Genomic DNA, 57,671 nt, shown 5'->3' on the forward strand with positions numbered 1-57,671 from the left:
GAGTATCAAAGGTGGATTCATCCAGTTCAAAGACTCGTTAACGAGTATCAGAGGTGGATGAACGTAGTTCAAAGACTCATTAACGGAGTTCCAAGGTGGATGAAGCGAGTTTTCTAACTCCTGTGCCATGCCCCATACTTCTCTTCTTAGGCTGCGCCCTAAGCGTAGCTATGCCGCAGGCTTTACGGCAACGCTACCTCGGCAACGCTATCTCGGCCACGCTCTCCCAAGGCTCGGCACAAGTCAGTACAAGTGCCCAATACCCCCTACCTTAGTTACCTTATTTACTTGTAATATTGGATACTAGATTCTCGGTTTTATTGTTGTTGGGGTATTAATGTCTGTTTTACAAAAATATACTGTTCTTGCTTCTGTTAGCCTAAGTATTGCTTTGTTCATTACTAGTTGCAGCGAAAATAAAGTTTCCCAATGCCAGCGACTGATTCGAGTTGTGAATGCCGGAACTTCTCTGATTGATCAAAGTAAAGGAACACAAGTGATCACCAGCATACAGCTATCTAAAGATTTAGAATTTGTGACTAAATCGATAAGGGAACTGAATTTAAAAGATCCTAAGCTGAAAGAATTTCAAAGCGGTTTTGTCAAGATTTTTCAAAATCTTAGTCAAGCGATCGCCATTGCAGCTAGGGCGCTTGGTGTAACCAAAACAGCAGATGCCTCAACATCTGGTAGAGAAAAAATCCAAAAGGCGAGAGCCGAAATTGACTCAGCACTGACAACAGCTACAACACTTGGCCAGCAGTCGGATACGTTAGTCAATCAGATGAATAAATACTGTAGCCAGCCTGAATAATCTATCTGATGGGGGATTAGGCAGATGATATTTTCAAGCATCAATTAACATCCGCCAATCCTACCTCGATAGGATGCATCCAATTGTGGCTTAAAAATGGGATTTTATCCCACAATTACTTTTACGTAGTAGCATTCTGTACCATGACGATGGATAATAGTTTGATTTTCTGTTGGCACAGGAATGGTGTAATAAGCGTTCTTGACTACAGGATTGTGTTTGGCTTAAATCTGCTCAACAGAAATATTTTTGAGAGATTCAGGGTCTACTGTATGAAACTTTGGCTCATCCATAAAATACCTTTGCTTTAACGCTTCGCAAAAGTCCCCATCTTCTCTACGAGACGCTGTTCGCGTTCAAGGTACTCCTAAGATGGGGATTGTGAGCGGGGGATGAAGATTGCGTCTGGAATTGATTTAAAACATAAGTAAAAACAAATTTGACACTCTTAGCAAAAACTTTAAGCTACTTCTGGAACTCTAGCAGGGCAAAATGAAATCAATATAATAGCTAGAACAGGGGAAACATTTCCATAAAAAAAGTCCATAAGAAGGTATTCAGCAGCGTTTTTGCCGCTCAGACTTTCTTTGTGTGGTAGATTTACCCTGATGATTTTCTGGCTATACTAGTGATTTCAGTTGATTGATAAATTGTATCCCCCGGTATGAAAGACATAAAAGCTCTAAATTTCAGACATATATCAGTGTGCATTTCCTTATCAGTGACAGAAAAACCTTGTCTGCTCTTGGAGTAAACAAATTTCCTTGGGGGTACAAAAATTTTATCAGTCAATCACTTAGGTTAACACTAACACTACAGAGTGAATTTAGCTCAATAAAACGTCTTCTGAGTTAGCTCTTATGAAAGAAGAATTGATAGCCAGAGTTGTGCAGGTCTTGCGAATTAATATGAGTTGGATGACTTGGAATTTATTTCTGGCTTTTATACCTTTAGCTTTGAGTGTGTGGCTATTTCGCTTTAGGCGTGGTGGCTCTTGGCTTTGGTGGCTAGGATTCTTAGTTTTCTATGCTTTCTTACCGAATGCACCATATTTGTTGACTGATGTAATTCACCTGATAGATGATATCCGCACGATTCAATCAGTTTGGATGATTACTTTGGTACTCATTCCTTTGTATTTATTAGTAATTATCGGTGGATTTGAAGCTTATGTAATATCGTTAATTAATTGGGGTTACTACTTACATCGCATCGGCAAAAGCCAATGGATTTGGCGCGTTGAGTTGATTACACATTTTTTCTGTGCTGTTGGTGTTTATTGGGGGCGATTTTTGCGTCTCAACAGTTGGGATTTTATTACTCAACCCGATGCCGTACTAACCAAAGGGGTAGAAGAAATTCTGGGAAAACAGCCCCAGGTGATTATTGCTATCACCTTTGTGGTACTTGCCGGTTTGTACTGGATTATGAAACGAGTAACTTTAGGTTTTGTTAGGCAACCAAATAGGAGAATCGGGATAAACTCAGGACGCGCAAACTCTAACACGCCAAACATTTAATGAACGTGGCAATTTAGGCTTTAAAATTTGGGGTTTTAATTAGTAATACCCTTGATGAATATTGCCTATCAAAAGAAAGATGCAATTAAACCCTCCTTGAGGTGAATAAATTAAGAAGCAAACGGTTGGATTTCAACCGCCCCCATCTGAGAATAACGTCCTATCAGATCATTGGATATCGATGGTCTGATCTGATGTATCTGGTCACGTTGATAGGAGGAATATAATATGCAATTAATCTCTAGAGAGGAAATAAAGACATTAATAGAACAGCCAAAAGGAAATTGTGTTTCAATTTATATGCCAACGCACCCAGCCGGGCCAGAAGTGCGACAAAACCCAATTCGCTTTAAAAATTTGGTCAGGGAAGCAGAGACTCGTTTAATTGATGCGGGTTTGAAACAGGAAGATGCGATCGCATTGTTGGAAAAATCCCAGGAAATTGATACCCAAGAGTTTTGGGAGCAAATAGCAGAGCAAGGGCTGGCGATTTTTATTTCTGAAAATATTTTTCGCTATTATACCCTGCCAATTGATTTTCAAGAGTTGGTCGTGGTTACAGACCGATTTCACATCAAACCACTGCTGCCAATTTTAAATGGCAATGGTCGCTTCTATATACTGGCTTTGAGCCAACAAGATGTCAGGTTCTTTGAAGCAACACGCTACAGCGTCAAACAGGTAGAAGTAGAAAATCTCCCTAAAAGTCTAGATGAAGCTTTGCAAAAAGACGATACTGCTCAAGAAGGTCAGCTTCGCATCGGAACTTCAATTGGGGGAACCGCCAATACTTCTTCACAGCCAGGTACGTTTCACGGACAGGGAAGCCCTGACAGGGATAAACACCAAGAAGACATTATACAATTCTTTCAAATTGTCGATCGCGCATTACACGAGAAATTGAAATTGCAAAAAGCGCCTTTGGTGCTGGCTGGGGTAGAATATCTCTTGCCTTTATATAGACAGGCAAATAGTTACCAGCATTTAATGGATGAAGCTATCACTGGTAATCCAGAAATTCTCAGCGCCCAAGAGTTACATGACCAAGCTTGGCCGATTGTCGAGGCTGATTTCCAAAAGTCACAGCAAAATGTTTTAGAGCAATTTCACGAATTATTTGGTGGTGATACTGGTAAGGCATCTAACAACCTCGAAGAAGTTGTCTGTGCAGCTTATTACCAACGAGTGGATTCATTACTAGTTGCAGTTGGTCAGCAACAGTGGGGTTTATTCGACCCCACTTCAGAAACAGTTTATTTGCACCCAGAAAAAGAAACTGGTGATGAGGATTTGTTGGATTTTGTTGCTGCTCATACCTTATTAAACGGTGGTACGGTTTACGCTATTCCCTTTGAACAGATTCCATATAGCACAGCCGTTGCAGCAATTTACCGATATTGAACATTTTGATGGTGTTGTATAAATTTGAATGTGCTATATACAACACCAACGATGATTACTATTCGCTCGTTTATCATACAAAAATAGGAAGATTCCTTTTTATGTAACTATGCTAATTTTAGATTTTGAATTGAACAAAAAATCTAAAATTTCAAATCCAAAATCCAAAATTGAATGACTCCTAACTAATGGAGTTTTCGTCGTGCTGCTGCTAAAATTAAGCGTTGTTCAGCACGAGCGATCGCCTGATATGTTCGCTCGACTGCTTCCGGTTCCACAGAAATGGAAGTTATGCCCCATTCCACTAACTTATCAATAATTTCTGGATAGAGGGCTGGTGCTTGACCGCAGATTGAACAAGGGATACCGGCACTTTTAGCCATTTGGATCAGTTGAGCGATCGCACTCATAACTGCCGGATGACGTTCATTAAATACTTTTCCTAGCTGTCCTTGCTCTCGATCCACTCCGAGCAATAATTGGGTTAGGTCGTTTGTACCAATAGAAATTCCGGCTGCACCTGCTTTGACATATTCTGGCAGTAAAAACAGGACGCTTGGCACTTCTGCCATTATCCACAATTGAAACTCTGACACCTCTGTTAAAAGAGCTTGCTCAACTTTGCGACGGCAAAAGACAAATTCTTCCACAGTCCGTACAAAAGGCAACAGTAGATTTACATTGCTGTAACCAGCTTGCTGGACACTTGCTAAAGCTTGCAGTTCCAACTCAAAGACTGCGGGATTTTGTAAATAGCTGAAAGTACCACGTTCACCCAACATCGATTGTGTTGAAGATTGTAAATTATCACTCAATGATGGTAAATCCTGCGGCCAATCTAAAGAACGATAAAAAACTGGTCTTGGTGCAAAAGCACGGGCAAACTGCATAATCTGCTCAGACCATAGCTCTAACAATTCTGCTTCTCGCCCGCCTAAAATCCAACTATTAGGATGTTGCCCAGACAATATATTTAGTACCATCAATTCTGAGCGCAACAATCCTACTCCATCCACAGGAAAGCTTTGCACTTGTTCTATCAAACTGGACTGACTCAAGTTAACCAGTAGTTGAGTAGCAATCATAGGTAGATGAGAAGTAACAGGACGGGATGGGGAGATCGGGGGATGGAGAGGATTTTCTGCCACTTTCTTCCTCTCCATCTCTTTGTCTGTGCCACTTTCTCCTTCTCCTTTGATCCGATGAACTTCTCCTCTGTCGCCATCTAGTAGCAGTCGTTCGCCAGTTTGGATTAAGCTGGTAGCAGATGTTGCGTTAACTACTGCTGCGATATTTAATTCTCTAGCAAGAATTGCAGCGTGGCTGGTTAATCCGCCTTGTTCAGTAATAATACCACCAACTTGGTGAAGTAATGGTAACCAATCAGGTGCGATCGCTGTTATTACTAAAATCACTCCCTTGGGTAATTGTTCAGGTTTATGTTGCGGATTAGTAATTACTAGGGCAGTTCCCACAACACGTCCTCCTGCCGCCCCTATTCCCCTGATGAAGTGTCTGTGGTTTACAGATTGGGGAGAACTAACTTGTGTTACGTAGAGCTTGCCAGATGTATTTTGCCCAGCGATAGTCCATTTAATGGTAAAGCTTTTACCCAGTTCACTCACCAGTTGAGTTCCTAGAGCAATTATTTGTTGGATGTATTCTTCTTGTAAAGCGTACTGTTTTTGTTGTGCTGACTGAATTAGGTAGGTATTTAGACAAGTGTGATCTGGTGTTAGGGCAGACTGGAGCATGGGTTGCGAAAAAGCTCCAGATGCTGCATCATCCACACCATAAGCGAGCATTTTATTGCCCAACTGTTGCTCAAGCACAATCCCGGTTGCCTGTTGAATGTAGTAAACATCTGGCTGGACTTCGCCAAGAGCTATCGCTATTCCTAATCCCCAAGTAGCTTCAATTTGCCAGCCAGAGGAGTTGGCTCTCAGCAAGCCACTGGCGATCGCATTCTCAACAGGTTGCACCAAAACGGCTAAACTGATTTGTTGCAGGTTAATTCCTGAGTGCTGCCAATATAGTAGACTTCTAGCACGAAATATCTGACTCCAGGTACGCTTTAGGGCAAAAGCGATCGCTTCGGGTTCGCACTGGCAAAACACCGACTCCAGCAAACCAGATATATTCTTCATACTTGGAGTAGTATTTGATACTGCCAAGGTAGGTCGAAGAATCAAACAGCCAGTTTGCCATTCTCTAGCTGCTTGGAAAATTGTACTCACCCAATCCTGTGGCACAGTCGCAGTGAGGATTTCTTGGCGCAAGCGACCAGCTACCTGCTGAAGTTGACGCCAATTAGCTACATCTAGGTGTAACGAAGAATGGGGTAAGTCAGCGACTAATGACTCTGAACTATTGAGATTTTCGAGAAATTCTTGCAAAATCTCTGCCGAAACTACAAAACCAGGCACTACCGGATAGCCACGCTGCATGATTCTGCTCAAGTAAAACGCTTTGTCACCTACTTTGGCGCGGTCTTGTAGTTTAATTTGGTCTAGCCAGTAGAGTTTGTCCACTCAATTTGTTAGTTGTCAGTTATTTATTTGTAGCCATAGCCATTTCCTCTTAGTACGTTATCAGCCGTAAATCCACTGACTCCCTACTAAAAAAGGAGTTTCCATCATTTACGTTTAATTTGCCGACCTTATTAGTGGTTAATTGCCAGTTACACGATGTATTGCTGTAGTTCGACTCCTTTGTAAATCAAATATTTTCCTTTATTTAGCCTCTCTTCCCTGAAATCGGGGGTTTAGTTGTTTGAGCGAGTTCTAGATGGCGGTATTATATTTAATTATTGAGTGTATGGGTTAAATCTAGCAATTTGAGGTAAAATTTTTTAGTTCAGTCATTTTAAATAGTCAAAAACCTATTTAATAAACTGGAAATTCATGTTGTTTGCCCAGATTATGACAATGATCATAATTTAACAATGCAATCTTCATTTATTATTGAGCAAAATAATATCTTATTGGAAAATAATCCTAACAACGTAAGATATTAATTTGCATCTGAAAAAGTATTCCCGAATTGATAGAATCCAAATATGAGATAGGCTATTAAATTGCACTAGCCGAATTAGACTCCATCAATAAAAGATTAAAATATTTTTGCACTACTTTTGTAAAAATATTAATAATTAACCTAATACACTGTGGCGAAACTTTGCCTACCTTTAATAATCGGATTTTGCCCCAAGTATTGTTAATTTATATGGTAGCTGGATTTATGCCGTACTGTACTGATATATAAAATTTACTACACCAGACTAAGCATTGCCAAACACTTACTACCTTGCAACTAATGATTGGCTAAATATCAGCTTCCGGCTGTGCCTTGCATTGCTTATTGGAGCAATTATCGGCTTAGAACGCCAAATTAGACGTAAACCAGCCGGTTTAAGAACTCACATGCTAGTGAGTTTCGGTTCAGCCGTGTTTACTCTCATAATTATGCAAACAGATGGGTCACAAGCGAGCCGTGATGGACTTAGCCGTGTGATTCAAGGGATTGCAGCCGGTGTAGGATTTCTCGGTGCTGGAGAAATTGTGCGCCAATCTTCTCAAGAATCACAGCGACTTGAAATTCACGGACTGACATCAGCAGCAGCTATTTGGGTTTCGGCTGCTTTAGGAATTGCTGCTGGCTGTGGGTTGTGGCAGTTAGCATTAATCGGTGCTTTGCTTACTTTTTTGGTTCTCACTATTTTTAAAAGGTTAGAAAAACATGAATAGTCACAAATGACTAATTTGGGATTATCTCTCCTGCTTTCACAAAAAGAATTTGGGAGGACTTCAGCCACTGAGAATCAAAAGAACCCAAGTGAGTAGTAGTAATTAGGGTCTGAAAGCGGTCTTGAATGGCATCGAGTAATTGATTTTGGCGGGATAAATCTAGTTCGGCAAGAACATCATCAAGCAATAGCAATGGTGGCTCTTTAACGACTTCTTCAATTAGTTGTAATTCTGCTAATTTTAAGGCTAGAACCAGCGTTCGTTGTTGACCTTGAGAACCGTATTGACGAGCGGGTGTCTGGTTAATAGTTAATTCTATTTCATCTCGATGGGGGCCGACAAGAGTAGTACCTTGGTGCATTTCGGCGATCGCTCGCTGCTGGATTTTTGCTAAAAAAGCTTGCTGCACTTCTTCTGGATGGTTGTCCTCTAAAGGAATATTCGGCACGTACTTGATTTGTAGAGCTTCTGTACTGCCACTAATACTAGCGTGCCAAGCCGTAGCAATGGGAGCTAATCGTTGTATGGCGCGATCGCGTCGTCTAATTACCCTAGTTCCTGTGGTAGCTAACTGTGCATCCCACACCGCCAGTTCTGAGTGTAGAGAGGTTGCATCTAACGTCTCTACATGGCGTTTTAAAAAGGCATTGCGCTGGCGTAACACATGGTTATACTGCTGCAAAATGTGAGCATAAACTGGTTCGAGTTGAATTAAGAGTGTATCTAACCAGTTGCGGCGGCCTTCCGGGCCGCCGCGTACTAGTTCTAAATCCAAACTAGAAAATTGGACTGCATTGAGAACGCCGAGAAAATCCATTTGGCGGCGGATAGATTCACCATTGAGGGCAACGCTACGGCGACCATTGCGGCGGAGGCTTAAGGTAAGGTCACTAACGCCTGTTTGTCGCTCAAGGGTAGCATTAATTTGGGCTATGGCTTCCCCTTCTTGAACTAAATCGCGATCGCGGGTCATTCGGTGCGATCGCAATGTCGCCAGCAACTCCACCGCCTCCAACAAATTCGACTTTCCCTGAGCATTATTACCTACCAAAATTGTTTTGGCAGCATTAAACTCAACGTTCTGGTCTTGATAATTGCGAAATTGTCGTAGATTTAGAGTTTTGAGGTACATAAAAAACACAAGGAAAGGAGAAATACAAGAAAGGAAGGAATAGATACTCTAATTTCAATCAGGGTTATCTCGGTTGTTATTATGAAACTTCCATAAAATATTTTTTTCCTTGTGTTGGCAGTAGACCCTTGCAAGTGATTCCTTGTGTTGGCAGTAAACCCTTGCAAGTGAGAGCTATCACTACGAAGGTTAGACACGGTTATAGAAGTAAAATTGTAGAAGTTCAACACTCTTGAAAATGACTGACACATCTGAATACTTCCCTAACCGAATAGACCGTATTGAACAAATAATCTTGGGGTTGGCTGAAAGACTTTCCTAGTACACAAGAACAATTAAACAATTTAACTATTAGACAAGTTAATACTCAAGCACAACTGGATGAACTAAGCCAGCAAATGAGAGAGCTTACCAGTAACGTTGACCGTGTTCTGGGTCGTAGTGCGATTTTGGACGATGTGTTACTTGAGTTACGTGATAGCCATGAACAACATCAGCGTAATGCGTGAAGAACATCAGCGCACTACAAATGCTGCATTACAAAGTCTTGAGTCTATATTGTTGCAGTTGATTAGAAATAATTCTTGAAATGCGATTGTTGGAGTTAAACCAATTCGCAATTACGTTTTGTGACGGAGATTTAGACCCCGACACAAAACGTGCTGCTTATAGAGATAGGGGACTTAAACCCCCAAAGTCTGTTAATGACCGCATCTTAAAGACTACTTTTACATGAAGAAGGAATCAGGCTTAGTGATTAGCAGTCACTAAGCTTTTATTAGCATTTAAGCAAAAACACTTCTAAATAATGGGACTTAAACTTTTTTAGGCAGAAACAAGCCTCAAACCCATACAGGACAAGGAAAATACACCAAAGGCTCAAAAATGCTTGAAACCCAGATATATCAATAAACTAGGCAGAACGATGTCAAAGTCTCTCTATATATACATTTGAGTGCTTTTTCTGGCTACTTTTTGTCTAAGTCCCAATAATAGAAATGGTTGAACCTCTATTTAAAGCTTGCCGGAAAGCTTGTGTAGCCGCAAGTATGCTCCGAAGTTCGGCGTTGCTGGGTGTTGCAACGCCTCAATCTCCATCATCCATGCTCTCACACAGCTTTCTTGCCCATAATCCGCAGAAATATCTTCTCCAATTCAATCCACACAAACATTAAGGCACTGAAGCCGATACAAACCCCCAACTCTTGCATATTCAGGTAGTGAGTACCAAAGAAATCTCGCAAGGGTGGGACGTAAACTAGCATCAACTGCAAAATCGTGGTCACAACAACAGCCGCTAGTACAAATATATTAGAGAAGGGATTCATCTCTATAGTCAGTCGGTTGTTGGAACGAATGGCGATCGCATGTCCCATTTGGGCGATACACAAGGTAGTAAATACCATTGTCTTCCAAGCTTCGGGATTTCCCTGATAGCCAGGGGCATGGGTATGTTGATAAGCCCACCACATTAAGGCAATGGAGATGATAGCAAAAATGATCCCAATGCGAATCATGTAAGAACCCAATCCCCTAGCGAAAATACTTTCGCGGGGACTAAAAGGCGGACGTTGCATCACATCTGGTTCTGGAGGTTCCACAGCTAATGCCAAAGCTGGTAAACCGTCTGTTACCAAGTTCATCCACAAAATTTGTAAGGGGGTAAGGGGAACGCCTCCCAAACCAATTAAGGGTGCTGCTGCAATTGTCAGAACTTCGCCAATGTTACTGCCGAGGATGTATTTAATAAAGCGGCGAATATTGGTGTAAACAACTCTACCTTCCTTGGTGGCGCTGACAATGGTGGCGAAGTTGTCATCAAGTAAAACCATGTCGCTGGCTTCTTTACTTACATCAGTGCCAGTAATGCCCATTGCAATACCGATGTCGGCTTGTTTGAGGGCTGGGGCATCGTTGACACCATCACCTGTCATCGCTACAAATCTACCCCGGCGTTGCAGTGCTTGGACAATCCGCAGTTTATGTTCTGGGGAAACCCTAGCATAGATGCTCACCAAGTCAACGTTTTCCTCTAATTCCTGGTCACTCATCCGTTGCAATTCTTGACCTGTGAGTAAGCGATCGCCTTCTCGGGCAATTCCTAAATCGGTAGCGATCGCTCGTGCTGTTAGCTGGTGGTCGCCAGTAATCATCACTGGGCGAATGCCTGCATCTCGACACTCTTGCACAGCTGTCCTCACCTCTGGGCGTGGCGCATCTAGCATTCCCACCAATCCCAACCATACCAAGTCTTGCTCGGATGTTTCGTCTGAACCTTCTGGTGGAATTTCTGCGAGGGGTTTGTAGGCAAAACCTAGCACCCGCAAACCTTTACTCGCCATTTGGTCATTTTCTGCCAAAATTTTCTGGCGTTGTTCTTCGGTTAAGGGGGCTGAGTGATTGCCCAAATGAATCTGAGTAGAACGTGCCAAGGTTAACTCTGGAGAACCTTTGGTAAACATTAAGTAAGGTTCAGATTGGAGGAAATTAGCGATCGCTGGGTCAACGCCTCTCGAAAATGCGTCACCGGTAGCGACTCCCTCCACTTGAGAAATCACGCTCATCCGCTTCCGTTCCGAGGAAAAGGGAAACTCTGCAACACGAGGTAATTTACTGTTCCACTGGTCTTTTTCGATTCCAGCTTTTCCCGCCAGTGTTAACAATGCCCCTTCTGTGGGATCTCCCAAAATTGCCCATTCCCCTTGTTCTTTTTGCAATACCGAATCATTACAAATAGCACAGGCGACTGATAACGCTGAGATTTCTGGAGACTCCTCTAAGGAAATTTTTTGACCATCTAACTGGAAGTCTCCTGTGGGAGTGTAACCTTCGCCAATGACGCGAAAAGTTTTGTTATTAGTGGAAACCGATTGTACCACCATTTTATTTTGCGTCAGCGTACCAGTTTTATCAGAACAGATGGTAGTTACAGAACCCAATGTTTCCACTGCGGGGAGTTTGCGAATCAAGGCATTCTGGCGCACCATTCGCTGCGTTCCCAGCGCCAAGGTAACGGTAATTACAGCTGGTAAACCTTCTGGCACTACAGCAACCGCCATACTCAAAGAAACTTCCAAGAGTTCTTGGATGTTTTTAAAACCTCCGTCCTTGATTACACCGCCAGCGACGACGATCGCCACAAGAATCAAAGAACCCGTAACCAAGACGTTACCCAGTTGAGTCATCCGTTGCTGTAACGGTGTCGGCTCACTTTCCACCGCCTGCAACATGGTGGCAATTTTGCCTAGTTCTGTAGTCATTCCGGTGTTAGTCACCAGAATCTTGGCTCGTCCTTGGACTACTTCAGTTCCTTGAAACACGACATTTAGGCGATCGCCTAATGATGTTTCCTCGGGCAATTTTAATGATGCCTGTTTATTCACCGCTTCGGCTTCGCCAGTCAATGCCGACTCACGCACTTGTAAATTAGATTGTTCTATCAAACGTCCATCTGCGGCTATCTGCATCCCAGCTTCCAGCTGCATTACATCCCCTGGGACTAGTTCCTTGGCTGCTATCTCCACCAGTCTAGCGTCGCGGATGACGCGCACTAAGGGAGAGGTCATTTTTTTCAGGGCTGCCAAGGCTTTTTCGGCACGGCTTTCTTGGACGTAGCCGAGTATGCCATTCAGGATGACAATTGCTAAAATAGCGATGGTATCTTTGAATGGCACTTCACCAGGCTTCAAACGACCCTCCCGCAAAGCCATCAGGTCTAAAAAGCCAGAAATCAGAGCTACGCCAATCAGCATCAACAACATAATGTTCTTGAACTGATCCAGCAGGATTTCCCAAGTACTACGGCCAGCAGTTTCTTCAAGTTCGTTGGGGCCGTACTTTTGCAATCTCTGTTCAATTTCTTGGGGTGTTAAGCCACTGTCGGCATTACTATCGAGCAGGTCTAGCGCTTTATCAACTTCTAAACTATGCCAAACGGCGGCACCTTCAGGCAGAGAATTAGCAGACATCGTGTAGGTCACAGGAAATGGTTACAAAATTTGATCATAATTTAGTGTTGGCAGGAATTGCATCTTCTAAAGTTACATTAAGGCGATCGCCGAGTTGCATGAGTGGATCTGTAATTCTTAACATTTGTAAATTTATTTTTTTTGAGATAGTGTTATCTCTCACGAAAGAGTTTTTCGGAACACATTGTACCGATAATTATAAGTAATAGAGCTTTGAAGCTTAGTTACAGAGCATCTGCGACAATTAATTTAGGCTGCCATTGCTTTAATTTACATCTAGTCAATAGCCAAAATGGCACGATTGCATTTTATTTTGAATTTTGTCCAAAGTTGAGCCAGTCGCTTGCGTATTTCCCCGCTCAAGTGAACTGGCGTGCCAGTAGGGTTACCCGAACTAGCAAACTTTTGAAGACAAATTTTTAATTTTGAATTGCCCAGGCGTGCTAAACCATTCAAGAAATATGCTTAATATGAGTTTTGCACTCCCCACGACCGCAAGCCAGATGTTTGGGCAAAAAACAATTAGACCGCTTACTGCTGCTACCTTGTGTGGCATTACTTTCATTAAAGACAGACTGATTGCCATTGACAGTATTAAAGGACATCTACTAGAAATTGATCCCACCTCTGACAACAGCAAAATTATCAATCCCCATCAAGTTAAAGAATTTACTGATGTCACTGGTCTAGCTGCGTGGGAAGATACCCTGTGGGTGAGCCGAGAAAATAGTGTTTATTTGTGCAAGCTCAATGCTTTGGGTCTGGAACATTTTGTGACATTGCCTTATCCTGCTGACGGTGTTGCTGTTTGGGAAACAACAGTTTATGTCAGCTGCCAAAGGCTAGGCTACATTCTGATTTATGACCGCGAAACCCGAAAAGAGATTACCAGGTTTTATGCCCCAGGCGTTGGGATAGAGAATTTAGCAGTCACCCAGGAAATGTTGTGGATTTGCGATCGCACTGAACAATCAGTTTACGCGATGGATAGAGCCACAGGAGAACTGAAATTTAGTGTCCTGACACCCTTTGAATCTCCTACAGGCATCGCAATTCATAAAAATGGCGAAACAGGCAAAGAAAGTATCTACATCGCTTACGCCTCAGAGGAGCCTTATATCCGGGACAACCCAAATGCTGATCCGAGTCATGAGCTAACGTTCCGCGATCGCACTTTTATTCACCCCCTGTATTATCATTACCAGCCAGATAAGCGCTACGCCCTCTCTAATGGCTATCTCATTGAAATGTCTTATGCTGAGGAAATTGCTCCTTTAGACGAGGTTTATTTACCTGATGTGGAATGGCGCATCGCCTTACCATCCGAAACTGAGCGTCAAAAGGTGAAACACGTTGAACCCATTGGTATACCCTTTACCGAAGAAGTGGTACAGGGGCAACGTGTAGCAGTCTTTAAATTTGATTCTCTTGCCCCAGGAGAACGGCATATATTTGGCTGGAAAGCTGTTTTAGAAGTTCGCGGAATAAAGTATCGTATCACACCTAAAGATGTAGAAAATATACCTAAGTTATCACCAGAATTAGAAACACGCTACTTAGTGGATGACGACGATTTAGCAATGGATACTACCATTGTTCGCCGTGCCGCCAGAGAAGCGATTGGTTCTGAAACCAATGTACTGCGGAAAATGCACAGCATCCGCAACTACGTCTATGATCAGTTGTCATACGGTATTAAACCTTACATTGACCCGCCAGATACAGTTTTAGAACGGGGTGTTGGTTCCTGTGGCGAATATGTCGGCGTCTTACTTGCCCTATCCCGTTTAAATGGCATCCCTTGCCGCACCGTAGGTAGGTACAAATGCCCTCCTCATAGTGACTTACTAGGAGTACCGCTACAACCCGACTTTAATCATGTTTGGTTGGAGTTCTACGTCCCGAATTTTGGCTGGTTGCCAATGGAATCAAATCCTGACGATGTGGCTGAAGGTGGGCCTTATCCGACGCGCTTTTTTATGGGTTTGTGCTGGTATCATATTGAAATTGGCAAAGGTATCACCTTTGAAACTGTGACAAGTCAAGGTGCGCGGCTAACCAAAGAAGATATCCCCATTGGCGATTTGGCGATAAATCATATTCGGTTTACAATTCTTAAAGAATTACCGCCTTTTTGAATTAGAGCATTGGGAATTGGGGAAAGACGATGAGAAAGTGAGTAGGGTGTGTTATGCCGTAGGCTAACGCACCTTAGTACTCTCTGTTTAACCACAAATTTTGTCTACTTATAAACTCTTATTCCTATTTAAGTATTCTTCAAACAATTCAAAAAATTTCTGTAGAGCCTCATACTCGTCTATAGAATAGAAAAGAATTATTTTAGACCATGACTGACCTGAGTTAATTCTATATTTTTCTTCAATCCATGATTGAAAACCTTCAAATTCTCTTTCTGGCTCTGTTGGAGGTACACCAACTTCTTTTCGAGCCAGACTATATCCTCGCAGAAGCATATCTAGTCTAGTAATTGAATTAGTTCCTAAATACATTCCTGGTCTTTTTTTTATACTATTTAGAATCTCGTTATAAATATCAAACTGAGAAAACCTCAAATCCTGACGAAGCTTCAAAACGTCTTCACTTTCTTGAATTTTTGAACTATTTTTATGCTTTAAGAACTGATCAAATTCTTCAAATAACCTATAAAAAGCAGTTCGTTCACTTCCAGAACCAAAGAGAATTATCCCAGCCCAAGATTGACTCACATTAGTTTTTGCTCTTTCTTGCATCCACTCGTTAAACCCGTCTGTTCCAGAGCCTTCTTGAGTAAACCCTAGTCGGATTAGACCACTTAAATACCCCTTTAAGAATGAATGAAGACAAGTAATTGATGGTTTGTCTATGTACATAACCGGATTATCTTTAATCTCTTGAAGAAGTCTAGATAGATTCCTCATATTGATTACCCCAATTGAATTTAGCAAGTCGGGTATGTTAGCCTACGGCATAACACACCTTACTCGCTACTTAACCACTATTTTCGTCAACTTCTGAACTCTTGTTATTATTCAAGTATTCTTCAAACAATTCAAAGAATTTATCTAGTGCTTCGTACTCATCTACAGAATAGAAAAGAATTATCTTAAGCAGGAGATAATTCAGAGCCTATAGCCGCAGCACATTCAGGATTAGCAGCGCAAGCATCTAGGGATGATAGGAATGCATAAGCAGGTTTAGGAAAAACTCCCTTAAATATTAGAAGTAAAAGAAACGTCCAAATTCCTACTAATCTAGAGATAGATTTATTTGTGGTTAATCGCACTAGTCTTAACTCCTCACAACCAAAGATAAAAATAGGTGTAGTTTACATCTAGGTTGTCTGACAGAAGTCGAGAATGAGGTCAGTAAAAGTACGAGAATTTAGCAGCTATTTTTTGAAGATTGAACCAATCTCAAGAGGTAAACCAATTAGCTATTAATTCTTAAACTGGGCACTGGATACGATTGATGCTGCTTAAAATCTGCAAAGTCACAGATTGAGTTAAATGGGCAAAAGCGGCAGTGAGATCCAGGATTGGGAGGGAAAATTTTACTGAAATTACTAGTTTTTTGCTGATACTTTTGCAAATCGTGTTGGTGCTTGTGGGCAATATTAGCTAACTCAAATTTTAACGATTCTAATTCAATATTATTAATGCTAATTAACTCAGATTTTTTACATATTTCTAAATTATAAAATGATGCAACAGCTTTTCGTCCAGGGTAAAGATAACGAGCAGCTAATAAATAAACTAATGCCTGTCGTCGGTCAAAAGCCGACTTACCAGTTTTGAAATCCAAAATATGTAAAGTGCTATCAGATTCCATGAAAACGCAGTCCATAGCCGCATATAAGCGAAAACAATAATCTTCTTGTTCAACTACTATCGGTTTAGGAAAGCCTTCATCACCCGGAGTTAATTGGATAATATCTTTATCCAAAAGCAACGGCGCATCGTGATATTTTTTCAGAATTTGCAGCACGCGTTGCTGGACTTGATCGCTTGAGTTGCTTAATTTAAGTAGCTGTGCAACTCTTTCTACACCATCTGCTTGCTTCAACAGATGCCTGTGATGATGAAACTCATAAATGCCTTTTTGGGCAAGTATGCCAATCCGCTGAGGTGCGGTGGCTTGCCCTAAAAGGGCTTTGACTTGTGGTTCGTGTTGCCGCGCTTTGATAAACCCCCGTCTCATCTGGCAATGCCAGCGTTCTTGCCCAGTCGCTGGGGCAACTAGAGACCAAAGGTGATAGCTGGCAAAGGGTCGATCGGGGGTTGACATTGCTCAGAAACAGTGAGAGAAAATACGGTGGGGAGAAGTTTAAACTAAGGCTTCCTTAGAAAAGAACTTCGGAGGGTACTTGCTGCTACACACGCTTTGCGGGAAGCTTTTAAAAGTACTGATAATGTACGGGAGCAAGTGGCAAAAATGTCTAGCAAGATAAAATTTGGTACTGATGGATGGCGAGGGATTATTGCCGATGACTTTACTTTCCCCAATGTGCGGAAAGTAACAAGAGCGATCGCCACTTACTTGGATACAGCATACACAAAAGATAGACCAGTACTTATTGCCTACGATACTCGCTTTTTAGCTGACCAGTTTGCCCAAACAGCGGCCCAAGTACTAGCAGACTTGGGTTGGACTGTTAAAATTACTGTTCGGGATTGCCCCACACCAGTAATTGCCTACAACGCCCGTCACCTAAATTCCGCAGGAGCGTTGATGTTTACTGCTAGCCATAATCCAGCACCCTACTGTGGAATTAAATATATACCCGATTATGCTGGGCCTGCCACTCCTGAGATTACTGATACTATTGTGGCAAATATAGAAAGTGCATCGGATGAGTTGCCTGGGAGTAACCCATCAGGTTCAATTTCAATTTTCGATCCGAAACCTGATTACTTACAATTTATCTACACGTTACTTGATATAGAAAAAATCAAAAGCGCTAATTTAAAGGTAAAGTACGATGCTTTGTATTCTACCTCTCGCGGCTATTTAGATGAAGTTTTGCAACATAGTGGCGTTCAGTTAGAAAGTTTCCACGATTGGAGAGATGTTTTATTTGGGGGGGGAATGCCAGAACCCAAAGGAGAACAATTAGTTGAGTTAGTGGAAGCAGTGGTTCGCGATCGCGCTGATTTAGGCTTGGCGACGGATGGAGATAGCGATCGCTTTGGTATTGTTGATGAACAAGGAACCGTCCTCACTCCTAATACTGTGCTGTTAGTTCTAGCACGTCATTTAATCAAAAATAAAGGTAAAACTGGTGCTATAGTCCGCACTGTCGCTACAACTCACCTACTGGATAATTTCGCGGCTAAAAATGGGCTGCAAATTTACGAAACAGCAGTCGGTTTTAAATACATCGGCGAAAAAATGCGCGAAACTGCCGTATTAATTGGTGGAGAAGAATCAGGTGGTTTGAGTATTATTGGGCATATTCCCGAAAAAGACGGGGTATTAGCCGATATGCTGGTGGCAGAAGCGATCGCTTATGAAGGCAAACCTCTGAGTCAACTTGTTAAAGAAGCGATCGCCGAAGCCGATGGCCCACTTTACAACAACCGCCTAGACTTGCACCTCACAGAGGCGCACAAAATCGCCGTCATCGACTCCTTTACTAAAAATCCACCTACACAGGTAGCAGGAATTAAAGTCAAGGAAGTGGGGCGTAAAGACGGGATTAAGCTCTATTTAGAAGAAGGTAGCTGGGTTTTACTACGTCCTTCTGGTACAGAACCATTGGTACGCGTCTATCTAGAAACCAACACTCCCGAAAAACTCACCCAAATTGCCCAAGAGTTAGAGAGTGCCATTGCTAAACTAGAGGCAGTAGCAGTTTAATCTGTCAGAGTTAAGAATTAAGAGTTAAGAGTTATGAATTAGGAGTTAAGAGTTGTAAATTAACAAGTCTTAACTCCTGATTTCTAATTTTGCTCAAAATATAACTTTTAACTTCTAACTCCTAACTCCTCACTTCAATCAAACTATGAAAATCGCTCCTTTTTTGACATCTCTAGTTTTAGCGGTTTGGGTAATCGCGATCGCAATTATTTCAGTCCAAAATGCCACACCCGTATCGTTAAAATTTTTAACATTCCAATCGATTCAGATACCAATGGGTTTAGTGCTAGCTTTTAGTGCCGTTGTCGGGTTAATTGGTATGGCACTGCTGCAACCTCTGTGGGGACTTGCTGGTATTGGACAGCGTAATTCTCGATTGGAAGACGATGCCGAATTTTTTGTTGATGATGAAGATTTTTAAGGTTTGAATAGCTGTGCAGTACCAAAACATTATTACAATCGAACCAGGAAAACGAGGTGGTAAGCCTTGTATTCGAGGAATGCGAATTACTGTATACGATGTTTTATCTTATCTTGCCTCTGGGATGACCTACGAGGAAGTGCTTGATGACTTTCCTTATTTGACACAAGAGGATATTTTGGCTTGCCTAAGCTATGCGGCTGATCGAGAACGGCTATGAGCGCAACTTATAAAGCAGATTTTAATTTGTGGATTGAACAGACAGCCCAACTATTGCGATCGCATCGCTGGCAGGAAGTTGATGTAGAACATCTGATTGAAGAGGTTGAAGGCTTGGGCAAAAGTGAACGACGGGGTATTGCCAGTCAACTAACTCGCTTACTATTGCATTTACTCAAGTGGCAATATCAACCCCAGCGTCGCTCTGATAGTTGGCTCGATTCCATCACTGATTCTCGTACCCAAATTGAGTTAGCTATACTCGATAGTCCTAGTCTTAAAAGCTATCCTACAGAGCAGCTTGAGGAAAGCTATCAAAGGGCACGTCGCCAAGCAGCCAAGCAAACAGGGATACTTTTATCCGTGTTTCCAGAAGAGTGCCCATATTCTTTAGAGTTAGTGTTGGATGAAGACTGGCTACCGGAAGCAAGCGATATTTTATAACTGTATTTATGGCTGTGTTAGTAGTAGCGATCGCTATGAAATAATAACGCCTGTAAGCCTCACACTATATGAAAAAAGCCTGACAACGCAGGCTTTTTTAGAAACTTGTGGCAGAGCGATCGCACTGTTATAAAATCAAAATGTCCATTCGTGGTCTGGATCATCTAGCGCAGCACGAACAGAAGCTAAATTTGCAAGGTCTTTGAAAGGGCTAGATTTAGCTATTTCTGTAATTGAGTTTAAGGTAAGGGCTAGTTGTTCATTATTGCCAGATGCGATCGCATTATCAACGACAGCAAACAAAGCGCGAAAGTTTTCTGCACGTTCATCAAAAGAGCGATCTAGATACGCCATCAGCAACTCTCGCTGGGCGTTAATTTTGGTGATTGTTTCTTTTTCCCAAGCATCAATCTCTCGTCTCTTTGTCTGTTCCTGTTCGGCAATTATTTTATATTCAGTATAAGCTGAAGCAACTATATCAACACATTGTGTTTTTTCCAAAGCTGCTATCTCACGCCTTTTAGTCCGTTCTTGCTCTCCAATTTGCTTGTAACTGGCAACAATGCTTGCTAACGATTTTGTGGCGTTAACCGCAGTACATATTGCACTGATACTTGGTAAAACCATTGCTAAATGCCTCCCAGAGTTTTGTATTTAGCTTGGATGCTTAAAGTAACAGGGTTTAATAGTCCTTCATTATCTAAAATAGGAATTTTCATAATTTCTGCAAGTGCTTTAATTAAAAGTGCTACCTCTTGAAATTTACTAGCATCGCGATCACGATTAAAAGGTTGGGCTTCAAGCTCTTGAAGTGCAGATTTAGCACGGTTGTTTAAATTACACACTAAATTAGCCAGTTCCACTGTTCGCCGTTTAACCTGTAATAGAAAATCTTGAGCTGCTTCAATATTGGCAATTTCTATATTTACCCTAGCTTCATACTCTCGCGCTTTAGTCAAAGCTTCCTCACCCTTACCAGCAAGTTGAAAACCCCCAACCATCAACGCGGGGCCTAGTGTAATACCTCCCAATACAGCACCACCAACTGCCATACTAGTACCACCACCTAACCAAGTTATGGCTCCAGTCCAAGCCGCAGCACCACCAATTTGTGAGATAGCGACTTCACCAGCCCACAATCCAAAGAACTTAGAAACAGTAACAGTACCTACACTCCTTGCTAAGGTAACTGCACCAGAACCTGCTGCTGAGGCTGCAACAGCTGCTGACACACCACCTTTCACCCACTGTTCAGCTTTGATAACTTCTGTTTTGTACTCCTGAATCTGCTGAGTGGAAATGTCTAATCCAGTTAGAATATACAGATTGTTTTGGGAAGCTCGCTGACCAATTCTCTCAATAAAAGCTATAAAGTTTGAAATTGTACCCTGCTTGATACGAAGCTGCATTTGACCATAGGCTTCTGCCGACTGGTTAGTAATTTCCCAAGCTGCTTTTAAGTTTTGCAAGCTACTTTCGTATTTTTGTTGAGCCTGTTCACCAATTTCCTTTGCCTGATTCATATTGCCAATCCCTTCAGCACCTTTTACTGCTCCGAAGGCTCCAGTAGCTAAAGCAGCAGCACCTAAGATAAGTGGAATCATGAATACTCCTGATTGTGATTAGTATTTGGTCAGTACTTGTCTACGGGTTAAACATAAAAACAAGGCATCACCTTATACTTATATTTCCCATAGATACTAACTAATTAACATTCAGAAGGTATAAATTTGAGACTGCGATGAATGCAGTTGTCAATCCTTTTCGTCTTGAGTGCGATCGCAGGGAAGCTAACATCTCAATGCAATGGACAAGCGATCGCACATCACTATAAATTGATTTGAAGTAGAAACCCAGCAATTTATGTTCATTACGAAAGGCACTGTCTCACGAACGAAAACGCTATGAACAATACCTCAAGAACCGATTGGGCTAGAGTCGATGCAATGAGTGACGAAGACATCGACACCTCAGATATTCCACCCTTGTCAGAAGAATTTTTTGCTAAAGCACAATTGCGAATGCCCAAGTCATATACCAACAGTGATCGGATTCTTTGCTGACAAAGACATATTGAGGTTTTGGGACTGCTCCAAATCCTAATTTTACTTCCATATTTTTGATACAGGTTTTGGTAAATATATTTATTGAGCAACCAGTCATGACGATTTGTACCGTCAAGCAATGAGTTGCTTTATAGATATAATTCCCTACTCAGGAAGCTAATTAACATTAAGGCAGCGAAAACTACAAAATTTGATGTCGTTTTTAGCAAGCCGGGAATTAAATTTTGGAGTTCATTATCCACAGCAGTATCATCTGAGTCGGGTAGTTCTTCGGAAGATGGCAAACAATGCAGTGGATTGTAGTTTAACATGAGCGGTTTTGCTAAATCTGATTCTAGATAGATTGTAGGTAATCTATTGATGTGCGATCGCGCTGATTTTGATAGCCCTTGGAAAGAAATTATATTAGCTTATTTTCCCCAAGCAAAGCGCAACCCAACAAAGCAATTTTTCACAAAGCCAAGCGGATTGCATCTCATCATTTACCAATGCAAAATTTTTTAACTCAGGTCGATAATTTTTTTTACTTTACCGAATCCAAAATTACGAGTGAGTAACAAAAAGGGCAGGTACAAAACCCGCCCTCAAAGTAATCAATATTTAAACTCGCAACTTAATTAGCGATTTTAGGCGCACTCAAAGAAACCTTTAGTGCATCGTCTTTTTGCTGTGCTAATGTCGGCACGGAATCACGCAATCTTGCTGTCAATTGTACAGTTGTGGCGTCATACATTTGAGTCAGCAATTTCGGATAGAAACCAATACCAATAATTGGAATTAACAAACAGGCAATGATAAATACTTCACGGGGTTCAGCATCTATCAAAGCTTGGTGAGAAACTAATTCCTTGTTCTCTTCTCCGTAGAAAATTTCTCGCAACATCGACAGCAGATAAATCGGAGTTAAAATTACTCCAACTGCCATTAAGAATACCACAATGACTTTGAAGGTAGAACTATAAGCATCGCTAGTGGCAAAGCCAACAAATACCATTAATTCTGCCACAAAACCGCTCATCCCTGGCAGTGCCAAAGAAGCCATTGAACAGGTGGTGAACATGGCGAAAATCTTCGGCATTCTCTTAGCAACACCGCCCATTTCATCCAACATCAGGGTGTGTGTGCGATCGTAAGTTGCGCCAACCAGGAAGAACAAACTCGCCCCAATTAACCCGTGGGAAACCATTTGCAACACTGCCCCACTCAATCCCAAATCAGTGAAGGAGGCAATACCAATCATCACAAAGCCCATGTGGGAAATTGAGGAGTAGGCAATTTTTCGCTTCAGGTTGCGCTGGGCAAAGGATGTTAAGGCAGCGTAGATGATATTAACTACTCCCAAAACCACTAACACTGGTGCAAAAAGAGCGTGGGCATCGGGGAGCATTTGGGCATTCATCCGAACTAAGGCGTAACCGCCCATTTTCAGGAGAATACCTGCCAATAACATGTGTACAGGCGCTGTAGCTTCACCGTGGGCATCAGGTAGCCAGGTGTGCAAGGGAATAATCGGCAACTTGACGGCGTAGGCAATCAGGAAGCCAGCATAGACGGCAAGTTGGAAATTGAGGGCAAAGTCTTTTAAAGCGAGCGATCGCATATCGAACGTCACCGTATCGCCGTAAAATCCCATTGTCAGGGCAGACAGCAAAATAAACAGCGAACCGCCAGCAGTGTATAAAATGAATTTGGTCGCTGCATATTGCCGCCTTTTGCCTCCCCAAATCGACAGCAGAAAGTATATCGGTACTAGTTCCAGTTCCCACACCAGGAAAAATAACAGCATATCCTGGACGGCGAACACGGCAATCTGACCGCCATACATCGCCAAAATCAAGAAGTAAAATAGCTTGGGCTTGAAGGTGACAGGCCAAGCTGCTAAAATCGCCAGGGTGGTAATGAATCCAGTCAAAATAATTAGGGGCATGGATAAGCCATCTGCCCCTACTGACCAATTCAAATCTAGTTGGGGTACCCAGGGGTAACTCTCCACCAACTGCAAATCTGGATTGGAGAAATCATACCCAGTATAAAAAGCATAAACAATTAGTGCAAAATCTATCAGCCCTACGATCAGGGAGTACCAGCGCACTGTTTTGCCTTCTTTATCTGGAATGATGGGAATCAGTAGTGAAGCGGCTATCGGCAACAGAATAATCGTCGTCAGCCACGGAAAATTAGCTGTATTCATCACAATTCGTCTGCTATCAAAATCATGTTTGGCAAAAAGTCACTAGTTATTAAGTAACAGCTTTTTGGGGATTTCGTCTTCCTCGTTAGGTTGATTTAATTAAATTGGCAATCCCCCGTTTCTTCTGTTGGGAGTCTTTTTTGACCTTTGGGCGTGTGGAATGTGGGTTGTGATACTCCCAGTAAAGTCAAAAATTTACCCTAAATAAAGAACGACTACCGAAACAATACTTATGAATTATGCAAGTGCAGAGAGAGTATATAATATTGCATAATATTTCCTCAATATTATAGGTACATGGATTACCCATTTCAGAATCTAAACCCAGAAAAGTTCCAGCAGTTTTGCCAAGCACTACTGACAAAAGAGTATCCTAACGTCCAATGTTTTCCAGTTGCACAACCAGATGGGGGACGAGATGCGGTGGCGTATTTGGGAATAGATTCTGACCGCAGTTTCATAATGTACCAAATTAAGTGGGTAAAACGGCCGTTTGCATTACCTGATCCTCATAAATGGCTGGTAGGAATTTTAGAGGAGGAAGCACCAAAACTTAAGAAGCAAATTCCCAAGGGAGCAACCCGGTTTGTCTTGATTACTAATGTTCCTGGAACTGCACATCCTGACTCAGGCTCCATAGATAAAGCTAATCAACTACTTAATAAGCTTGATGTACCATCTATCTGCTGGTGGCTTGATGATTTAAACCGCCGACTGGATAGCTCTTGGGATCTAAAGTGGGTATATCCCGAATTGATCACAGGCCCAGACTTAATTCGATCAGTTATTGAGTCTAGGCTTTCAGAAAATAGTGAGCGCAGGTCTGATGCAATTCGTTCTTTTGTAAAACATCAATTTTGTCAAGAGCAAGAGGTGAAATTCAGGCAGGTAGAACTGCAAAATAGGCTGTTAGATTTGTTTATAGATGTTCCCATTTCTCCCCCACAAAGAGATACAACTGCTAAGAAAGAAATTAAATTATATAGAATATATAACGAGATTGCTTCAAATATTGAAAGAAATAGAAATACTCAAGTAAATCCTACTTTCAGGGATGCGAATTTGTACTCCAATATTAGACCAGAAGAACGGGAGATAGGAGATAGTTGGTGCAGCAACATTTTTACTCCATATCTTGGTTCAAAAAGATATCCCTCTAATAGTTATCGAGGGTGCGCCTGGACAAGGTAAATCGACAATAACTCAATATGTGTGCCAAGTACATCGGATGCGAGTATTGGGCAATGATGAAGTATTACGTTCTTTATCGACAGATCATAAAGATGAAACGTTAGAAAAATTGCCTCCAATACATAGATACTCTCCAGTTCGTCTACCATTCAAAATTGATTTGAGAGATTTGGCAACTTGGCTTGACAAAAAAAATCCTTTTTCACTTGATGAAGAAGAAGAACTTCCTTCTAATTGGCAAAAATCTTTAGAATCATTTCTTGCTGCCTTGGTACGGCATGATTCGGGTGGTGGTGAGTTTGATGTTAGTGATCTACGTGCTGTCATGAAACTTAGTCCAGTTCTACTAGTTTTTGACGGACTTGATGAAGTTGCTGATATCTCGAAAAGGCAAGAAGTTGTTAATGAAATTATTAATGGTGTAAATCGTCTTGAATCAATTGCTGAATCACTCCAAGTAATCGTCACAAGTCGTCCAGCAGCGTTTGCTAATTCTCCTGGTCTTCCACAGGAGAAGTTTCCACACTATCAGCTTGATTCGCTAACTCGTACTCTGATTGACGAATATACAACTAATTGGATTAAGGCACGAAAGCTTGATAATAAAGAAGCTGCGGAAATTAGAAAGGTTATAAAAGAAAAGCTAAATCAACCACATCTGCGCGATTTATCTAAAAATCCAATGCAGTTGACAATATTACTAAGCCTTATTCGTAGTCAGGGTTTATCGCTACCAGAAAAACGAACAGCTCTTTACGATGATTATATAAAGCATTTTCTAGATCGTGAAGCAGCAAAGACTCCTATAGTTCGTGACCACCGAGAACTTTTAATAAATGTTCAAAGATATTTTGCTTGGATACTTCACACAGAGGCAGAACAGGGAGGTAATGGTAGTATCTCGAAAGATAAACTTTATGAACTTCTTTCAAAATATCTTGATGATGAAGGTCATTCTAAATCATTATTAGACGAATTATTTAGAGGTATGGTTGAACGCATAATGGCATTGGTACAACGTGTTGAAGGTACTTATGAATTTGAAGTTCAACCACTGCGAGAGTACTTCACGGCGCGATACCTTTATGATACTGCTCCTTATTCTCCAACTGGAAATGAAAAACCGGGGACATTACCTGATCGTTTTGATGCCATAGCACGTAATTTTTATTGGTTCAACGTTACAAGATTTTATGCTGGCTGCTATACCAAAGGTGAACTACCTTCACTCATTGACAGGTTACAAGATTTAATTGAGCAGGAAGGATATCGACTAATTAGTCATCCTAGGATATTAGCAGCTACTCTACTTTCTGACTGGGTATTTAAGCAACATCCTAAATCTGTTAAAGCTGTTGTTGAACTGATACTAGATGAGATTGGATTGCGATATGTATTACCCTCTAACAGTCGCCGACTTGGACTAGGAAACCCTCTATTACTTCCAAAAGATTGTGGACAGGAAGAATTAATAGATCACTGTTTCAAGAGCCTAGAAAAAAATCCTCCTAAAGACTATACTTTAGAAATAATAGATTTAATCAGAGTAAATGCCACATCAGATGAAATTTTAAATTCATGGAAGAAATATTTTTATAGTCAAAGTATTATTGAGCAAGGTAACTGGCTTGAATATGGATACTATTTAGGTATTTTGAATAAAATTAGTTTGGTTGATATAAAAAAAATTTTATCAGATGAAGTTAATCGTGCAAAATGCGTGTCTCTCCTTTTTAAAATGCGGCGATTTGATTATTGCGAAATGACTGAAAAAAACTTTTGTTTAACTATAGATGAAATTTTACAGAGAAATATTGTAGTTGATAATCGTCGAAATATTCAAATAAGTAGTTTTATAGAGCTATTCAGTCACTCGATTGATGCAAGTCGATATGCAGTAGCTTTCAAGGCAAGGAATTTAAACTTTACACTTTCTGAAATTTGGAAACATCAGATTTCACATCTAGTTAATAATGGTAGATATTTCTTGCAAGCTCTTAATAAAGATAATGTCTACTCTATCCCGGAATTTCCACAGGTTTCTAAGTATTACAAGATTGTAGAGACATCTCAAAAAGAATCACAGCGCAATGTCCAAGAATGGGCAACTGATATTGTTCCTTGGGACAATCTTATTGAAAAAGTTCGCGAAGTTTGTGGGGATCATTGGGCATTATTTCATCTTGCAAATATAGGTAGTGGAATTAAATCTAAAAGTGAAACATGCAAAGAATTCCCTGAACTTCTTGAACACTCAAAATCTTTGTGCCGACGAACACGTTATGCAAGATTGCAAGCTGGTAGGCCAAGTTGGTGGCAGCAACAGTTAGATAAAGTGAATAACGAAGTAGATGCCATGTTCATTACATTAATTCTTGTAACCTGGGGTAGTTCAAAAACCTTAGAAAATTTGGCTATATCCATAGATTCTTACATTGAAAAATTATCCTTTGACAACTGGCAGCGTCTGTATCGCTCTGTAGAAGATACAATTGCTCTAATACAAGACTTGCACGAGCGCATGATCTACTTTAATGTAGATTCAATGCCAAAAACTTTGGGTGCAAGAACTGTTACTTTATTTACTTTACGTGCGAAAGAACAAAGTAAAAGAAAGCTTTATGTTTCATATCTTAGTGCGTATACTGAATCTGATCCATTAGTACTAAAACTTTGCCAGGAGTTTGCACTTGATCTTCTTCAAAGAAATGAAACTGATTGGCATCCTGTATTGGAAGTAATTGCTCAAAGTTATGCTAAAGGAGCAATATCAGAGGAATATGCTTCCTACTTGTTTGCACGTCGCGTTGCTAGAAAAGGAGAAAAAAACCCTTTGCCAATTGATCTTGCTGAGGAGATTGCCAAACACCCTGATCGCTATCCTGGATTTTTGGTTGCCGTAGCGGAAGCTATATGTAAGAATATTGTGGCATCTAAAACAATTCCTGTAGGGGAGATAGCACGTAGAGATAAATGGTTTGGAATATAGAATATACAATTACAAGGCTTGAGTTTGGAATTTATTAAATAAAAGTCACTATATTTTGTAAATAACTTCTCACTAGCTCAAGAAAAGAGTTTAGATATTGTAGAAAAAAACTTAATAACAGTAATAAAATAAATTATTGCGTAATCTGGGCATCTAGTAAACAAACCAGGAAATCAAGAAATAATGTAGGGGTGGACGAATGTCCACCCCTATTAAAATCAGGTAACACCAAAGACAATCACTAAACCCAAAACTGCCCCAAACACAATCAAGGCATAGAATTGAGCGCGACCGTTTTCTAGATACTTCAGACCTTCACCGCTAACAAGGGTGAAAAAGCCTGTGAGGTTAACAGCACCATCGACAACGCGGAAGTCAACTTCCATAACTTGTCTGGCTAGGCGACGCAAGCCGAGGACAAAAACGCGATGGTAAATGTCATCAAAGTACCACTTGTTGAGGGATAACTCGTAAAGTGGTTGGATTTTAGCAGCGATCGCAGCCGGGTCAATCTTACGGCGCAAATACATCAGCGAAGCTAAGGTAATCGCAATCAAAGAAATTCCGACTGAGGCACCCGCCATAATGTAGAATTCCGTCGGATTGAACTCGGCAGCCTTTTCTATAACTTCGGAGAGAGTTTCGCTAGGAGGAAAGATAAACTCTTCAAAATAATTGGCATAAGGAGTTCCCACCAAACCAATCAAAATCGAAGGCACAGCCAACAGTGCCAACGGCAGCGTCATTGTCCACGGCGATTCGTGGGGGGAGTCGCTGTGATGTCCGTGGGAGTCATGGGAGTCATGATGCTGACTAGTTGCCGCCAATTCTCCTTTCTTCATCGCCCCAGGCCCAAAATTCGGGACTGGTTCTTCTGACTCTAATTCCAGGACAATTGTCGCCGCAGCTTTCTTAAGTTTTTCCTTGATTTTCTCGTCAGTACCCCGGAATTTGCCTTCAAATGTCGAGAAATACATTCTAAACATATAAAAAGCCGTAATCCCGGCAGTTAGCCAGCCGATGAACCAGAGGAGTGGGTTAGCCTCAAAAGCCTTCCCCAAAATTTCATCTTTTGACCAAAAACCAGCAAAGGGTGGGATACCAGAAATTGCCAAGCAACCAATTAAGAAGGTAGTTGCTGTGACAGGCATATACTTTCGCAGTCCACCCATCAAGCGCATATCTTGCGCTAAGGCGGGGTCGTGTCCAACGACACCTTCCATACCATGAATTACTGAACCTGAACCCAAGAACAGCATCGCCTTGAAATAGGCGTGGGTCATCAGGTGGAATAGTCCAGCACTGTAGGAACCTATTCCCATTGCCATCACCATGTAACCAAGTTGGGAAATGGTGGAGTAAGCCAAGCCCTTTTTGATGTCGTTTTGGGTAATGGCAATAGTTGCCCCCAAAAACGCCGTAAACGCCCCAGTAAAGGCAATGACGTTCATTGCGGCTGGAACGTCTTCAAATACTGGGTACATCCGGGCAATCAGGAAAACACCCGCCGCCACCATCGTTGCTGCGTGAATCAAGGCAGAAATGGGGGTGGGGCCTTCCATCGCGTCTGGTAGCCAGACATGGAGGGGGAATTGGGCTGATTTCGCCACTGGCCCTAAGAAAACTAAAATCGCAAACAGGACAGCGAGAAAATTGCTGATCGAACCTGATTCGACAAGTTGGGCGAGGCGATCGCCCATGATATTAAAATCAAAGCTTCCTGTTGCCCAGAACAGCCCCAAAATACCGAGTAATAGACCAAAGTCGCCCACGCGGTTGGTCACAAACGCTTTTTGAGCGGCATCTGCTGCTGACTTGCGATCATACCAAAAACCGACCAGCAAGTAGGAACACATCCCGACCAGTTCCCAGAATATATAAATCTGTACTAGGTTGGGGCTGACCACCAAACCTAACATTGAAGAGCCAAACAAACTTAGATAGGCGTAAAACCTCACATAACCGGGATCGTGAGCCATGTAGCCATCGGTGTAAACCATGACTAAGCAGGCTACCGTTGTGACAATCACCAGCATTAGGGCTGTCAGGTGGTCAATAGTGTAGCCCATGCTCAGGTGAAAATTACCTGCTGCCGCCCACTCAAAGGTACGGAGATAAGGCGCGTGTCCTTGAATTTGACTCCACAACAAGGCAAACGACAGCCCCATAGCTGCTGCCATCATGGAGATAATCACCACAGCGTTAAGCTGCCGTAGGCGGTTTGTCACCTGATTCAACGAGATTAACCCTAGACCGACCAGCATTGCTCCAAAAAGAGGGAACACCGGAATCAGCCAGGCATACTGATAGATTACTTCCATCACTGACGCCTACTTTTAGAATTCTTGATTAGCGTGTCAAAACTGTTAATAATTGTGACACACACCCTTTAGGATAAAATAACCCACCCAAGACTGATTGGGTGGGGTGTTAAGCATGGTTTTAGATTTGGTCATTGGTCATTGGTCATTAGTCATTGGTCATTGGTCATTGGTCATTAGCCCTATGCCCCATGCCCTATGCCCCATACCCAATATCCATCAGGCTGATCGACACTCTAAGTCCACTGTTTTTGAACTCTTGTAAATTTTTGGGCAACTGCTGTACTTAACTTTAATCTCTTCTAAAGCTAGACGTAAATCTTCTCTACCGCGAAAGCATTCCAAGCGATGGCGAATAGTGCCATTTTCAATCAATAGTAAAGTGGGTAGTGATTTGAGCCTATAAGTAGTAGACAATTTAAAATTTTGATCGGCATTAACCCCAACTAATTTAATTTCTTCCCCACATTGGGCTTGAAATTGCAATAACAGTGGGTGGATAATCCGACACAAGCCACACCAAGGTGCTTCAAAATTAACTAAAACAGGAATAGGTGATTCTAAAACTTCTTGAGTAAATGTCTGCTCACTAACCGACAACACCATGACGCCTCTTGGATTATAAGGTTTTTATATTAAACTACCTATCAGCATTGAAATGAAAGATTGGCAAGTCAGTAACTGCCGATAAATGCTTTCAGGAACCAAATTTCAGGACACAGAATAATTAGGTAAAAATTGAGGTGTTGATGTGTCTCTGACAATAAAAGCCAGCGCCACTCTCACGGTGGCTTTTTTGGATGTTAGGCTCCTGATTGCCGTGGCCACCTGGGGATTTGACTGAATCTGCCATTTTTCCCCAAGGAAAGGTAACTGACCAACAACTACCAATTTAAAATCTTAACTCGGACTCAGACCACCCCCATCGATAGATATTTGAACTTATCCTACATTGATTTAGGGCAATTGATAAGCTGAAATCCTTATCTATTTTGGATTTGATGCTGACACTGGGGATCGCCTAAATTTCCCATTTTATCTTACTAGTTGCTTCCAGCAACAGAGGATGCGATAACCAAAGCAAAACTATGAAAATGGCAACTCCCAAATAGGAAGGGCGAATAAATTCCTGCCATTTGATAGATTGACGCCCGTCGATAATTGCTTTACATGGAATAATTGAAGTTCTTTGTTTGGCAATTTCAAAGGCTTCTCCATAGCGATGCAAGAGACGGCGATCGCCGTGCCAAACTCCAAACAAGTGATGTAACACCAATCCAATGGAAGTCACAAGGGTAAAGGTAGTACCCAACCACAGAGTATGGGCAACACACCAAATTATTTGTCCTACCATCTGGGGATGACGGGTAATCCGAATAATTCCTGTTTCGTAGAGATGAACTTGGGGCTTTTGAATGGCAGCAATTTCTAGTAGATTGAAGGTAGCAGGATATAAAAATAAAAACGAGATAGCTGACAACAGCCAAACAAATTCTCGCACTCCTGGCACTCCTTGTACCTGCCAAAGTTGCAAACCATCATAACGATGCCCAAAAAAGTAAATAATTAATATGACAGCCAAAGGTAGGCTGACTAATGCAAAGAGAACGCGATAAAGCCTTGGGCCAATATATTTTTCTGCCCAAGGACGCAAAGCAGCGCCTCCACTGTGAGCGATCGCAAAAACTATTTGTAGCCCCAGCATGACAAAATGACTGGGTGTCAACCAAGAAATCAACAGCATATACACGGGTGAAATAATTTAAAGAAAATGGAACTCAGTACAACCAATACCACAAAGTATTCAAAGGGAGACTTTAGTCAAGATGTTGTGCTACTGTCTTTTTCGAGTCAAGTTTTCAAGTTTAATATGCAACAAATCATACCTGGCTAATTGCTGCCAAACCTGATTTGTTGTGTGCATCTGCTCCTTTCAAAGTTTGTGGTTTGAGCCTTATGTCTGACCTTCCTTTCACTTTAGATCAGTTACGTATCCTCAAAGCGATCGCACAAGAAGGAAGCTTCAAGCGTGCCGCTGATAGTCTTTACGTTTCTCAACCTGCCGTCAGCTTGCAAGTGCAAAATCTCGAACGGCAGCTAGATGTCCCCCTATTTGATCGGGGAGGGCGACGCGCCCAATTAACCGAAGCAGGACATCTACTCCTAAGTTACGGTGAAAAAATCCTCAGTCTGTGTCAGGAAACCTGCCGCGCGATCGAGGATTTACAAAATCTCCAAGGCGGTACTTTAATTGTCGGTGCTTCTCAAACCACCGGCACTTATCTTTTGCCCAGAATGATCGGTATGTTCCGACAAAAATATCCAGATGTGGCAGTGCAATTACACGTCCACTCTACGCGGCGGACTGCTTGGAGTGTCGCTAACGGACAAGTTGATTTGGCAATTATCGGCGGTGAAATTCCTGGTGAACTATCAGAATCCTTGGAAGTTGTTTCTTACGCTGAAGACGAACTAGCGCTAATTCTACCTGTTTTTCATCCCTTTACCAAACTGGAAAAAATCCAAAAAGAAGACCTATACAAATTACAATTCATTGCCCTAGATTCCCAATCGACTATCCGCAAAGTTATTGACCAAGTGCTAGCACGCTGTGAAATTGATACGAGACGTTTTAAGGTTGAAATGGAATTAAATTCCATCGAAGCAATTAAAAATGCTGTGCAATCTGGTTTGGGGGCTGCCTTTGTTTCAACTAGCGCGATCGCTAAAGAGTTACAAATGGGTGTTCTGCACCGTACCCCCATTGAAGGCGTTGTCGTCAAACGGACACTGTGGCTGATTTTTAATCCTAATCGCTATAGATCCAAGGCCGCAGAAGCTTTTAGTCGGGAAATTTTGCCCCAGTTTGCTAATCCTGGATGGAGTCAAGATGTGTTAACATTGGCACAAAAAAGCATAGTGATATCTACATTGGATATAACTACGTCCACCTCTGCCGCCGAAGACTAAAATCTGGTCATTAGTCCTACCCTTAGGGCGTCTACGTCATTTATCCTATGTTTTTTGTAAATGACCAATGAGTAAATAATTCGTAATGACGCTCTCTGCCAGAGGCGCAAGGGACGCGGACTCGCTACCGCTGCGCTAACGTAATTCGTAATTATTATTTTATAGCTTTTTGCGTAGCATAGCGTAGGCAAGCTAAAAATTGACATCAGTAAAAAAGTTTCCTGTTCTTGATAAAGAAGTTTAGTTTCTATATAACCTGAATGAATTACGAATTATTTTGACTAATGACTAATCACGAAAATGGAAGTTTACTGTACTCGTCCACGTTGCCTACGCCCACAAAACTATTTTGCCGATTTAGATGATATTACGACGCTGAAAACAACGCAGCAAAAGTACTGTACTACCTGTGGTATGCCATTGCTGCTAGATGGTCGATATGTCCCCTTGAAGCTGCTGGGAAGGGGGGGATTTGGAGCAGCTTTTTTGGCACGCGATCGCCGAATACCGGGGATGCGTCAATGCGTAGTTAAGCAGTTTCAACCAGCGGGAAATTTAACCTTAAATCAACTGCAACAAGCACAGTTGATGTTTGAGAGAGAGGCAGAAGTTTTAGCACAACTTGGTAACGATCACGAGCAAATACCTGACTTGTTTGCTTTCTTTCCAGTGATAGTTAATGGTTTGCAACCAGGACAGCAAGACCAGTTTTTTTACTTGGTACAAGAATACATTGATGGGCAAAACTTAGAAGAAGAATTAGTTCAACAGGGCAAATTTTCTGAACAGCAAGTGTTGGAGGTGCTGCAAGAAATCCTGAAGGTGCTAAAGTTTGTCCATCATAGAGGCATTATCCACAGAGATATTAAACCCTCTAACATCATGCGCCGTCGTGATGGGAAACTTTTTCTCCTAGATTTTGGCGCAGTTAAACAAGTAACAAATGTTGCACTTGGTTCTGCTGCGTCTTCCACAGGAATTTATTCTATGGGATTTGCACCGCCTGAGCAAATGGCTGGAGGTCAAGTCTTCCCATCTACGGATTTATACGCTCTGGCTGTCACTCTTATTACTTTATTGACAAATAAGGAAGCAGTTAAACTGTTTGATGCTTATAGCAACCAGTGGAAATGGCGATCGCAAGTTACTGTCAGCCCTCGCCTTGCTGACATATTAGATAAGATGCTGCTACCTGCTGCTAATCAGCGCTTCCAGTCAGCCCAGGAGGTTTTAGATGCACTTAACTCACAGGCGGCTCAAGCCCCTACACAATTTAATTCGCCCTCTGTAACACTTTTGCCACAACCACCCAAAGGTTCTAGCCCCGTCGTCCCCCGCCCACCAACTCAACCAGCGTTTTCCACAGTGGAATTGCTGGGTGGGGCGGCATTTAGTGGATTTGAAGGGGCATTAATTGCGATCGCTCTTTTCAGTCTAATAAAATCACCAATAGTTACTTTCACTGTTGCATGTGTGATTTTGGGGATACTGATATTTGCTCAAACCAGGCGGTGGATTGAAAAGTTCGATTTATTAATTATTCCAACAATTACTTTTGCTGTTATTTTTTTTCTCCCTTTTTTACAGGGGGGTCTTGGTATTAAGGCAGTAGTAATTTTATCAATTGCAGCAGCCTTAGTAGCCATTTCACTAACAGCCGTATTTCGACTTATTTATAAATTATTATCTCTCTTACTTTAAAAACTTTTGGTGCTAACAGCTAACTATGTCTCAGAAAAATGAAACACTTAGCCTTTTTTTAGCTGCTATCATCACGATTGGCTTAATCTTTAGTGGCTTATGGTTTCTTATGGAACGGTGGGCGCAATTAAGTGGAACTGTTCCTAAAACTTCGGGGAGTAGCAACACAGATAGTTCCACAAAGCAGTTTGTCAACAACAAATGTAACGTGCCAAATCTCCCAGAGGGAACATTCAACTATGGTGGTAGCACAACCTGGGCACCCATTCGTAAAGACGTAGACTCTGTACTAGAAAGCCTGTGTCCTCAATTTAGTTTACGCTATACTCAACCTCCTTCAGGTCAACCAGGATCTGGAACCGGCATTCGGATGTTGATAGATAATCAACTAGCTTTTTCTCAATCTTCTCGCTCAGTTAAAGCTGAAGAAAATGCCGAAGCTAAACAAAAAGGATTTAGTTTGAAAGAAATACCGGTGGCGATTGATGGAATCGCGATCGCAGTTAACCAAAATCTCAATATCCCTGGTTTAACTGTCGCCCAACTCAAGGACATTTACACTGGCAAGATTACTAATTGGCAACAAGTGGGTGGGCCAAATTTACCAATTACAGTCTACTCTCGCAGTCAAGAAGCTGGTGGTACAGTGGAGTTCTTTGTCGAAAATGTTTTAAATAAAGAAAAATTTGGTGTCAACGTTAGTTACATTGGCACGACCACAGAAGCAGTACGAAAAGTAGCGATGAATACTGGCGCAATTTACTATGCTTCTGCCCCAGAGGTTGTACCCCAGTGTACAATTAAATCTTTACCACTAGGGCGGACAAGCGGTCAATTTGTGCCTCCCTACCAAGAACCCCTTATACCTCAATCTGAATGTCTCGGTAAGCGTAATCAGTTGAATAGTCAGGCGTTTCGTAGTGGAGATTATGCAATTACCCGCAATTTATTTGTAATTGTTAAACAGAATGGTCAAACAGATCAGCAAGCTGGGGAAGCTTATGCAAATTGGCTGTTGATACCTCAGAGTCAAGAACGGATCGAAAAGGCTGGATTTGTTAGAATTAAATGATCAAAATGGTTAAATTTAGCGAAATAATAAAATTAGGACTTATACAAAAACTCTCTGAAATTTTTATTTATCTCATCTGGAGTGGTTCGTTTTTTATCTCCAGACGTAAGTTATACAAATAATAAACATTTTTATTTGATTTAAATTTGTTCATGTCACAAAAGAATGAAACTAAAATTTTAGCTTTGACCCTGCTGTTGACAGTCGGAATAGTTGGCGGTGGTGTTTGGTGGTTTACTAACAATGGGGTCAAAATTAGTAATAGTATCACTCAAAATCCCCAAAGAGGTAGCAATTCATCCCTACAAGACCGGATTAGTTTTGGTGAAAAATCCTTGACTTCGGGTGAGATATCTCCAGTTAAAAAAGAAGGAGTACAGGCGATCGCAGCTAAAAGTTATGATAAAGCGATCGCCAATTTCACAGCTGCCCTAAAACTCAGCCGTAACGATCCAGAAACGCTAATTTTTCTTAACAATGCCCGCATCGCCTCTTCCAAGAGCTACACCATTGTGGCTTCTGTACCATTCGGCACTGACCCCAATGCTGCTTTAGAAATTTTACGTGGTATCGCCCAAGCCCAAAATGAAATTAATACCTCTGGAGGAGTCAAGGGAGTACCGTTGAAGGTGGGGATAGCTAACGACGATGACAATCCAGAAATAGCCAAGCAAATTGCTTCTAACCTAGTCAGTAATTCAGAAGTATTAGGTGTAATTGGGCCAAATACTAGCGATTCCACCTTAGCCGCAGGTACTATTTATACTTCGGGACAAATTGTAGTAATTTCCCCTACCAGTACATCTGTCAAAATTTCTAACTTTAGCCGCTACGTTTTTCGCACGGTTCCCAGTGATTTTATGGCTGCTAGAAGTTTAGCCAACTATATGGTGAGAACCTTGCAGAAAAAAAATGCAGTGGTTTTCTTTAATTCTCAGAGTAACTATAGCCAGTCTTTAAAGTCGGAGTTTGTTTCATCTGTTTCTTTAGAAGGTGGACAAGTATCCAGCGAATTTGACTTATCCAAGGCGGATTTTAGTGCGGCTAAAAGTATAGAACAAGCAACTAAGCAAGGTGCAGAAGTGTTGATGTTAGCTGCTAACACTGAAACTCTGGATAAAGCGCTGCAAGTAATTCAGATTAACCAGAAAAAGTTAACTCTGCTGGCGGGAGATGATGTTTACACCACTAAAACTTTAGAAATTGGCAGAGAACAAGCTGTGGGAATGGTATTGGCAGTTCCCTGGCATATTGATGGCGCTCCCAAGTCAGATTTTCCTCAGAAATCCCGGCAATTATGGGGCGGCGACGTGAGTTGGCGAAGTGCCCTCAGCTATGATGCCACTGTAGCTCTGATTACAGCATTAAAACGCAACCCCACACGTTCTGGAGTACAACTTGCACTTTTCTCCTCTGACTTTTCTGCCACTGGTGCTTCTGGTACAATTCGGTTTTTAGCATCAGGCGATCGCAATGCGCCAGTCCAACTTGTAAAAATTGTTCCTGGTTCCCGCTCTCGCACGGGTTATGACTTTGAACCAGTCCGTTAATCAGCAATAAAAAACTAAAACTTAACCAATACTTAACCTGGAAAAACCCTCAAGATGAGAAATTGAGCTTTATGGGGAAAATTTTAGTGTCATAGGACTTACCCAAAACTAGACGCGAGAGGGGCAATACCCTGCGGGAAGCCGCTTTGCGTCTACATGAATTGCCCCTACCCTAAAATCAGGGTTTCGGCTATTGTTTGCGTCAGTACTATGTCAATTTATTCTCATTAGCACTCAAACCTTGAGATAGGAAATCAAATAATCCAGGGGAAATTTATTATACCTTGGCTTTTAAAGTAGTCAGAAGTTAGGATTTATCAGAATTTGCTAACAAAACACCCGTCCTCCAAATACAATCTCAAGTAGCAAGCACCTATCAAGCCAAGCACTTATATTGAATGGACGCGCGGGTAGATTATACTATGTCCCAAAAAAATGAAACAACTATTCTTGTATTATCCATCCTAATCACGGTCGGGCTAATAGCTGGCGGTTTTTGGTGGTTTACTAAAAAGTCTGGTGTTAACCTAAATACAATTAATTCTGGTAGCACCAAAACGCCCCAAGCCGCATCAGAACAGCCTAGTGGCAATACTTTCACTTCAGTACAGGATGTTCCTACAGGATTATTCAATTACGGTGGCAGTACATCTTGGGCACCGATTCGGCTGGTAGTTGATCCAGCAATTCAAGCGGCGCGGCCAGAACTTCGGCTGCGTTATGTAGAACCCAGTAATGCATCTCCTGGTTCTGGTACTGGCATCCAATCTCTGATAGACGGTCAACTAGCCTTTGCCCAGTCCTCCCGACCAGTTTTAGATCAGGAATTAAGCCGTGCCCAGCAGCGTGGGTTCAGTTTGAAACAAATTCCTGTGGCAATTGATGGTTTAGCAGTTGCAGTTAATCCTAACCTGAATATCTCAGGACTAACGATAGACCAGTTAAAGTCAATTTACACAGGCAAAATCAATAATTGGAGCCAGGTGGGTGGCCCCAATATTCCGATTAAGCCCTATTCTCGCCGCATTGCTGATGGCGGTACGGTGGAACTTTTTGTCCAAGATATCTTGGGTGGTCAACCTTTCAGTTCCAATGTGGAATTTATCTCCACAACCACCCAAGCCTTGCAAAAATTGGCTGGTAGCCCTGGTAGCATCTACTACGCTTCTGCCCCAGAGGTGATTCCTCAATGCTCAATCAAAGCCTTGCCGTTGGGGCGGACGCAAGGGCAATACATTTCTCCATACCAAGAACCATCTGTCCTCCCGTCCGAATGTCCTGGTAAACGAAACAAATTGAACATTGAGGCTTTCCAATCAGGAAAATACCCGATTACCCGCAATCTGTTTGTGGTGGTCAAACAGAATGGTCAGACTGAGCAGCAAGCAGGTGTCGCTTACGCCAACTTACTGCTGACTGAGCAGGGACAGGAACTGATTAGCCAAGCTGGGTTTGTCAAAATTCGTTGACTCTTGTGATCGTCTCCGGCGGGGCGTAGCCCATCGCACTCAAGACAGAGTGGCGGAAATCGCCGCTCTGAACTGTGCTTTAACCAGCTCTATTAATCGACTCTGCTGGCAAGCAAATGAGATTATCGCCTTGAGTCAGAATTAAGCCACGTTGACGCAGCTTACCCATCAAGCGAGTGACAGTAACACGAGTGGAACCAATCGCGCTCCCAATTTGGGCATGGGTGAGGGGGAAGGGCAGACAATAACCGCGAATCACATCAGGATCAGTGTCGCTCATTGCTGGTTCTCCATATTCCTCAATTAACAATGTGAGAAATCCTAAGAGTCGGTCAATTGTGCGGCGTTGTCCCAAGGCACTCAGCCACAGTAGCTTACGCTGGTGCTGATACCTGAAGGCATCCATAACTTCGCGACGGAAGTGAGGCCAGTTGTCTAAGTCATGCCAGTACATCCACAACACCGCAGTTTGGTCAACATGGGCGTAGGACTGGAGTGTGAATGGTGATTGGGCAACAATTTCAAATGGCTGTCCCGCTCCCACAAAACCCAAGAACGCTTCTTCTGGGGTTCTGTTAATTCGTCGAGACGTTAGCTGGCTGGCAGTCGCACTAACTTGGGCGGTTCCTACCATACGGATCGCACCCCTTTGCACCAAATATAGCAATCCAGGCCGGGCTGGAATGCGCTCATCTTTGCTAAAGGTACGGCAGCGGTAGTGTTCTTGAGCCCAGTCAAGAATGCGTTGCCAAGTTAAAAAAGGCCGTGATGCCTCAGAAAAGGAGGATGGAGATTGCATAGGTAACAAAGAGCGTTCGGCTGAAGACAAAGACGTAAATAAAAAGGTGCAAGGAGTGTCTTTGTGTTGGCGAGGCAGGCTTAACGCCTAACAGCGCCAGCCAATCCAAAGAATAGAAAGCAAATTACTCTCTACTCTTTTGTTATACTTCCTACTGTACAATGATGGTAGTAAAGATTACTTACTATTCATCGATTATTCATCAAATTTTATCCTCTTCTCATTTTTCTTCATCTAAATTAAATTTATACCCCAAGGTAGATGACAGAAAAGTAATAAATATATCTTACATGACGATTTAAATAATATTACGTGCATTATAAATTACAAGTTAGCAAACATACGTCAATCAAACAGTTATTGTACAGTTATATAATAAAATCACTAAGCATTGATACTTATAAAGCAGAAAATAAATGCATAGAAATTAAAAAAATTCCTCTACATAAAGGTAGAGATAACAATAGAGTTTTATACATCTCAAGTGTGTCTTTGCGACTATCAAAATCTCAGAATCGAAAAACGATGGAGCTTGCCAGTGCGATCGCCTCAGATATATCAGGGATCTGTGAGGACGTTTTTAGCATCCAAATAGTTCCCCCTGGTTTGATACATTTTGAGTTAACTCACTCAACCTTAGCGACTTGGTTACAAAGTCTCGTAGTCGGGAGTTTGGGGGGAGAGGGGAGTGGGGGAGATGAGGGAGAAATCAATTCAAAATTCAAAATTCAAAATTCAAAATTAAAGAACTTCTGCCTTCTGGCTCCTGCCTCACCTCGACTGCGCTCGGCGACCACCTGCCTCCTGCCTCCTCTTTCCCAATGCCCACTTGCCCTGAGCGAAGCCGAAGGGATGCCCAATTTGTTTACTGTTCAATATGCTCATGCACGCTGCTGTTCGCTAGTGCTTCTGGCTCATCGAGAGGGATTGATTAAACTTAGAGAACCAGTTCCAAATACTAGTCCAGCTTTTTGGAGTGTTATCTCTCCTAACCCTCTACCTTGGCTTGATTGTGACGGAACACTGCGGCTAAATCACCCAGATGAGCGTCGTCTAATTGGTGAGTTAATACAAGTGGTAGACAACATAGAGTGCCCTGATGTTAGCGGTTCTGTGAAATGGGAAAAAGTAGCGCTGAGTTTGAGCCAAGCTTTTGAAAAGTTTTGGTGTAATTGCCGGATTTGGGGTGAGGTGAAAATTACCTCACCAGAGTTAGCCCAAGCCAGACTCGGATTGCTTATGGCTACTCAGTCAGTATTAAAATTTGTGCTAGAGGAAAACTTGGGTGTTTTTGCGCCCTTGGAGTTATAAATCGGTAATGTCGGTTAGGTATAAAATAAAAACTTTTATATATCTATTGACTCAATGCATCACCTCAGCTACATTAACAGGTGTGTGAGGAGCGAACCAGCTAGGACACCGAGACGAAACACGGCCAGTCGTCGGTGTCCTTTCTGATTTATATGGGTTGGGTTTTAAAAAGTGCCCTGATTACAGCAAAAACTTTTCAATTGCTACTGCTGCTCCGTCTTCCTCTACGCTAGGAGCTACCCACTGCGCGATCGCTTGCACTCCTGCTGGTGCATTGCCCATAGCTACACCCAGTCCAACATACTCCAGCATTTCTACATCATTGAAGTTATCGCCAATCGCCATAACATTGGCTAACTGTAATCCCAACAATTCTTCGGCTAGGTAACGCACAGCAGTTCCCTTATTCACAGAGGCGTTAGTTGCTTCAAAAAAAGTAGCAACAGATGTTGTCAGATAAAGTTCAGCAGGTGTGTATTGGCGGCGTAAATTCCCCAATAGGTGATCGATTACATCAGTGTCATCGCACAAAGCGAGAATTTTTGTTGGTTCATTCGTTAAGACTTGACGCAAATCACCCACGGGAATCGCAGTAATAGCAGAACGTTCTGCATAAATTTGGGTTTCTCTAGTTAACTCACGGACGTATAGTTGGTCGTTGATGTAGAAGTGGACAGATAGAAGCGATCGCAACTCAGGCTGTTCAAAATAGTCGAGTAACTGGTGGGCGATTTCCCTGGAAACAGCCCAATGGCGATGAATTTTTTGGGTGAGCGGATCTTGAATCCAGGCTCCTTGATAGGCCATTAATGGTAGGGTAGAGCCGATATCTTGGTGAAAGCGCAAGGCTGATCGATACATCCTACCTGTCGCGATCGCTACTTGAATTCCTCTTGCTTGCGCTGCAACAATAGCTTGCTTTACAGGTTCGCTAATGGTGTTAGAATGCCCTGCGATCGTGCCATCTATATCCAAAACTAGTAGTTTAATGTCTTTTGCAGCAGCCTGATTATCAGTAAATACCAAATGTGTAGCAGATGCTTTCTGCATAATGTCCTAGATTTTAAGTTCCAGTAAGAGGTTAACAGGCTCTAGCAGCTTGTGGTGACTGGTAGAGAAAAATTAGTAGGTATGTATAAAGCTTTGTTAATGTAAACTTAACTAAAAATACAATCTTCCTAGCGAGAGAGGTTGAACAAGCATCGGAAATTGCTAACTATGTGACAAAGCTTCTGGCTAAAATAGGGCTATGTCTGAAACTTTCATTTCTGCAACTGCAACACGCCCCACGTTCATCCTTGTAGATGGGCACTCGCTGGCTTATCGTTCATACTTTGCTTTCGCCAAAGGGCGAGATGGAGGACTGCGTACTAAAGCAGGCATTCCCACCAGTATATGTTTTGGTTTTGTGAAGTGCCTGCTGGAGGTAATGTCAACACAACAGCCCCAAGCAATGGCGATCGCTTTTGATTTGAGTGAGGCGACTTTTCGCCACGAAGCTGACGATACTTATAAAGCCGATCGCAAAGAAACGCCAGAAGACTTCATTCCCGACTTAGCAAACCTGCATGAGTTGCTCAATGGCTTCAATCTACCAATTTTCACTGCCCCTGGTTATGAAGCAGATGATGTTTTGGGAACTTTAGCACAGCGAGTAACTGCTGCTGGGTATAGGGTGAAGATTTTGACTGGCGATCGCGATTTATTTCAACTGATCGACTCTGACAAAGAAATCACTGTTCTGAATTTTAGTCCAGATGCCCTAAAGCGCTCTACAAATAGCATCACGGAATTTGAAGCAGAACAAGTCAAAGAGAAGATGGGCGTTTTACCTTCACAAATTGTCGATTTTAAAGCTCTTTGTGGTGATAAATCAGATAATATTCCTGGGGTGAAGGGAATTGGCGAAAAAACAGCAGTGCAGCTGCTAAATACTTATGGTTCCCTTGACCGTGTTTATGCTGCCTTAGATGAAATTAAAGGCGCAACTCAGAAAAAACTGGCAACGGGTAAAGAAGATGCCGATAAATCTCGCTATTTGGCAACCATAGTTTTAGATGTTCCTATAGAATTTGATTTAGAAAATTGCAAATTAAAAGGTTTTGATACAAGCGTCCTGACACCAATTTTAGAAAAGTTAGAATTCAAGTCTTTTTTAGGCAAAATCAACGACCTTCAAGAACGCTTTGGTGGCAAAGTCGAAGAAACCCAAGAAGCCAAAACAGACGCAAGTGATCCCAATACTAACTCAGAATTCAGCGCTGATGAAGATAATGATTTGTGGTTTTTCAGTGCTAGTGATACAGCAGCAGTTACACAACAATCTACTTCTCCAATTACACCACGCATCATCAACACTGAAGCAAAATTAACTGAGTTGGTGAAACTTTTGCAAAAATTCACTAACCCCAAGACTCCCGTTGCTTGGGACACTGAAACCACTGATTTAGAACCAAGAGACGCTGAGTTAGTAGGAATTGGTTGCTGTTGGGGAACGAAACCAGATGAGGTAGCCTATATTCCTGTGGGGCATAAAACTGGGGAAAATTTGCATAAAGATTTGGTGCTAGAAGCATTACGCCCAATTCTCGAAAGTGCTGATTATCCCAAAGCTTTACAGAATGCCAAATTTGACCGCTTAGTTCTAAAGTGTCAAGGAATTAATTTGGCGGGAGTGGTGTTTGATCCCATGCTGGCAAGTTACATTCTAAATCCAGATTCTAGCCATAATTTGATGGATTTGGCGCAGCGATATTTGGGATTAATAGCAAAAAGTTATTTGGATTTAGTTCCTAAAGGCAAAACCATCGCTGATATAGATATTCCCTCTGTCGCAGATTACTGCGGGATGGATGCTTATTCTACCTTTGGCTTAGTGCCAAAATTGCGTGAACAACTGGATAAAATTCCAACTTTGTCTAAGCTATTAGTGGAAGTGGAACAGCCACTAGAAGCAGTTTTAGCCCAAATGGAATACACAGGTGTCCGCATTAATTCAGCTTATTTACAAGAACTTTCACAGCATTTAGAAACTGAGTTAGCCAGGTTAAAAGAGGAAGCAACTAAAATAGCTGGGGAAAATTTTAACTTAGGTTCTCCTAAGCAGTTGAGCCAAATTTTGTTTGAAAAGTTGGGGTTAAGTACTAGACATTCTCGAAAAATTCAAACGGGCTACTCTACAGACGCAGCAACACTGGAAAGACTTCAAGAAGATGATAACACTGGATTTGTTGAGGCGATCATTGAGTATCGGACTCTATCTAAATTAAAGTCTACTTATGTTGATGCATTACCTGCATTGGTGCGTCCAGATACACAGCGAGTGCATACTGATTTTAACCAAGCAGCAACATCAACTGGTAGGTTATCTTCTTCTAATCCGAATTTACAAAATATCCCCATTCGTACAGCATTTAGTCGCCAAATTCGTAAGGCGTTTTTGCCAGAACCTGGTTGGTTAATGGTGGCTGCTGATTACTCACAAATTGAATTGCGGATTTTGGCTCATTTGAGTCAAGAGCCGATATTAGTGCAAGCATATCAGCAAAATGAAGATGTTCACACTGTTACGGCGCGGTTAGTGTTTGAAAAAGAAAATATAACCTCTGAAGAACGAGGGATGGCCAAAACTATTAATTTTGGCGTGATTTATGGAATGGGTTCTCTAAGGTTTTCGCGCTCAACTGGGATAGATAAGACCGTTGCCAATGAGTTCATTAAGCGGTTTAATGAACGATATCCGAAAGTATTTGCATATTTGGAGCGAGTCAAAAAAGAAGCGATCGCTCTTGGTTATGTAGAAACTATTTTCGGTCGCCGTCGTTATTTTGACTTTACTAATAACAGTTTACGCAAATTAAAAGGCAGTAACCCAGAAGATATTGATCTGAGTAAATTGAAAAATTTGGGTGCTTATGATGCAGGTTTACTACGCTCTGCTGCTAATGCACCAATTCAAGGTTCCAATGCTGATATTATCAAAATTGCAATGGTGAGATTGCATGAGGTTTTGAAGAACTATCAGGCGCGTTTGTTGTTGCAAGTTCACGATGAATTAGTGTTTGAAATTCCCCCTGATGAATGGGAAGAATTACAACGGCAAATTAAGTTGGTGATGGAAAATGCAGTCCAGTTGAGTGTGCCGTTGCTGGTAGATGCGCGTGTCGGTGAAAATTGGATGGAGACGAAGTAAGTTGAACTGTGAAAAGACTTTTAGCTAGAAAAGTGTCAATCAGTTTATTTGAAAATTTCAAACTCTGATTTATATCAAGTTGACAAAGTAATCAAGAGCCAAAAGTATTGACTCTTGACTCTTGATGATAGAGTAGGCAATAGTTAAGAATTAACCTCCACGCTTCAGCGCTACTTCTACCTGCTGTAACTCCTTCTCTAAACGATTTTTGAGTTTTTCGGGTACAGCACGATTTGGGTAAGAACTGTAGTGTCCAGCTAGGGAGTTGAGGGCTGTTCGCATGGTTGTAAAGGAGCCAAGACCAGAAACAGAGTTAACCCGCTGATAGCGAGCTGAAAAGTCATTAATTTTTTGACGCGCTTCTGCTTGAACTGCTGCTTTTTCTGGTGAATCTTGTGATATATCCAGAGCTTGTCTCATAACATTGACCACAGCTAAGGTGTCTTGGCGATAATCCCCAGTCAAACTATCTGGACTGCCAGAACAGCCCATTAAGCCGATAGATAGAACCAAAACCAGCGCAAGCAAACGCGACCAATAGCGCTTCATATGCATTAAGTAAAAGAATACGTAAATCAATGTCCATAGTATCTTGGATTGGTAACTTGGGGATCAATTTAGTGGGGAATGGGGAGAGACGCGATTAATCGCGTCTGTACTAAGGAGTAGGCTGGGCTGTTTTTTTCCCTAAAAGGCGCTCATTTACAAGTATATTGGGCAAAAAAATCGCGTGATTAAAAAATCTGATGAGACAATTATCACCGAGATGCCTTCTTTGCGAGAGACTTTACCAAAGGCAACTCCTTCGGTGTACATACTGATTTAATCAACTAACTTTTCTTGCCTCAATCTTTGCAATTTAAGCATAGTAATACATATCATTAGCCACAAAAAACCGACTCCATAACCTGCAATTATGTCTGTGGGCCAATGGACTCCTAAATATAAGCGGCTGATCCCAATAGTAGCAATTAAAATAACCGTCAAACTGTAAATAACTTTGGCAAAATGAGGATAGTGAGTTGCCAATTCGTAAGCAATAAAACCATAAAGCACCATAGAACCTAGTGCATGACCACTAGGAAAACTAAAAGATTTTTCAGAAATCAAGCGATGCCACAGTTGCGGGCGAGGTTTAGAAAAAAACAACTTTAGCCCTATATTTAAAATTAACCCTCCTAAGCAAGCAAGTACAAAAACTTTTGTTTCTTCTCGGTAACGCCGCCACCAAAGTAATAAAACAGTAATACCTGCAACTATAACCACTGTACTAGGATTACCAAGATTTGTAACAAACAGCATTAAATTATCTAAATTTGGATTGGCAAACTGATGTAGCCATAATAAAAAATTAGTATCAAATGCAAAAGCATCTCGCTCCAAAACCTCTTCAGCCAGTTTTGCTAAAACAAAAAGGATGAGCAGACAACTAGCAAGTCCAACAATACCAACTGTGGCAATTAAGGGAGCCAAGCGAGGATGTATATGATGCAACCAGAAATTAGAAATTTGTCGGAGCATACTTTAATGTTATTCATCTAAATTCTAGTCAAACCAACTAAGTTAAGGGTTGAAGACTAGCTGACTCGTAAAATCTGTTTATTTCTCTCTGAACCTCTGCGCTTCTGCGGTTTAAAAGTAATTTATTTCACCACAGAGGCGCAGAGAACACAGAGATAAAAGCTATTCTTAACTATTAACTTTTTGATAAAGAGTATTGCGTTGTTGGTAAGGTCTTCCTAAAGAAGCGATCGCACCTTCTAAGGTTTCCACTTCCATACACGTACCACCCAAAGCACCTGCCATTGTGGTAATATGCTCCTCCATCAATGTGCCGCCTATATCATTACAACCCCAAACTAAGGCTTCCGTTGCACCTGCAAGCCCCAGTTTTACCCAACTCTGCTGATGGTTAGGAATCCAATTACCTAAGTAAATCCGCGCCACAGCGCCTAGCAGCAGTGCATCACTCAAAACTGGTTGATCGCGTCCGACACGGCGACGTAAGGGTTTGGGCGCTTCTTGTCCAACGAAGGGTAATAAAATAAACTCTGTGATCCTTGCTGGATATCCCTGATTAATGGCGGTTTTTTGGAGCGATCGCAATTTTTCTAAATGCTCGATTTGCTGTTCGTGGGTTTCAATATGCCCGGATAACATGGTGCTAGTGGTATGCAAGCCTAATTTGTGAGCGGTGCTAACAATTTCTAACCAAGTGGCTGTGTCAATCTTCTCTGGACACAGTATCCGCCTTACATTATCGTCTAACACTTCAGCTGCTGTTCCCGGCATTGAGCCAACACCAGCATCGCGCAAAGCAGCAATGACATTAGCATACCCAAGTCCATCAAGTCTGGCGATAAATTCCACTTCCTGAGGAGAAAAAGCATGTAAATGTATCTGAGGAAATTCCTGTTTAATGGTTTCCACTACCTTGAGATAATAGGGCAAAGATTTACCATTTATCTGCGCTTGTGGATTTAATCCCCCCTGCATACAGATTTCCGTCGCACCCCGTTGCACTGCATCTGTTGCCTTTTCCAAAATTTGCGCCGAATCTAACCAGTATGCACCGGCATCACCATCATCTCGACGGAAAGCACAAAAACTACAGTGCTGCTCACAAATATTAGTAAAGTTGATATTACGATTAATTATATAAGTAACCGTATCGCCTGCTTGAGTGTGGCGGAGTGTGTCGGATGTAGCACGTATAGCTGCGATCGCCTCTGGCTCAGTTTGTTGTAACAATACTACTCCCTCTTCGAGAGATAAGTCGTACCCCATCAAGGCACGCTCAAGAATTTTTTCAACAGCAATTTTTGTCAGCATTATTTTCTTAATTTCTCAGTAAATCTTAATTTTATGCTCTTGTAAATAATAAAATTCTACTTAATAAATACACCAAGCTCAGAATAATCCCAGTCATATAAAATTTAGCTGCTTTTCTGTTCTAGCCGCCACAGCCTACTATACTGGAAAACCTCGAATAGTTTGTATTTCTTCTCAAGCTCATATCTCAATTCTTTAGAAGGATTATAAAAAAATACCTCACTGAAACTATCAGGAATATTTGGCATACTTGGTTCAATTACCAATTGCATCTGCACTTGATGATCTAACAAATGAATTAGAGACATTATATCCCCAATATTTAGAGAATAAGTACTACTAATTAATAGTGGTTTATTAGCTTTATTGATGATGCGAGCTATTTGAGGATTGGCATGGCTGCTTTTATTCCACCATGTCTCGGCTTGAGAACTGACGGCACAAGATACAACTCCACTGGAAATTACTACTACCATTACTAATTGCCAAAATTTGCGGGCTATTAACTTAGAAGAAATAATTTGACCCGCTAGCAAGTAAGCAACAGCTAGCTGAACGCCTGCATAACACGGAATGACATATCTAGCTCGCAGACTGACCTTACCGCCAATAATCAAATCAGGCAATATGAGAGCTAAAGCAGGTACTCCACTTAAGATAAAAACAAATAACCAAACTCGTGTTCCTGCTTGACGATAAAGAAATAAGAATGAGTATATTACCAAGATTAGTAGTAAGGGAATTAAAAATCGACCCCAGCGCAAAACTGGTAAATTCAAATCGGGAAAAAATGGTTCGTAGCGCCAAAAATCAGCAAATAAATAGCTAATATTGCTAATCCAACCAGAAACCAAAGCTGACACAGATTGTCTGGCTTGAGTGCTGGTTGTTGTACGGTCAATTTCAGACAAGCTATTAATAATAGTTAAAATCCAAGGAACGAAAGCTAAAAACCCGACACTACTTGCTATTAGATAAGCTTTAACGGTTTTGGTGAATCGAAAGCTTTCAATGGCAAATACATAAATACCGTGGGCGATCACTAGCAACCCAGAAAACAAAAAGGTGTACAATCCTAGTGCCACTGTTACTGCATAAATCCCCCAAAGGTGCTTGCTACCCAGTCTTATTGCTCGCAGCAGTACAGCACTCCCTAGCAAAGTAGTCACCATCCATAAACCGAACTCCCTTGCCTCTTGGGCGTACAGCACATTGAAGGGCGAGACTGTTAGAAAAGCTACGCTTATCCATGCTGTTATGGGTGACTGAAATAATTCTAAGCACAGCCAATAAATGCAAGGAAAGGCTATTAAGCTAATTATGGCTGACAAGCTTCTCGTAGTCGCTACTGAATTGCCAAAAAACTGCATCCATAATCTAACCATCACGTAATAAAGTGGAGGATGCTGGGCATCTTCCACCGCCAAAGAGTTGATTGTATTGATTAAACCTTTTTCAGAATTAGGCTGTTGATATTTTTGTATATCTCCAACAGCAAACACACGCCCATTAAACACTTGGTGAACAAATTCTGTCTTAGTGTAACCAGAAATTCTTAATGAGGTATAAGCTTCATCATGCCAGTAGACTTTTCGATCTAGATAGGCGAAGCGAAAAAATATCCCTAATATTAACAAAATAATAATGAAAAATCGTAGACCAATAGGAGGAAAATATTTTGCAATTAATGATTGTCTGTTTATCATAGATATTTAACTATAGGACTAATATTTGATTTCTCAAAAAGCTTGGTACAGCTCGAAAAGCCTAATTCCTTATTCCCTACTCCCTACTTCCCACTCCCCGCCCACGTAGATAATTTCAAAAATCAAATACGATTCCTATATACCGCAAATTCAAGCTTCATGAAGTCAGGTAGCAGAGTTTATAAAGCAGTTGTTTAGATGTTTAAGATTAATCAATTCAAAAACCGTTGCAATCATATAGATCAGCTTTTAATTAACAATAGAATAGCAATTAAAGGAATTTGTAGTAAGGGACGCAGCCGCTTACTACAAGCCAATTCAATTTATTTGACATTGCGTAATGTAGTTTGATTTCTTCTTACCCATTTACTTAATGCACATTGTTATATTGGCTGCAATTCCCACTAAAAGACTGATATTACTAATTTCCCCTCGCTTGTGGTGTTCGTCGGTGCTGTATTAGCAACCCAATCGCCATACCAATGCCGACAAAGGCTGTAAAGTAGAATAAACCAATCAATCGGATATAAGTTGGTGGCGCGTAGGCGTAGCCCGTCGTAGACATCGCTTCAACTTCAACTTCTTGTGCTACCTTCACTGGTGCAAATTGACGGCTAGATCCTGGTAGAGGAGTTGCTTCCACCTCGATTTTGTGGGGTGAACCATCAAAAAATTGTTCAAGCCATATTAACTTACCTTGTTCGTCGGGAATACCTTTGTAATCAAAGACTGTTAAATTATGTTCTGTGGCGATCGCTTTCACCTGCAAGTTTACATCTTTGATCGGTTGTCCTGTGACGGTATCCTTCACCTGTAGTAATACTTGCGGTTTTCTGCAATCGTGAAATATGAGACGAAGTACTTATTTTTGACCTCGCATAATTAATTTCAGTAGACCGAAAAGTTCTGCGTTAGCAAAGCTTACCGTACCCCTACGGGGAAGCAAGCTACGCGTAGCGTTCCGTTGGCGCAGCCTCTCGTAGAGAAGGAAAGGTATCGCTTTGTGATGGATAGCTACAGACACAATTATTATACAAAAACCATATTCTAAGATACATTTTTTATAAATTTGTTGAGAAATTCCAGATAAGTAAAACTAATAAATTAGCCAAAAAGGTAAGAATAACTCTCCTACCATCCGTGAGTAGCAAGCGACACGACTAGTCACACTTAGGACATAAGATTGTAATGCCTCTGTCATTTAGATAGGTTTTACTAAACCTTACGTAGGTGTTAATATAGGTAATCTTCATGAATGAAAACGAAATAGCTGGCTCAGTATGCTAGGACGGCTCATACAGAGTCTTATTCATCTGTTTTCAGTGATTTACTGTTCACTGCTAACTCTAGAAGTCAGAATGCCTACCTAATCAATCATTAATATCGTTTTATCTACGAGGTACAAAATGACAGTTCAATCTTCTAGTTCGGTTCAGCAACAAGTCACCCGTCAAGTACTATCAGTACCTGTACAATCAGCGCTCTATGTTGCACTGTGTTCTTTGACTCTGTGGACAATTTATTTCAGTACATACCCCGCTATCCATGACACAACTCATACTCTGCGTCACCACACACTGATGGTGAGTTGCCATTAGTTGATTGAGTCAATGATTAGCAGGAGTTCACAAATAAATGACTTTATTTAAGTGGTCTAAGCTGATCGGTGTGATTTGCACGCTCGGAATTGTTCTGTATGGTTGGATCGGACTTTCCCAATCTCCTCAACCATCGGTGCGGCTAACAACCAATCCACCGATTAATCAGGTTCAACCCCTTGAGGCTGAAGCCACTACAGTGTTAGGTTCGGGACACTACAATCCGCCAGTGCAGCTGATGCTGCAAGCCGTAGATGCTCAAGGGCAATCTTTAAAGGATGCCAAAATCCACTTGCAATTGTTCACCCCTCCTAAAAACCCCTGGTTCACAACAGATTTTCCGATCGTCGAGGGAACAAAGTTGCTGGACATTGAGGGCAATGCACCAACAGGTCAGTTGCAGGTTCAACAAACCCTGCCAATCCGGGGAACGTATCAACTCCAGGTAGCAGTTACTCCGCTCGTTGCCAATGCGTTTGAGCCGATTCAGCAAAAGCTGACGCTGACGCTGCCTGAAAATCCCTTAAAGTTCCGCTACTTTGGCATCCTGGTTGTGATTTTACTGGCAGTTGGGCTACTAGGAGGTTGGGTGATTGGGGGTAGACAACCTATTCAACCGGGAGAAATTGCCCCGCAACAGGTGCGATTATTGTTGAGTGGATTGATTGTGGTAGCGATCGCTGCGCTCCTCTGGGTCAACATCAATGCTGAACTTGCCGAATCGCACCATACGATGTCGATGCCAGGCATGGGAGAAGAAGTTCCGCCCTCTAGTAAGCCCGCTAAATTGCAGTCTCAAGGACTTTATATGCAACTATCGGGTGACGAGGGTGCAACGGTGGGTCAACCTGCCAGATTGCAAGTTAGCGTCAGTGATCCCAAAACCAGCCAACCCGTCACAGATGTAGTGTTCAAGGTAACAACCACCCAACTCGAAAATAATTGGCTGGCGTTTGCTTATCAGGGGACTCCAGACAGCAACGGAAAATTAGCGTGGGAGCAGGAGTTCTTTGACGGTGCCCCGCATAGCATTGTTGTCGAGGTTGCACCGCTTGCAAACGCAACCCGGCAATTTCAGCCATTCCAAGTTGCAGAGAATATTCCAGTCCAAGGTGTCGCTCCGCCAATGTCTGTCCGGTTGATTTCGCTGACTTACTTTACTGGAATTGTGGTAATTGGTTTGCTGCTGGGACTGTGGCTGCGACACAGGCAGACTCCGCGTACTGGGTTGACTTTGAAACGTAGTGTTTCCTAAGTCAGTATCAAAGGGCGTTATTGCTATGCCATTCGGTTGTATAAACATTTGCCCTTAATTTCTTTGCCCAATGACCAAACAGGCTGATTGCCTAAAATCCATGTCGGATACCATTGAGTGTTCGACATGGATTTTTATAGATACAGCATGAGAACATTGAACCCTGCAATTTATCTATGAATCATCAACACATTATATTCGTCTGTACGAGATGTGGAAGTAGTCATCAAACAAAACAGTACGTTGCTAAAAGCGGCGGTGAACGGCTGCTAGAGAAATTACAAACCCTATATCATGATTGGATGTTGCAAGACGAGTTCTCGATTCAACCCGTTGAATGCATGGGTGTTTGTGACCAGGCTTGTGCAATTGCTTTCGTCTGTTTTAACAAACACACCTACTTATTCGGCGATCTGCCTGCTGATCCTGAACGTGTAGATAATACAGCAACTGCCGTACTTGACTGTGCTAGTCAGTATCACGCCAAGCCGGATGGTTTGCTCCCATACGCCAAGCGCCCAGAACCGCTCAGAGCCGGAGCGATCGCACGGATTCCACCTCTGCCGCCGTGTCAATAAACATTTTACTAAGTTCCCTAAACACTTATGTAAGTACTTGTTGCTTTCATGAGTAATGGCATTCATTACCATTTAGAAAAATATGAGGACTTGAATTCTTTGGAGTTGGATTTAAATAAAGCACTTCAAAACCAATTGCCAGAGGGCATCAGACAAAGATAACACAAAATTGCTATAGACTTTAACTTAATTCTTTATGAACAAAATTAATTAACAATTAAAAATAGTCATGTTGCTAAGTCTTAAAATTTTATTGAAATGCGATGTATTTTATCTCTAAGCTAATTAAATATCTTACACCTTACCAATAGTTTATTGCTGGCATTTAGTTCCTAAGTAATATGATATGCATTGTTTGTAATCCAATTACTATTAAGGCATTAGTCAGATCAGGAATAGATACAAAAAACTATTTTATTTTTCACTTCTTTATACTTTATATTTAAGTAAAAATACTATTTAAGGGAGAAAAATTGCCTAGAGTTTTGCAAGACATAATCACGGTAAAATCCCACAACCAAGAACGAAAAAGGAATACCCCACTCCTCACTCCCTACTCCCTATTTTCAAGACAGATTATAGCTCGACCTGAATCTAATAATTTTAGTAGCAGTTTTGAAGCACTTCAAAATTATTGACAATAATTACTAATTCATTTAAAATATTAAAATTAATTGCAAAGATTTTGCAATTACTTAGCGCTAATTGTAACTAAATGTCATGCCCAACAACTTCGCTCTAGGTGACGGAAAACCTTGGAGCCGCCGTCAAATATTGCAGCTGGGACTAGCAGGTGCTGGAGTAACTGGTGCAGCTGGACTTTGGCAGATGCTAAATCTACAAAGTAAGTCAATCGTCAAAGTGCCACCATTCGATATGGAAGTACCAGACGACGCTACTAACCCGATGAAGATGTTAAGGGATTTTGATTATGGGACGGTGAAGCAAGAAAATGGTCGGACTATCCGGGAATTTCAGTTAACTGCGGGTACTTCCATCATAAATCTCAATAGTGCTGTCTCTTACAACATCTGGGATTTAAACGGTCGCATACCAGGGCCAACGCTACGGGCAAAACAGGGCGATCGCATCCGAGTACTATTTCTCAACAACGCCGGACATTCTCACTCTTTGCATTTTCATGGCGTTCATCCGGCAGAAATGGATGGTGTTCGCCCAATCAGCAATGGCAAAGCCACAATTTATGAATTTGATGCTGAACCCTATGGTGTTCACTTATATCACTGCCATATTGAACCAGTTACCCGTCACATTGCCAAGGGACTGTACGGGATGTTTATCATCGATCCACCGACTCCCCGTCCCCCGGCTGATGAAATCGTACTAGTGATGGCTGGGTATGACGTGAATGATGATAGCCATAATGATTATTACGCCTTCAACGGTCTGCCTCATTACTACATGCATAACCCGATTCGCATTTACAAAGATCAGTTGATTCGGCTGTATGTTCTCAACATCATTGAATACGATCCGGCGGTGACGTTTCATCTCCACGCCAACTTCTTTGATGTCTATCGCTATGGCATGAGTATGACTCCTAGCGAGAAAGCTGATGTGATTACGATGGGTATGGCAGAAAGGCACATTTTGGAATTTGCTTTTCGCTACCCAGGTAAGTATATGTTCCATCCCCATCAGGATGCGATCGCAGAAAACGGTTGCATGGGTCAATTTGAAGTACTTGCCCAGAGCAACTCTCAAAATTCTGTTAAAAAATCCTGACAATATTATTATTAAAAATTTTTAGATAAATAGTTGATAAAAAATCTCATTATATGCGAGAGTAAAATCTATGAAAATGTATCAAACAAACTAGCTTCTACTAATAGTTTGAAATGTTTCAATTAATACCTTTTTTAATTGTGCGAGGAGCAAAGATGAGAAAACTTCGTTATATCTGTTTAACAGCAGCAGCAGCTGTAATAGTTACCTTGAGTTCCTGTAGTAGTACACCAACTGCAGAAAATCCCTCAGCACCAGTTACTAGCCCTCAAGCTACAGAGGCAGTAAGTGAAAACAGTCATAGTGGTCACGGTGGCAAAGAAAAAATTAACATTAACAGTGCTATATTATCAGAATTGGATAAGTTTGAAGCCAAACTAGGTGTCCCGGCTTTATCCAACAAAATTCAGGCAAGTCGTCCTTATGGCAGACCAGAAGATTTAGTTAGTAAAAAAGTAATTACTCAAGAACAGTTCGACCAAATTAAAGACCAGGTTGGTGTTCAAGAAGTGGTACTTTCAGGTGAGGCAAAAGATGTTGACTATATGTCTAAATTAGGCTTAATGAAAGGGCATCTTTTGGTAGCACAAGAACTTCTGGATCAGAATCAGCCGAAACAGGCAGAACCTCATATAGGACATCCAGTTGAGGAGATTTACGTTGACGTAGAAGAACAATTGAATGAGCGCAAAGTCAAACAATTTAAGACAACATTGGTAAGTTTGCAAGACTTAGTGAAATCTAGTCCGAAGGATAACAAAGTTAAAACTAATTTTACTTCTTCAGTGCAAGCAGTTGATTCCGCGATCGCAGCTTTGCCAGCAGATGAACGCTCAAAACCAGGATTTGTGCTACAGGTAATTAACGAACTACTAGATTCAGCCAACTCCGAATATGGCGCTGCGATCGCAAATGGTAAAATAACCGCGCCAATTGAGTATCAAGACTCTCGTGGTTTTGTGGTTTACGCCAATGATTTATACAAAGGAATTTCTAGTCAAGTAGCTCAAGCAGATCCCGAAGCACACAAAGCGATCAACACTAGTTTTGCTGAACTCATAAAAGTTTGGCCTGCCGCCATTCCACCAGCGAAAGCAGTCAAAACCCCTAATGATGTTACCAAGCTGGTAAAAACCATTGAGGAAAACTCTCAAAAAGTCGTTGACAAATCCAATACTCAAGCACAGCTATAACACTTTGATTTAATGGGAAGCATAGGGTAAGGAGTTTAAAATGAGGAAATAGTTAGGAGTTACGAATTACGAATTAGGAACTCTTAACTCATTACACTCCATTCGTTACTTAAACTAACAACTGATGCAAGAACTTGACCAGAAAAAGACCATTGACCTGCTGAACGCCATCATGGAATTTGAACTAGCAGGAGTAGTGCGCTACACACATTATTCTTTGATGGTAACTGGCCCTAACCGTATTCCGATTGTGGCTTTTTTCAAAGCACAGGCAAGTGAGTCTTTACTTCATGCCGAACAAGTGGGAGAAATTCTCACTGGTTTAGATGGGCATCCCTCCCTGAAAATTGCCCCAATGGAAGAAACCTACCAGCATAAAGTCAAGGATATCTTGGCAGAAAGCTTGTCTCATGAAAAAAAGGCATTGGATCTGTATAAAGATCTGCTCGAAACTGTCACCAATGCCAGCATTTATCTTGAAGAATTCGCTCGAGGCATGATTGGACAAGAAGAGATGCATAATCTCGAACTGAAAAAGATGCTACGCGATTTTGGTTAATAGTCATTAGTCATTAGTCATTAGTCATTAGTTAACTGACAAAGGACAAATGACTAATGACTAAGGACAAAAGACAAAGGACAAAAGATGAATTTTAGTACTGCTCTACCTACTTTTGTAATAACGCTCCGCGAAGGAGTAGAAGCTGCCCTTGTTGTTGGCATTGTGCTAGCTTTGCTCCAAAAAGCTAAACAATCCCGACTCAACTCTTGGGTATATGCTGGTGTCGGCGTTGGCATTGTTATCAGTGCCTTAATCGGTGTGCTATTCAGTTGGATAATTCAAATACTGGGAGCAGTGAATCCTCAATACACCTCCGTAGTTGAGCCAGGGTTAGAAGGTGTGTTTAGTGTGTTAGCGATCGCAATGCTCAGTTGGATGCTAATCTGGATGACCAAACAAGCCAGATTTATGAAAGCTACAGTTGAAGGAGCAGTTACACAAGCACTGACACAAAACTCAAATGCTGGTTGGGGTGTTTTTACTTTAATTTTAGTTGCCGTTGTCCGCGAAGGCTTTGAAACTGTTCTGTTCGTTGCTGCTAATTTTCAACAGGGATTAATGCCAGCGTTGGGTGCTATTGGTGGTTTGGTAGCGGCATCTGCGGTTGGGGTGCTGCTATTTAAATGGGGTGTCAAAATTAACATCCGCCAGTTTTTCCAGGTAATGGGCGTTTTATTAGTGTTGATTGTCGCTGGGTTGGTAGTTTCAGCTTTGAAACATTTTGACGACGCTGTAGCTAACTTTGCCCTTAGCAGTCGTGCTACACAAGGTCTTTGTTTCTATTACGAACGCTTTACTAAAGTCCACTCCTGTATTTTGGGGCCAATGGTTTCAAATACTTCCACAATCTTGCCTGAC

At 41.7% G+C, this 57,671-nt stretch carries 46 protein-coding genes and 1 pseudogene (1 of these 47 running past the window's edge); 27 read left to right on the plus strand and 20 right to left on the minus strand.

The genetic code is table 11. The features are described 5' to 3' along the window. The first annotated feature begins 337 nt into the window (after positions 1 to 337). The 3 genes from ACFFAP_RS00410 to ACFFAP_RS00420 all read left to right on the plus strand — a co-directional run bounded on the left by ACFFAP_RS00410 (position 338) and on the right by ACFFAP_RS00420 (position 3,735). Positions 338 to 814, plus strand: a complete 477-nt coding sequence (locus ACFFAP_RS00410) for a hypothetical protein (protein WP_375509364.1) — start codon at positions 338 to 340, stop codon at positions 812 to 814. A gap of 860 nt (positions 815 to 1,674) precedes the next feature. Next, positions 1,675 to 2,334 carry a DUF1361 domain-containing protein gene (locus ACFFAP_RS00415; protein ID WP_375509365.1) on the plus strand — a complete coding sequence of 220 codons (660 nt, stop codon included), beginning with the start codon at positions 1,675 to 1,677 and terminating at the stop codon, positions 2,332 to 2,334. A 228-nt stretch (positions 2,335 to 2,562) separates the two neighbouring features. Continuing rightward, a complete protein-coding gene (locus tag ACFFAP_RS00420; RefSeq protein ID WP_375509366.1) occupies positions 2,563 to 3,735 on the plus strand; it encodes a hypothetical protein in 1,173 nt (390 codons plus the stop codon). Between the two features lie 185 nt (positions 3,736 to 3,920). On the opposite strand, the gene ACFFAP_RS00425 is transcribed toward ACFFAP_RS00420, so the two are convergent. After that, complete coding sequence (locus ACFFAP_RS00425) at positions 3,921 to 6,266, minus strand: putative PEP-binding protein (protein WP_375509367.1); 2,346 nt, start codon at positions 6,264 to 6,266, stop codon at positions 3,921 to 3,923. Between the two features lie 756 nt (positions 6,267 to 7,022). On the opposite strand from ACFFAP_RS00425, the gene ACFFAP_RS00430 reads away from it, so the two are divergent. After that, the gene (locus ACFFAP_RS00430; RefSeq protein WP_375509368.1) at positions 7,023 to 7,481 is read left to right on the plus strand and encodes an MgtC/SapB family protein; all 459 of its coding nucleotides are present in this window, start codon (positions 7,023 to 7,025) and stop codon (positions 7,479 to 7,481) included. A gap of 10 nt (positions 7,482 to 7,491) precedes the next feature. Here the strand turns inward: ACFFAP_RS00430 and recF are convergent, their stop codons facing one another. Further along, on the minus strand, positions 7,492 to 8,613 hold the full coding sequence (gene recF / locus ACFFAP_RS00435) for a DNA replication/repair protein RecF (RefSeq protein WP_375509369.1): 1,122 nt from the start codon (positions 8,611 to 8,613) through the stop codon (positions 7,492 to 7,494). A gap of 1,109 nt (positions 8,614 to 9,722) precedes the next feature. Further along, positions 9,723 to 12,581, minus strand: a complete 2,859-nt coding sequence (locus ACFFAP_RS00440; RefSeq protein WP_375509370.1) for a cation-translocating P-type ATPase — start codon at positions 12,579 to 12,581, stop codon at positions 9,723 to 9,725. Between the two features lie 470 nt (positions 12,582 to 13,051). On the opposite strand from ACFFAP_RS00440, the gene ACFFAP_RS00445 reads away from it, so the two are divergent. Next, on the plus strand, positions 13,052 to 14,719 hold the full coding sequence (locus tag ACFFAP_RS00445) for a transglutaminase domain-containing protein (protein WP_375509371.1): 1,668 nt from the start codon (positions 13,052 to 13,054) through the stop codon (positions 14,717 to 14,719). A 108-nt stretch (positions 14,720 to 14,827) separates the two neighbouring features. Here ACFFAP_RS00445 and ACFFAP_RS00450 read toward each other — a convergent pair whose 3' ends face one another. From ACFFAP_RS00450 to ACFFAP_RS00460, 3 genes are all read right to left on the minus strand, one after another. Continuing rightward, positions 14,828 to 15,499, minus strand: coding sequence for a hypothetical protein (locus ACFFAP_RS00450; RefSeq protein WP_375509372.1), 672 nt, complete (start codon positions 15,497 to 15,499; stop codon positions 14,828 to 14,830). Between the two features lie 185 nt (positions 15,500 to 15,684). Next, the gene (locus tag ACFFAP_RS00455) at positions 15,685 to 15,864 is read right to left on the minus strand and encodes a hypothetical protein (RefSeq protein WP_375509373.1); all 180 of its coding nucleotides are present in this window, start codon (positions 15,862 to 15,864) and stop codon (positions 15,685 to 15,687) included. A gap of 146 nt (positions 15,865 to 16,010) precedes the next feature. Further along, a complete protein-coding gene (locus ACFFAP_RS00460; RefSeq protein WP_375509374.1) occupies positions 16,011 to 16,865 on the minus strand; it encodes a PD-(D/E)XK nuclease family protein in 855 nt (284 codons plus the stop codon). A 147-nt stretch (positions 16,866 to 17,012) separates the two neighbouring features. Between ACFFAP_RS00460 and ACFFAP_RS00465 the strand changes: the two genes are divergently transcribed. From ACFFAP_RS00465 to ACFFAP_RS00485, 5 genes are all read left to right on the plus strand, one after another. Next, positions 17,013 to 18,437 (plus strand): phosphoglucomutase/phosphomannomutase family protein, encoded by a 1,425-nt coding sequence (locus ACFFAP_RS00465; protein ID WP_375509375.1) that lies wholly within the window; start codon positions 17,013 to 17,015, stop codon positions 18,435 to 18,437. Between the two features lie 145 nt (positions 18,438 to 18,582). Beyond that, a complete protein-coding gene (locus ACFFAP_RS00470) occupies positions 18,583 to 18,858 on the plus strand; it encodes a LapA family protein (RefSeq protein ID WP_375509376.1) in 276 nt (91 codons plus the stop codon). Positions 18,859 to 18,871: 13 nt separating this feature from the next. Beyond that, a complete protein-coding gene (locus ACFFAP_RS00475; protein WP_322687809.1) occupies positions 18,872 to 19,078 on the plus strand; it encodes a DUF433 domain-containing protein in 207 nt (68 codons plus the stop codon). Next, the gene (locus ACFFAP_RS00480; RefSeq protein ID WP_375509377.1) at positions 19,075 to 19,521 is read left to right on the plus strand and encodes a DUF29 domain-containing protein; all 447 of its coding nucleotides are present in this window, start codon (positions 19,075 to 19,077) and stop codon (positions 19,519 to 19,521) included. Before ACFFAP_RS00475 ends, ACFFAP_RS00480 begins: the two co-directional genes overlap by 4 nt. Beyond that, the gene (locus ACFFAP_RS00485; protein ID WP_375509378.1) at positions 19,484 to 19,654 is read left to right on the plus strand and encodes a hypothetical protein; all 171 of its coding nucleotides are present in this window, start codon (positions 19,484 to 19,486) and stop codon (positions 19,652 to 19,654) included. Before ACFFAP_RS00480 ends, ACFFAP_RS00485 begins: the two co-directional genes overlap by 38 nt. 2 nt (positions 19,655 to 19,656) lie before the next feature. Here the strand turns inward: ACFFAP_RS00485 and ACFFAP_RS00490 are convergent, their stop codons facing one another. Together ACFFAP_RS00490 and ACFFAP_RS00495 are read right to left on the minus strand one after the other, a co-directional pair. Continuing rightward, the gene (locus ACFFAP_RS00490; protein WP_375509379.1) at positions 19,657 to 20,148 is read right to left on the minus strand and encodes a hypothetical protein; all 492 of its coding nucleotides are present in this window, start codon (positions 20,146 to 20,148) and stop codon (positions 19,657 to 19,659) included. Between the two features lie 2 nt (positions 20,149 to 20,150). Further along, complete coding sequence (locus ACFFAP_RS00495) at positions 20,151 to 21,125, minus strand: hypothetical protein (RefSeq protein ID WP_375509380.1); 975 nt, start codon at positions 21,123 to 21,125, stop codon at positions 20,151 to 20,153. Positions 21,126 to 21,425: 300 nt separating this feature from the next. On the opposite strand from ACFFAP_RS00495, the gene ACFFAP_RS00500 reads away from it, so the two are divergent. Next, entirely contained in the window at positions 21,426 to 21,584 is a 159-nt protein-coding gene (locus ACFFAP_RS00500; protein WP_375509420.1) for a hypothetical protein, read from the plus strand. 131 nt (positions 21,585 to 21,715) lie between these two features. On the opposite strand, the gene ACFFAP_RS00505 is transcribed toward ACFFAP_RS00500, so the two are convergent. After that, positions 21,716 to 21,898: a hypothetical protein gene (locus ACFFAP_RS00505; RefSeq protein WP_375509421.1), complete on the minus strand. Its 183-nt coding sequence runs from the start codon at positions 21,896 to 21,898 to the stop codon at positions 21,716 to 21,718. A gap of 302 nt (positions 21,899 to 22,200) precedes the next feature. Beyond that, entirely contained in the window at positions 22,201 to 23,778 is a 1,578-nt protein-coding gene (locus ACFFAP_RS00510; RefSeq protein WP_375509381.1) for an NAD(P)H-quinone oxidoreductase subunit 4, read from the minus strand. A 297-nt stretch (positions 23,779 to 24,075) separates the two neighbouring features. Between ACFFAP_RS00510 and ACFFAP_RS00515 the strand changes: the two genes are divergently transcribed. Further along, entirely contained in the window at positions 24,076 to 24,969 is an 894-nt protein-coding gene (locus tag ACFFAP_RS00515; RefSeq protein ID WP_375509382.1) for a hypothetical protein, read from the plus strand. A 46-nt stretch (positions 24,970 to 25,015) separates the two neighbouring features. Further along, the gene (locus ACFFAP_RS00520) at positions 25,016 to 27,958 is read left to right on the plus strand and encodes an NACHT domain-containing protein (protein WP_375509383.1); all 2,943 of its coding nucleotides are present in this window, start codon (positions 25,016 to 25,018) and stop codon (positions 27,956 to 27,958) included. A 218-nt stretch (positions 27,959 to 28,176) separates the two neighbouring features. Here the strand turns inward: ACFFAP_RS00520 and ACFFAP_RS00525 are convergent, their stop codons facing one another. The 3 genes from ACFFAP_RS00525 to ACFFAP_RS00535 form a co-directional block, all read right to left on the minus strand. Beyond that, the gene (locus ACFFAP_RS00525; protein WP_375509384.1) at positions 28,177 to 30,279 is read right to left on the minus strand and encodes an NAD(P)H-quinone oxidoreductase subunit 5; all 2,103 of its coding nucleotides are present in this window, start codon (positions 30,277 to 30,279) and stop codon (positions 28,177 to 28,179) included. Between the two features lie 219 nt (positions 30,280 to 30,498). Beyond that, a complete protein-coding gene (locus tag ACFFAP_RS00530) occupies positions 30,499 to 30,885 on the minus strand; it encodes a thioredoxin family protein (RefSeq protein ID WP_375509385.1) in 387 nt (128 codons plus the stop codon). A 415-nt stretch (positions 30,886 to 31,300) separates the two neighbouring features. Then, positions 31,301 to 32,023, minus strand: coding sequence for an NnrU family protein (locus ACFFAP_RS00535; protein ID WP_375509386.1), 723 nt, complete (start codon positions 32,021 to 32,023; stop codon positions 31,301 to 31,303). A gap of 212 nt (positions 32,024 to 32,235) precedes the next feature. Here ACFFAP_RS00535 and ACFFAP_RS00540 point away from each other — a divergent pair, with 212 nt between their 5' ends. The 5 genes from ACFFAP_RS00540 (at position 32,236) to ACFFAP_RS00560 (ending at position 39,041) form a co-directional block, all read left to right on the plus strand. Next, positions 32,236 to 33,249, plus strand: a complete 1,014-nt coding sequence (locus ACFFAP_RS00540) for a LysR family transcriptional regulator (RefSeq protein WP_375509387.1) — start codon at positions 32,236 to 32,238, stop codon at positions 33,247 to 33,249. A gap of 300 nt (positions 33,250 to 33,549) precedes the next feature. Further along, entirely contained in the window at positions 33,550 to 34,950 is a 1,401-nt protein-coding gene (locus ACFFAP_RS00545) for a protein kinase (protein WP_375509388.1), read from the plus strand. 25 nt (positions 34,951 to 34,975) lie between these two features. Beyond that, entirely contained in the window at positions 34,976 to 36,022 is a 1,047-nt protein-coding gene (locus ACFFAP_RS00550) for a PstS family phosphate ABC transporter substrate-binding protein (protein WP_375509389.1), read from the plus strand. 152 nt (positions 36,023 to 36,174) lie between these two features. Continuing rightward, on the plus strand, positions 36,175 to 37,572 hold the full coding sequence (locus tag ACFFAP_RS00555; protein ID WP_375509390.1) for an ABC transporter substrate-binding protein: 1,398 nt from the start codon (positions 36,175 to 36,177) through the stop codon (positions 37,570 to 37,572). A gap of 422 nt (positions 37,573 to 37,994) precedes the next feature. Next, positions 37,995 to 39,041 (plus strand): PstS family phosphate ABC transporter substrate-binding protein, encoded by a 1,047-nt coding sequence (locus ACFFAP_RS00560; RefSeq protein ID WP_375509391.1) that lies wholly within the window; start codon positions 37,995 to 37,997, stop codon positions 39,039 to 39,041. Between the two features lie 79 nt (positions 39,042 to 39,120). On the opposite strand, the gene ACFFAP_RS00565 is transcribed toward ACFFAP_RS00560, so the two are convergent. Then, the gene (locus tag ACFFAP_RS00565) at positions 39,121 to 39,840 is read right to left on the minus strand and encodes a Crp/Fnr family transcriptional regulator (protein WP_100901811.1); all 720 of its coding nucleotides are present in this window, start codon (positions 39,838 to 39,840) and stop codon (positions 39,121 to 39,123) included. A 525-nt stretch (positions 39,841 to 40,365) separates the two neighbouring features. On the opposite strand from ACFFAP_RS00565, the gene ACFFAP_RS00570 reads away from it, so the two are divergent. Then, entirely contained in the window at positions 40,366 to 41,151 is a 786-nt protein-coding gene (locus tag ACFFAP_RS00570) for a DALR anticodon-binding domain-containing protein (protein ID WP_375509392.1), read from the plus strand. Between the two features lie 180 nt (positions 41,152 to 41,331). Here the strand turns inward: ACFFAP_RS00570 and ACFFAP_RS00575 are convergent, their stop codons facing one another. Further along, positions 41,332 to 42,201: a Cof-type HAD-IIB family hydrolase gene (locus ACFFAP_RS00575; RefSeq protein WP_375509393.1), complete on the minus strand. Its 870-nt coding sequence runs from the start codon at positions 42,199 to 42,201 to the stop codon at positions 41,332 to 41,334. A gap of 199 nt (positions 42,202 to 42,400) precedes the next feature. Between ACFFAP_RS00575 and polA the strand changes: the two genes are divergently transcribed. Then, positions 42,401 to 45,343: a DNA polymerase I gene (gene polA, locus ACFFAP_RS00580; protein ID WP_375509394.1), complete on the plus strand. Its 2,943-nt coding sequence runs from the start codon at positions 42,401 to 42,403 to the stop codon at positions 45,341 to 45,343. Positions 45,344 to 45,493: 150 nt separating this feature from the next. On the opposite strand, the gene psb27 is transcribed toward polA, so the two are convergent. The 5 genes and pseudogenes from psb27 to ACFFAP_RS00605 form a co-directional block, all read right to left on the minus strand. Then, on the minus strand, positions 45,494 to 45,898 hold the full coding sequence (gene psb27 / locus ACFFAP_RS00585) for a photosystem II protein Psb27 (protein ID WP_375509395.1): 405 nt from the start codon (positions 45,896 to 45,898) through the stop codon (positions 45,494 to 45,496). Between the two features lie 267 nt (positions 45,899 to 46,165). After that, a complete protein-coding gene (locus ACFFAP_RS00590; RefSeq protein WP_375509396.1) occupies positions 46,166 to 46,864 on the minus strand; it encodes a phosphatase PAP2 family protein in 699 nt (232 codons plus the stop codon). A 168-nt stretch (positions 46,865 to 47,032) separates the two neighbouring features. After that, positions 47,033 to 48,175 carry a 7,8-didemethyl-8-hydroxy-5-deazariboflavin synthase subunit CofH gene (gene cofH / locus ACFFAP_RS00595; protein WP_375509397.1) on the minus strand — a complete coding sequence of 381 codons (1,143 nt, stop codon included), beginning with the start codon at positions 48,173 to 48,175 and terminating at the stop codon, positions 47,033 to 47,035. A gap of 104 nt (positions 48,176 to 48,279) precedes the next feature. Further along, positions 48,280 to 49,881: a glycosyltransferase family 39 protein gene (locus ACFFAP_RS00600; RefSeq protein ID WP_375509398.1), complete on the minus strand. Its 1,602-nt coding sequence runs from the start codon at positions 49,879 to 49,881 to the stop codon at positions 48,280 to 48,282. A gap of 421 nt (positions 49,882 to 50,302) precedes the next feature. After that, positions 50,303 to 50,698: pseudogene (locus ACFFAP_RS00605) on the minus strand (hypothetical protein); the annotation flags it as partial. A 589-nt stretch (positions 50,699 to 51,287) separates the two neighbouring features. On the opposite strand from ACFFAP_RS00605, the gene ACFFAP_RS00610 reads away from it, so the two are divergent. From ACFFAP_RS00610 to ACFFAP_RS00640, 7 genes are all read left to right on the plus strand, one after another. Next, positions 51,288 to 51,479 carry a CbtB-domain containing protein gene (locus tag ACFFAP_RS00610; protein ID WP_375509399.1) on the plus strand — a complete coding sequence of 64 codons (192 nt, stop codon included), beginning with the start codon at positions 51,288 to 51,290 and terminating at the stop codon, positions 51,477 to 51,479. Positions 51,480 to 51,516: 37 nt separating this feature from the next. Further along, on the plus strand, positions 51,517 to 52,734 hold the full coding sequence (locus tag ACFFAP_RS00615) for a hypothetical protein (RefSeq protein ID WP_375509400.1): 1,218 nt from the start codon (positions 51,517 to 51,519) through the stop codon (positions 52,732 to 52,734). A 176-nt stretch (positions 52,735 to 52,910) separates the two neighbouring features. Continuing rightward, on the plus strand, positions 52,911 to 53,312 hold the full coding sequence (locus ACFFAP_RS00620; protein WP_375509401.1) for a DUF1636 family protein: 402 nt from the start codon (positions 52,911 to 52,913) through the stop codon (positions 53,310 to 53,312). 720 nt (positions 53,313 to 54,032) lie between these two features. Continuing rightward, positions 54,033 to 55,058 (plus strand): multicopper oxidase domain-containing protein, encoded by a 1,026-nt coding sequence (locus ACFFAP_RS00625; protein WP_375509402.1) that lies wholly within the window; start codon positions 54,033 to 54,035, stop codon positions 55,056 to 55,058. A 155-nt stretch (positions 55,059 to 55,213) separates the two neighbouring features. Beyond that, entirely contained in the window at positions 55,214 to 56,251 is a 1,038-nt protein-coding gene (locus ACFFAP_RS00630) for a helix-hairpin-helix domain-containing protein (RefSeq protein WP_375509403.1), read from the plus strand. Positions 56,252 to 56,375: 124 nt separating this feature from the next. Continuing rightward, positions 56,376 to 56,810 (plus strand): bacterioferritin, encoded by a 435-nt coding sequence (locus ACFFAP_RS00635; protein ID WP_104906910.1) that lies wholly within the window; start codon positions 56,376 to 56,378, stop codon positions 56,808 to 56,810. A gap of 87 nt (positions 56,811 to 56,897) precedes the next feature. Continuing rightward, positions 56,898 to 57,671 carry the 5' portion of an FTR1 family protein gene (locus tag ACFFAP_RS00640; RefSeq protein WP_375509404.1) on the plus strand. Its footprint extends 174 nt past the window's final position, so 774 of the gene's 948 nt are visible here — the first part of the coding sequence; its start codon is at positions 56,898 to 56,900; the stop codon falls past the right edge of the window.

Source organism: uncultured Nostoc sp., assembly GCF_964245575.1.
In the GTDB taxonomy this organism is placed as follows: domain Bacteria; phylum Cyanobacteriota; class Cyanobacteriia; order Cyanobacteriales; family Nostocaceae; genus Nostoc.

Excerpts from the sequence above, each read along its gene's own strand:
- ACFFAP_RS00410 (WP_375509364.1), top strand. The coding sequence starts at position 338 with ATGTCTGTTTTACAAAAATATACTGTTCTTGCTTCTGTTAGCCTAAGT.
- ACFFAP_RS00415 (WP_375509365.1), top strand. The coding sequence starts at position 1,675 with ATGAAAGAAGAATTGATAGCCAGAGTTGTGCAGGTCTTGCGAATTAAT.
- ACFFAP_RS00420 (WP_375509366.1), top strand. The coding sequence starts at position 2,563 with ATGCAATTAATCTCTAGAGAGGAAATAAAGACATTAATAGAACAGCCA.
- recF (WP_375509369.1), bottom strand. The coding sequence starts at position 8,613 with ATGTACCTCAAAACTCTAAATCTACGACAATTTCGCAATTATCAAGAC.
- ACFFAP_RS00440 (WP_375509370.1), bottom strand. The coding sequence starts at position 12,581 with ATGTCTGCTAATTCTCTGCCTGAAGGTGCCGCCGTTTGGCATAGTTTA.
- ACFFAP_RS00445 (WP_375509371.1), top strand. The coding sequence starts at position 13,052 with ATGAGTTTTGCACTCCCCACGACCGCAAGCCAGATGTTTGGGCAAAAA.
- ACFFAP_RS00450 (WP_375509372.1), bottom strand. The coding sequence starts at position 15,499 with ATGAGGAATCTATCTAGACTTCTTCAAGAGATTAAAGATAATCCGGTT.
- ACFFAP_RS00460 (WP_375509374.1), bottom strand. The coding sequence starts at position 16,865 with ATGTCAACCCCCGATCGACCCTTTGCCAGCTATCACCTTTGGTCTCTA.
- ACFFAP_RS00465 (WP_375509375.1), top strand. The coding sequence starts at position 17,013 with ATGTCTAGCAAGATAAAATTTGGTACTGATGGATGGCGAGGGATTATT.
- ACFFAP_RS00470 (WP_375509376.1), top strand. The coding sequence starts at position 18,583 with ATGAAAATCGCTCCTTTTTTGACATCTCTAGTTTTAGCGGTTTGGGTA.
- ACFFAP_RS00480 (WP_375509377.1), top strand. The coding sequence starts at position 19,075 with ATGAGCGCAACTTATAAAGCAGATTTTAATTTGTGGATTGAACAGACA.
- ACFFAP_RS00485 (WP_375509378.1), top strand. The coding sequence starts at position 19,484 with ATGAAGACTGGCTACCGGAAGCAAGCGATATTTTATAACTGTATTTAT.
- ACFFAP_RS00490 (WP_375509379.1), bottom strand. The coding sequence starts at position 20,148 with ATGGTTTTACCAAGTATCAGTGCAATATGTACTGCGGTTAACGCCACA.
- ACFFAP_RS00495 (WP_375509380.1), bottom strand. The coding sequence starts at position 21,125 with ATGATTCCACTTATCTTAGGTGCTGCTGCTTTAGCTACTGGAGCCTTC.
- ACFFAP_RS00500 (WP_375509420.1), top strand. The coding sequence starts at position 21,426 with ATGAACAATACCTCAAGAACCGATTGGGCTAGAGTCGATGCAATGAGT.
- ACFFAP_RS00505 (WP_375509421.1), bottom strand. The coding sequence starts at position 21,898 with ATGTTAAACTACAATCCACTGCATTGTTTGCCATCTTCCGAAGAACTA.
- ACFFAP_RS00510 (WP_375509381.1), bottom strand. The coding sequence starts at position 23,778 with ATGAATACAGCTAATTTTCCGTGGCTGACGACGATTATTCTGTTGCCG.
- ACFFAP_RS00515 (WP_375509382.1), top strand. The coding sequence starts at position 24,076 with ATGGATTACCCATTTCAGAATCTAAACCCAGAAAAGTTCCAGCAGTTT.
- ACFFAP_RS00525 (WP_375509384.1), bottom strand. The coding sequence starts at position 30,279 with ATGGAAGTAATCTATCAGTATGCCTGGCTGATTCCGGTGTTCCCTCTT.
- ACFFAP_RS00530 (WP_375509385.1), bottom strand. The coding sequence starts at position 30,885 with ATGGTGTTGTCGGTTAGTGAGCAGACATTTACTCAAGAAGTTTTAGAA.
- ACFFAP_RS00535 (WP_375509386.1), bottom strand. The coding sequence starts at position 32,023 with ATGCTGTTGATTTCTTGGTTGACACCCAGTCATTTTGTCATGCTGGGG.
- ACFFAP_RS00540 (WP_375509387.1), top strand. The coding sequence starts at position 32,236 with ATGTCTGACCTTCCTTTCACTTTAGATCAGTTACGTATCCTCAAAGCG.
- ACFFAP_RS00545 (WP_375509388.1), top strand. The coding sequence starts at position 33,550 with ATGGAAGTTTACTGTACTCGTCCACGTTGCCTACGCCCACAAAACTAT.
- ACFFAP_RS00550 (WP_375509389.1), top strand. The coding sequence starts at position 34,976 with ATGTCTCAGAAAAATGAAACACTTAGCCTTTTTTTAGCTGCTATCATC.
- ACFFAP_RS00555 (WP_375509390.1), top strand. The coding sequence starts at position 36,175 with ATGTCACAAAAGAATGAAACTAAAATTTTAGCTTTGACCCTGCTGTTG.
- ACFFAP_RS00560 (WP_375509391.1), top strand. The coding sequence starts at position 37,995 with ATGTCCCAAAAAAATGAAACAACTATTCTTGTATTATCCATCCTAATC.
- ACFFAP_RS00565 (WP_100901811.1), bottom strand. The coding sequence starts at position 39,840 with ATGCAATCTCCATCCTCCTTTTCTGAGGCATCACGGCCTTTTTTAACT.
- ACFFAP_RS00570 (WP_375509392.1), top strand. The coding sequence starts at position 40,366 with ATGGAGCTTGCCAGTGCGATCGCCTCAGATATATCAGGGATCTGTGAG.
- ACFFAP_RS00575 (WP_375509393.1), bottom strand. The coding sequence starts at position 42,201 with ATGCAGAAAGCATCTGCTACACATTTGGTATTTACTGATAATCAGGCT.
- polA (WP_375509394.1), top strand. The coding sequence starts at position 42,401 with ATGTCTGAAACTTTCATTTCTGCAACTGCAACACGCCCCACGTTCATC.
- psb27 (WP_375509395.1), bottom strand. The coding sequence starts at position 45,898 with ATGCATATGAAGCGCTATTGGTCGCGTTTGCTTGCGCTGGTTTTGGTT.
- ACFFAP_RS00590 (WP_375509396.1), bottom strand. The coding sequence starts at position 46,864 with ATGCTCCGACAAATTTCTAATTTCTGGTTGCATCATATACATCCTCGC.
- cofH (WP_375509397.1), bottom strand. The coding sequence starts at position 48,175 with ATGCTGACAAAAATTGCTGTTGAAAAAATTCTTGAGCGTGCCTTGATG.
- ACFFAP_RS00600 (WP_375509398.1), bottom strand. The coding sequence starts at position 49,881 with ATGATAAACAGACAATCATTAATTGCAAAATATTTTCCTCCTATTGGT.
- ACFFAP_RS00610 (WP_375509399.1), top strand. The coding sequence starts at position 51,288 with ATGACAGTTCAATCTTCTAGTTCGGTTCAGCAACAAGTCACCCGTCAA.
- ACFFAP_RS00615 (WP_375509400.1), top strand. The coding sequence starts at position 51,517 with ATGACTTTATTTAAGTGGTCTAAGCTGATCGGTGTGATTTGCACGCTC.
- ACFFAP_RS00620 (WP_375509401.1), top strand. The coding sequence starts at position 52,911 with ATGAATCATCAACACATTATATTCGTCTGTACGAGATGTGGAAGTAGT.
- ACFFAP_RS00625 (WP_375509402.1), top strand. The coding sequence starts at position 54,033 with ATGCCCAACAACTTCGCTCTAGGTGACGGAAAACCTTGGAGCCGCCGT.
- ACFFAP_RS00630 (WP_375509403.1), top strand. The coding sequence starts at position 55,214 with ATGAGAAAACTTCGTTATATCTGTTTAACAGCAGCAGCAGCTGTAATA.
- ACFFAP_RS00635 (WP_104906910.1), top strand. The coding sequence starts at position 56,376 with ATGCAAGAACTTGACCAGAAAAAGACCATTGACCTGCTGAACGCCATC.